Annotated in this window: 54 protein-coding genes (1 of these 54 only partly in view); 42 read left to right on the top strand and 12 right to left on the bottom strand. The window is 66.3% G+C overall.

The window, feature by feature from the left end; genetic code table 11:
- The 5 genes from NOF53_RS11415 to NOF53_RS11395 form a co-directional block, all read right to left on the bottom strand.
- A protein-coding gene (locus NOF53_RS11415) for an ABC transporter ATP-binding protein (protein WP_255968271.1) crosses the window boundary here: on the bottom strand, positions 1-256 show its 5' end (the start). It extends 1643 nt beyond the left edge of the window; only the first 256 of its 1899 coding nucleotides appear in the window; it begins with the start codon at positions 254-256; the stop codon falls past the left edge of the window.
- A gap of 97 nt (positions 257-353) precedes the next feature.
- A complete protein-coding gene (locus NOF53_RS11410; RefSeq protein ID WP_255968269.1) occupies positions 354-953 on the bottom strand; it encodes an AMIN-like domain-containing (lipo)protein in 600 nt (199 codons plus the stop codon).
- Between the two features lie 24 nt (positions 954-977).
- A complete protein-coding gene (locus NOF53_RS11405; RefSeq protein ID WP_255968267.1) occupies positions 978-1379 on the bottom strand; it encodes a YchJ family protein in 402 nt (133 codons plus the stop codon).
- Between the two features lie 19 nt (positions 1380-1398).
- Positions 1399-2961, bottom strand: a complete 1563-nt coding sequence (locus NOF53_RS11400) for a long-chain-fatty-acid--CoA ligase (RefSeq protein ID WP_255968265.1) — start codon at positions 2959-2961, stop codon at positions 1399-1401.
- 71 nt (positions 2962-3032) lie between these two features.
- Positions 3033-3857, bottom strand: coding sequence for a DUF3159 domain-containing protein (locus tag NOF53_RS11395; protein WP_255968263.1), 825 nt, complete (start codon positions 3855-3857; stop codon positions 3033-3035).
- A gap of 222 nt (positions 3858-4079) precedes the next feature.
- Between NOF53_RS11395 and NOF53_RS11390 the strand changes: the two genes are divergently transcribed.
- The 4 genes from NOF53_RS11390 to NOF53_RS11375 all read left to right on the top strand — a co-directional run bounded on the left by NOF53_RS11390 (position 4080) and on the right by NOF53_RS11375 (position 9551).
- Positions 4080-4871 (top strand): ABC transporter ATP-binding protein, encoded by a 792-nt coding sequence (locus tag NOF53_RS11390; protein ID WP_255968261.1) that lies wholly within the window; start codon positions 4080-4082, stop codon positions 4869-4871.
- A 4-nt stretch (positions 4872-4875) separates the two neighbouring features.
- Entirely contained in the window at positions 4876-7407 is a 2532-nt protein-coding gene (locus tag NOF53_RS11385; RefSeq protein WP_255968259.1) for an ABC transporter permease, read from the top strand.
- A 135-nt stretch (positions 7408-7542) separates the two neighbouring features.
- Positions 7543-8724: an NAD(P)/FAD-dependent oxidoreductase gene (locus NOF53_RS11380; RefSeq protein ID WP_255968257.1), complete on the top strand. Its 1182-nt coding sequence runs from the start codon at positions 7543-7545 to the stop codon at positions 8722-8724.
- A 32-nt stretch (positions 8725-8756) separates the two neighbouring features.
- Positions 8757-9551, top strand: a complete 795-nt coding sequence (locus NOF53_RS11375) for a glutamate racemase (protein WP_255968255.1) — start codon at positions 8757-8759, stop codon at positions 9549-9551.
- On the opposite strand, the gene NOF53_RS11370 is transcribed toward NOF53_RS11375, so the two are convergent.
- The gene (locus tag NOF53_RS11370) at positions 9539-10192 is read right to left on the bottom strand and encodes a TetR/AcrR family transcriptional regulator (RefSeq protein WP_255968253.1); all 654 of its coding nucleotides are present in this window, start codon (positions 10190-10192) and stop codon (positions 9539-9541) included. The genes NOF53_RS11375 and NOF53_RS11370 overlap by 13 nt on opposite strands.
- Before the next feature lie 81 nt (positions 10193-10273).
- On the bottom strand, positions 10274-10639 hold the full coding sequence (locus NOF53_RS11365; protein WP_255968251.1) for an SPW repeat domain-containing protein: 366 nt from the start codon (positions 10637-10639) through the stop codon (positions 10274-10276).
- Between the two features lie 161 nt (positions 10640-10800).
- Between NOF53_RS11365 and NOF53_RS11360 the strand changes: the two genes are divergently transcribed.
- The gene (locus NOF53_RS11360) at positions 10801-11529 is read left to right on the top strand and encodes a DNA alkylation repair protein (RefSeq protein ID WP_374212601.1); all 729 of its coding nucleotides are present in this window, start codon (positions 10801-10803) and stop codon (positions 11527-11529) included.
- Positions 11530-11562: 33 nt separating this feature from the next.
- On the top strand, positions 11563-12156 hold the full coding sequence (locus NOF53_RS11355) for a CHAP domain-containing protein (protein ID WP_255968249.1): 594 nt from the start codon (positions 11563-11565) through the stop codon (positions 12154-12156).
- A gap of 20 nt (positions 12157-12176) precedes the next feature.
- On the opposite strand, the gene NOF53_RS11350 is transcribed toward NOF53_RS11355, so the two are convergent.
- Positions 12177-13232 carry a ferredoxin--NADP reductase gene (locus NOF53_RS11350; RefSeq protein WP_255968247.1) on the bottom strand — a complete coding sequence of 352 codons (1056 nt, stop codon included), beginning with the start codon at positions 13230-13232 and terminating at the stop codon, positions 12177-12179.
- A 322-nt stretch (positions 13233-13554) separates the two neighbouring features.
- On the opposite strand from NOF53_RS11350, the gene mdo reads away from it, so the two are divergent.
- The 8 genes from mdo to NOF53_RS11310 all read left to right on the top strand — a co-directional run bounded on the left by mdo (position 13555) and on the right by NOF53_RS11310 (position 23606).
- On the top strand, positions 13555-14826 hold the full coding sequence (mdo, locus tag NOF53_RS11345) for an NDMA-dependent methanol dehydrogenase (protein ID WP_255968245.1): 1272 nt from the start codon (positions 13555-13557) through the stop codon (positions 14824-14826).
- Between the two features lie 102 nt (positions 14827-14928).
- The gene (locus NOF53_RS11340; protein ID WP_255968243.1) at positions 14929-16038 is read left to right on the top strand and encodes a MadB family AAA-type ATPase; all 1110 of its coding nucleotides are present in this window, start codon (positions 14929-14931) and stop codon (positions 16036-16038) included.
- 2 nt (positions 16039-16040) lie between these two features.
- Positions 16041-17573, top strand: coding sequence for a MadC family VWA domain-containing protein (gene madC, locus NOF53_RS11335; protein WP_255968241.1), 1533 nt, complete (start codon positions 16041-16043; stop codon positions 17571-17573).
- A gap of 155 nt (positions 17574-17728) precedes the next feature.
- On the top strand, positions 17729-18916 hold the full coding sequence (locus NOF53_RS11330; protein WP_255968240.1) for an iron-containing alcohol dehydrogenase: 1188 nt from the start codon (positions 17729-17731) through the stop codon (positions 18914-18916).
- A 4-nt stretch (positions 18917-18920) separates the two neighbouring features.
- Entirely contained in the window at positions 18921-20282 is a 1362-nt protein-coding gene (locus NOF53_RS11325) for a MadS family sensor histidine kinase (protein WP_305086791.1), read from the top strand.
- Complete coding sequence (locus tag NOF53_RS11320) at positions 20279-20965, top strand: MadR family response regulator transcription factor (protein ID WP_255968239.1); 687 nt, start codon at positions 20279-20281, stop codon at positions 20963-20965. Before NOF53_RS11325 ends, NOF53_RS11320 begins: the two co-directional genes overlap by 4 nt.
- 41 nt (positions 20966-21006) lie before the next feature.
- Positions 21007-21945 carry an ABC transporter ATP-binding protein gene (locus NOF53_RS11315; RefSeq protein WP_255968237.1) on the top strand — a complete coding sequence of 313 codons (939 nt, stop codon included), beginning with the start codon at positions 21007-21009 and terminating at the stop codon, positions 21943-21945.
- The gene (locus tag NOF53_RS11310; RefSeq protein WP_255968235.1) at positions 21942-23606 is read left to right on the top strand and encodes an ABC transporter permease; all 1665 of its coding nucleotides are present in this window, start codon (positions 21942-21944) and stop codon (positions 23604-23606) included. Before NOF53_RS11315 ends, NOF53_RS11310 begins: the two co-directional genes overlap by 4 nt.
- On the opposite strand, the gene NOF53_RS11305 is transcribed toward NOF53_RS11310, so the two are convergent.
- Positions 23593-24165, bottom strand: coding sequence for a putative immunity protein (locus tag NOF53_RS11305; RefSeq protein ID WP_255968233.1), 573 nt, complete (start codon positions 24163-24165; stop codon positions 23593-23595). The genes NOF53_RS11310 and NOF53_RS11305 overlap by 14 nt on opposite strands.
- Before the next feature lie 73 nt (positions 24166-24238).
- Between NOF53_RS11305 and NOF53_RS11300 the strand changes: the two genes are divergently transcribed.
- Together NOF53_RS11300 and NOF53_RS11295 are read left to right on the top strand one after the other, a co-directional pair.
- Positions 24239-24523 (top strand): mycothiol transferase, encoded by a 285-nt coding sequence (locus tag NOF53_RS11300; protein WP_255968231.1) that lies wholly within the window; start codon positions 24239-24241, stop codon positions 24521-24523.
- Between the two features lie 18 nt (positions 24524-24541).
- Positions 24542-25831: an HNH endonuclease gene (locus NOF53_RS11295; protein ID WP_255968229.1), complete on the top strand. Its 1290-nt coding sequence runs from the start codon at positions 24542-24544 to the stop codon at positions 25829-25831.
- Between the two features lie 5 nt (positions 25832-25836).
- On the opposite strand, the gene mftM is transcribed toward NOF53_RS11295, so the two are convergent.
- Together mftM and mftR are read right to left on the bottom strand one after the other, a co-directional pair.
- A complete protein-coding gene (mftM, locus tag NOF53_RS11290) occupies positions 25837-26661 on the bottom strand; it encodes a mycofactocin oligosaccharide methyltransferase MftM (RefSeq protein WP_255968227.1) in 825 nt (274 codons plus the stop codon).
- Positions 26662-26697: 36 nt separating this feature from the next.
- Positions 26698-27321 (bottom strand): mycofactocin system transcriptional regulator MftR, encoded by a 624-nt coding sequence (gene mftR, locus NOF53_RS11285; protein ID WP_255968225.1) that lies wholly within the window; start codon positions 27319-27321, stop codon positions 26698-26700.
- 133 nt (positions 27322-27454) lie between these two features.
- Between mftR and mftA the strand changes: the two genes are divergently transcribed.
- The 20 genes from mftA to NOF53_RS11185 all read left to right on the top strand — a co-directional run bounded on the left by mftA (position 27455) and on the right by NOF53_RS11185 (position 50310).
- Positions 27455-27550: a mycofactocin precursor MftA gene (gene mftA, locus NOF53_RS11280; RefSeq protein WP_005573048.1), complete on the top strand. Its 96-nt coding sequence runs from the start codon at positions 27455-27457 to the stop codon at positions 27548-27550.
- A 2-nt stretch (positions 27551-27552) separates the two neighbouring features.
- A complete protein-coding gene (mftB, locus tag NOF53_RS11275; RefSeq protein WP_255968222.1) occupies positions 27553-27855 on the top strand; it encodes a mycofactocin biosynthesis chaperone MftB in 303 nt (100 codons plus the stop codon).
- 35 nt (positions 27856-27890) lie between these two features.
- Entirely contained in the window at positions 27891-29129 is a 1239-nt protein-coding gene (mftC, locus tag NOF53_RS11270; RefSeq protein WP_255968220.1) for a mycofactocin radical SAM maturase, read from the top strand.
- Positions 29130-29160: 31 nt separating this feature from the next.
- Complete coding sequence (mftD, locus tag NOF53_RS11265; RefSeq protein ID WP_255968218.1) at positions 29161-30342, top strand: pre-mycofactocin synthase MftD; 1182 nt, start codon at positions 29161-29163, stop codon at positions 30340-30342.
- 14 nt (positions 30343-30356) lie between these two features.
- Positions 30357-32318: a mycofactocin system FadH/OYE family oxidoreductase 1 gene (locus tag NOF53_RS11260; RefSeq protein WP_255968216.1), complete on the top strand. Its 1962-nt coding sequence runs from the start codon at positions 30357-30359 to the stop codon at positions 32316-32318.
- A complete protein-coding gene (locus tag NOF53_RS11255) occupies positions 32294-33106 on the top strand; it encodes a mycofactocin-coupled SDR family oxidoreductase (RefSeq protein WP_255968214.1) in 813 nt (270 codons plus the stop codon). The genes NOF53_RS11260 and NOF53_RS11255 overlap by 25 nt, the downstream gene beginning before the upstream one ends.
- Positions 33103-35061, top strand: coding sequence for a mycofactocin system FadH/OYE family oxidoreductase 2 (locus NOF53_RS11250; RefSeq protein WP_255968212.1), 1959 nt, complete (start codon positions 33103-33105; stop codon positions 35059-35061). The genes NOF53_RS11255 and NOF53_RS11250 overlap by 4 nt, the downstream gene beginning before the upstream one ends.
- 37 nt (positions 35062-35098) lie before the next feature.
- Positions 35099-35821: a mycofactocin biosynthesis peptidyl-dipeptidase MftE gene (mftE, locus tag NOF53_RS11245; RefSeq protein WP_255968210.1), complete on the top strand. Its 723-nt coding sequence runs from the start codon at positions 35099-35101 to the stop codon at positions 35819-35821.
- A gap of 106 nt (positions 35822-35927) precedes the next feature.
- Positions 35928-37325 (top strand): mycofactocin biosynthesis glycosyltransferase MftF, encoded by a 1398-nt coding sequence (gene mftF, locus NOF53_RS11240; RefSeq protein WP_255968208.1) that lies wholly within the window; start codon positions 35928-35930, stop codon positions 37323-37325.
- Positions 37325-38800 carry a mycofactocin dehydrogenase MftG gene (gene mftG, locus NOF53_RS11235; RefSeq protein WP_255968206.1) on the top strand — a complete coding sequence of 492 codons (1476 nt, stop codon included), beginning with the start codon at positions 37325-37327 and terminating at the stop codon, positions 38798-38800. Before mftF ends, mftG begins: the two co-directional genes overlap by 1 nt.
- 65 nt (positions 38801-38865) lie before the next feature.
- A complete protein-coding gene (locus tag NOF53_RS11230; RefSeq protein ID WP_255968204.1) occupies positions 38866-40176 on the top strand; it encodes a sigma-54-dependent transcriptional regulator family protein in 1311 nt (436 codons plus the stop codon).
- A gap of 76 nt (positions 40177-40252) precedes the next feature.
- Positions 40253-41776, top strand: coding sequence for an acetaldehyde dehydrogenase ExaC (exaC, locus tag NOF53_RS11225; RefSeq protein ID WP_255968202.1), 1524 nt, complete (start codon positions 40253-40255; stop codon positions 41774-41776).
- The gene (locus tag NOF53_RS11220) at positions 41776-42318 is read left to right on the top strand and encodes a DUF779 domain-containing protein (protein WP_255968200.1); all 543 of its coding nucleotides are present in this window, start codon (positions 41776-41778) and stop codon (positions 42316-42318) included. Before exaC ends, NOF53_RS11220 begins: the two co-directional genes overlap by 1 nt.
- A 120-nt stretch (positions 42319-42438) precedes the next feature.
- Entirely contained in the window at positions 42439-43893 is a 1455-nt protein-coding gene (eat, locus tag NOF53_RS11215) for an ethanolamine permease (protein ID WP_255968198.1), read from the top strand.
- A complete protein-coding gene (locus NOF53_RS11210; protein ID WP_255968197.1) occupies positions 43890-45302 on the top strand; it encodes an ethanolamine ammonia-lyase subunit EutB in 1413 nt (470 codons plus the stop codon). The genes eat and NOF53_RS11210 overlap by 4 nt, the downstream gene beginning before the upstream one ends.
- Complete coding sequence (gene eutC / locus NOF53_RS11205) at positions 45299-46078, top strand: ethanolamine ammonia-lyase subunit EutC (RefSeq protein WP_255968195.1); 780 nt, start codon at positions 45299-45301, stop codon at positions 46076-46078. Before NOF53_RS11210 ends, eutC begins: the two co-directional genes overlap by 4 nt.
- A gap of 81 nt (positions 46079-46159) precedes the next feature.
- On the top strand, positions 46160-46705 hold the full coding sequence (locus tag NOF53_RS11200) for a hypothetical protein (RefSeq protein ID WP_255968193.1): 546 nt from the start codon (positions 46160-46162) through the stop codon (positions 46703-46705).
- Between the two features lie 125 nt (positions 46706-46830).
- On the top strand, positions 46831-48171 hold the full coding sequence (locus tag NOF53_RS11195) for an MFS transporter (RefSeq protein ID WP_374212600.1): 1341 nt from the start codon (positions 46831-46833) through the stop codon (positions 48169-48171).
- A 99-nt stretch (positions 48172-48270) separates the two neighbouring features.
- Positions 48271-49908, top strand: coding sequence for an AMP-binding protein (locus NOF53_RS11190; RefSeq protein WP_255968191.1), 1638 nt, complete (start codon positions 48271-48273; stop codon positions 49906-49908).
- Positions 49909-50040: 132 nt separating this feature from the next.
- Positions 50041-50310, top strand: coding sequence for a GlsB/YeaQ/YmgE family stress response membrane protein (locus tag NOF53_RS11185; protein ID WP_255968189.1), 270 nt, complete (start codon positions 50041-50043; stop codon positions 50308-50310).
- A 78-nt stretch (positions 50311-50388) separates the two neighbouring features.
- On the opposite strand, the gene NOF53_RS11180 is transcribed toward NOF53_RS11185, so the two are convergent.
- Positions 50389-50943 (bottom strand): SACE_7040 family transcriptional regulator, encoded by a 555-nt coding sequence (locus NOF53_RS11180; RefSeq protein WP_255968610.1) that lies wholly within the window; start codon positions 50941-50943, stop codon positions 50389-50391.
- A gap of 226 nt (positions 50944-51169) precedes the next feature.
- Here NOF53_RS11180 and NOF53_RS11175 point away from each other — a divergent pair, with 226 nt between their 5' ends.
- The 6 genes from NOF53_RS11175 to NOF53_RS11150 form a co-directional block, all read left to right on the top strand.
- Positions 51170-52759 carry a carboxyl transferase domain-containing protein gene (locus NOF53_RS11175; RefSeq protein WP_255968187.1) on the top strand — a complete coding sequence of 530 codons (1590 nt, stop codon included), beginning with the start codon at positions 51170-51172 and terminating at the stop codon, positions 52757-52759.
- Between the two features lie 15 nt (positions 52760-52774).
- Positions 52775-54784, top strand: coding sequence for an acetyl/propionyl/methylcrotonyl-CoA carboxylase subunit alpha (locus tag NOF53_RS11170; RefSeq protein WP_255968608.1), 2010 nt, complete (start codon positions 52775-52777; stop codon positions 54782-54784).
- Positions 54781-55944, top strand: a complete 1164-nt coding sequence (locus NOF53_RS11165) for an acyl-CoA dehydrogenase family protein (RefSeq protein WP_255968185.1) — start codon at positions 54781-54783, stop codon at positions 55942-55944. Before NOF53_RS11170 ends, NOF53_RS11165 begins: the two co-directional genes overlap by 4 nt.
- Positions 55941-56426 carry a MaoC family dehydratase gene (locus NOF53_RS11160; protein ID WP_255968183.1) on the top strand — a complete coding sequence of 162 codons (486 nt, stop codon included), beginning with the start codon at positions 55941-55943 and terminating at the stop codon, positions 56424-56426. The genes NOF53_RS11165 and NOF53_RS11160 overlap by 4 nt, the downstream gene beginning before the upstream one ends.
- On the top strand, positions 56423-57238 hold the full coding sequence (locus NOF53_RS11155; RefSeq protein ID WP_255968181.1) for an HpcH/HpaI aldolase/citrate lyase family protein: 816 nt from the start codon (positions 56423-56425) through the stop codon (positions 57236-57238). The genes NOF53_RS11160 and NOF53_RS11155 overlap by 4 nt, the downstream gene beginning before the upstream one ends.
- A 111-nt stretch (positions 57239-57349) precedes the next feature.
- Positions 57350-57438, top strand: an 89-nt coding sequence (locus NOF53_RS11150; protein WP_255968606.1) for a hypothetical protein, incomplete at its 3' end; no start/stop codon positions are given.

The following is a 57438-nucleotide window of genomic DNA, read 5'->3' as shown; positions in this document are numbered from 1 at the left end:
GTCCTGCCAGGCGGACCACCGCGGACACCGGGTCGCCGTCGATGATCGCCTCCACCACGCGGCCGGCGAGCACCGGTGTGGCCACCGCCAGCGCCGCGGTGATCACGCTGAGCAGTAGGTACCATGCCAGGCTCCGCCGGTGCGGGGCAGCGAATCGGGCTATCCGTCGCAGTGTGGTGCGAGAGAACGGTCGACGATCTTCCTGGGCGTGCATCGCGTTGTACATCGCGTTCCACGCCGTGACTTCCATGCTCATGTCGGCGGCCTCCTGTCGCTACCCACACGGTAGAGCGTGGGTGTGACACGACGGTAGAACCTGAACCGAACTCGAGGTCAAGCGCTGCGCCGATCGCCTACCTCGCGATGTCGACGACCATCCTCGTCGGTCCCGACAGGCTCGAGACCGTGAACGGACGGTCGGGCTGCGTCACGCCGATGAACGATTGGGTGACGCCTTCGAAGACGAGGGCGCCGTTGACCTCGGTCACCGTCCCGCCGGGCTGCCCGGGGAGTGGGTTCGGCCCGGCATAACCTTCCACGTCACTGTCGAAGGGGTACGCGGAGCCGTCGATCAGTACTTGAAGGATCCCGTTGCCCGACATCGGGATCGACTTGCCGCTCCCGTCCTGAACGGCCTCGTCGACGTACTGGACCCGCCAGCCGGGCGTGCCCGTTCCACCGAGTTCGTAGACCACTCGATCGAAACCTTCGTGCTGCCCGATCCGGATGTCGGTGACCGTCAACTTCGCCGAGCCCGACGATTCGGACGATTTCGGCGACGCGTCGGTCGGGATCGGCGCCGCCTCGGATCCGAGTGCGGTGCTCGTGGTCGCCGCGGCAGGTGACGTCGCCGCCACACTGCTGGCGGAGTTCGACTCCGAGCATCCGGTGAGTGTCAGGGCCAGCGCGCAGGCGGCGAACACAGCGGCGGGGCCGATCCGGTGGTTGGTCATGATGCGATTTTAAGCCGAGGGTGATCAGAGACGTGGGAGCCGCCGCCCCGACGCCATCGCGTCGAGATACAGCCAGAGACCGTCGGCACGGACGAATCGGCTGTTCTCGTGGAGTGAGCCGCGCTCGCCGTCGAGCACGAAGTGGGCCCGGAACTCGACCGTGCCGGTGGTGTCGAGGAGTCCGCCGCCGCTCGACCCGAGGATGTCGAGCCGGGTCCACCGCTGCGAGGGGTCGAGGTCCAGATCCGCAGGCCGGGTACGCGGATCCCAGGTGGCCAGGAGATAGTCGGCGTCGAGGACGGCGAAGGCGCTGAAGCGGGACCGCATGAGCCGCTCGGCGGTCGGGGCCGTGGCCTCGCCGCGGTGGAACCGTCCGCAGCAGTCGTCGTAGGGCTCACCGAGCAGGCAGGGGCATCGACCGGTCACGCCTCCAGTATGGAGGCGTTCACACGAGCTTGTGGCTGCGGTCCTTCCAGTACGGTGCGCGCAGTTCACGCTTGAGGATCTTTCCGGTCGGATTTCGTGGCAGCACTTCGGCGACGTCGATGCTGGTCGGGCATTTGAACTTCGCGAGACGCTGATGCGTGTAGTGGATCAGCTCGTCCGGGTCGACCGCGGCGCCCTCGACGGGAACGACTATCGCCTTCACGGTTTCCCCCCAATGCTCGTCGGGCACACCGATCACCGCGACCTCGGCCACTGCTGGGTGTTCGACGAGCACGCGCTCGATCTCGGGCGAGTAGACGTTCTCGCCGCCCGTGATGATCATGTCCTTCAGGCGATCCTCGATGTAGACGAATCCGTCCGCGTCCGCGCGTCCCATGTCTCCGCTGCGAAGCCACCCGTCCGCGGTGATCGCTTCGGCTGTCGCCTCGGGTTTGCCGAGATATCCGGGCGTCCGCTGCTCCGATCGCCACCACAGTTCCCCGGTTTCGCCGGGAGCGACGTCCTTGGTGGTGACCGGGTCCACGATGCGCATCTCCACCCCCGGAATGGGTTGCCCCGCAGAGGCCATTCTCTCGACCTGCGTGTCGTCCCGGTGCACCTCGGGGAGGAGAGCCGTGACGACACCGGCGCATTCGGTCATGCCGTACACCTGGACGAATTCCGTCGCGGGCCACGCAGCCAGCGCGCTACGGAGCAGCGGCAGTGGCATCGGCGCCGCCCCGTACGTGATGCGGCGGAGTGCGCCGAAGGCGGCAACGGCCTGTTCGCCTGCAGCCAGGACGCCGGCGATCACCGGGGGAACGAGAAATGCGATGTTGGCCCCCGCGGCGAGACCGGCGAACAGTGACGGAGCATCGGCCTCCCGCGCGACATGGCATCGAGCGCCGGCGTGGATTCCCATGATCGCGTAGCAACTACCACCGACGTGGAAGAGCGGCATGGCCACCAGGAAACAGTCGTCCTCCCGGGCGGGAAGCACTGCGAGCGCGTCGACGCTGTGGGCGCTCAGATTGCGGTGCGTCAGCTGCACACCCTTCGGCCGACCGGTGGTTCCAGAACTGTAGAGAATCAACGTCGTCGATTCGGCATCCACGGCGGGGGGTCGCCACAGCGGGTGCGCCTCCGCCAGCCACGGCTCGAACTCGTCGTGCTCACCGCCCACGGTGACGATTTGCTCGATACCGGTCAACCGATCGCGCAGCGCCATGACCTGTTGCAGAAACTCGTTCCCGACGAACAGTATTCGGGCACCGCAGTCGTTGATCACGTAGTCGAGTTCCTCGCCGGCGAGCCGCCAGTTGGGAACCGCCGCGGCCGCTCCGAGCAAACCCGCCGCGTAGGTCACCTCCAGACACGACAGGTGGTTCTTGTCGAGGAAGGCGACCGTGTCACCGTGCCGTATGCCACCTTCAGCCAAGGCTCCCGCGATCTGCAGAATGCGGTCGCGCCACCCGGACCACGTGTACTCGCGGCCCTGGAACTGGACGGCGATATTGTTCGGTCGGACCTGCGCCCAGTGCGCGAGCCGGTCGAAGATGATTTCGTTCGCGGCGTCCGACATGCGCCCACCTCTCCTGTGTGACATCAGTCACAAGGTTAGTGGCCGGGGGTCGGCTCAGGACGGTTTTGCCCTCACCCGGCGGAACCGGCCGGCCTGCGTGCGCCGGTGCGGCGAAACGCGGCGCCGGCGACTACGCCGACCACGATGAGGGCGGCGGCCAGCCAGTCCGGGTCGTTGTCGGTGACGAGCATGGCGACGCCCACGCCCACCGCGAACGGCGCCAGGAAATCGAACAGTTTCACGAGAGGCGGTGCCACCTCTTCCGGTTGTCCGGGTTCCCGTGGCGCCCGCGCGCTCGCCACGTCCGGATACCACTCGGTGAAGGACAGCGCGAACAGCAGCGCCCCGATCGGGATGATCCAGCCCGTCCAGAAGTTGTCCGGCTGGTCCAACGCCGCGTCGCCGTACAACCCAGCAACCGCCGACACCGTGAAGGACAGCGCCCACACCAGTGTGATGAGCTGGTTGACCGCGAGGAACAACGGTGAACTCCAATACTCTTCGGGTGTCGTCTCTTTCGCGTACGGCAGGGTGAATGGATTGCGCAGCAGCAGCGAGCCGAACGCGAAAACGACCAGTGCCAGGCTCGACATTTCACCGGACCACTTCTCCAGCCACGTGATCACGCTGTCGGAGGCGAACAGTCCGATAGTGGCGAGGCAGCCGAAGTAGAGGATGTCGAACACTTCGAGGGGTTTGAGGGTTCCGCCGCGGCGATGGCCGAGAAAGAGGAACAGGATCGACAACCCGAGAGCGGTGGCGACCGACTCCTCGAACCGCCCCGGACCCGACAGCAGCGACATCACCACCCACGGCGCCAGTCCGGCGAAGGGCGACTGGAGGAAGGCGTCGACGAATCGCGCGCCTGCTCGGGGCTTCGGGGACTCAGTGGTCATGAGCTTCTCCTTCGCGCGGTGTGTCCGAATTCTCTCAGCCCGTCCCTCACGCTGCTCAGGGTTTCCGCGATGCCGCTCCACGACCGTCGGGCGCGAAAGATCAGGGTGGTCCCCCATGGCGGCCCGCCCCACCTGTCGACAAGATGGTGGAGTGCGCCCCGCGCGCCGGCCCGACCCGTCACCACGGGGTGGGGCCGCCACAGAAGAAGACGAAAGGCGATCATGAGCACGCATGCCCCCGCTGTCGCTGCCCGTGCTGTCGAGCTGTCGAAGACCTACGGCACCGGCGACACCCAGGTCCACGCGCTCAGCGCGGTATCCGCGGAGTTCGCCCGTGGTGAGTTCACCGCGATCATGGGGCCCTCCGGGTCCGGCAAGTCGACGTTGATGCATTGCCTCGCCGGATTGGACTCGGCGAGTTCGGGTTCCGTGCTCATCGGCGACACCGAGCTGACGACGCTGTCGGACAAGGAGATGACGCAGTTGCGTCGGGACCGCATCGGATTCGTCTTCCAAGCGTTCAACCTGGTGCCGACCCTCACTGCCCTCGAAAACATCACGCTTCCGCTCGACATCGCGGGTCGCAGGCCCGACGCGGCTTGGCTCGAGAACGTACTGGACAAACTGGGTTTGCAGGACCGTCTCGAGCATCGCCCCGGCGAGTTGTCGGGCGGACAGCAGCAGCGGGTGGCGTGTGCCAGAGCGCTCGCCGGGCAGCCGGAAATCATTTTCGGCGACGAGCCCACCGGAAACCTCGACTCGAAGTCCTCGGGAGAGGTGCTGTCCATCCTGCGTGCAGCGGTCGACGAGTTCCACCAGACGGTTGTCATCGTCACTCACGATCCGCGTGCGGCGGCGTACGCAGACCGGGTGGTGTTCCTCGCCGACGGAAAGATCGTCGACGAACTGCGTGATCCCACCGCCGATTCGGTACTCGACACGATGAAGCGGCTCGACGAGCCGGCATCGGTGTCCGGTGGCGCCCACGCACTCGCCACGGACGCGGTGGTGTGACGGCATGGCGTCCACGTCTCGTGCTCCCATGCGCAAGGTTTCTCTGCGCAATCTCGCCGCCCACAAGGTGCGGCTCGCTCTGACCGTGCTCTCCGTCGTCCTCGGCACTGCCTTCGTCGCCGGGTCCTTCGTCTTCACCGACACACTCCAGAAGACCTTCGATTCGATCTTCGAGAACACGGCGCAGGGCGTCGACGTCCGGGTGTCGAGCGCCGAGGCGAATTCGCGCGGCATTCCTCTCGGTGACGTGGACACGCTCGTGGCGGTCGACGGAGTCCGCAAGGTAGCGCCTGCGGTCAGTGGGCAGATCGTCCTCATCGACTCCGACGGGGCCGCCGTGCAGACCGGGGGAGCGCCCAGCGTCGGGGAGTCCTACCTACCGCCGGACCAGGCCCTCGGTGAGGCCGACGAGTATCTCGAAGGCACCCCGCCCGCCCAGGTCGGCCAGATCGCGGTCAACGCGAGTGCCGCCGAACGGGCCCGTCTCGCGGTCGGCGACACCACCAAGGTCTTGGTACCTGCCCGCGGCATGGTGGACGTGACGGTGTCCGGTATCTATTCCACGGGCAACGACACCGGTGGCTTCCTCAGCGCCGCATTCGTAGACTCGCAGGCGCGTGAGCTGTTCACCGACGGTGAGCACGTCGAGTACGTCGATGTCGCGGGAACCGGTCTGTCGCAGTCGGATCTGCGGGACAGGATCGCCGCGGCCCTCCCCGACGCCAAGGTGCAGACGGGCGACGAGGTGCGCGAGGAGACCAAGGCCGAGATCTCGGAGGCGCTGAGCTTCGTCAACTACTTCCTGCTGGCCTTCGGTGCGATCGCACTTCTGGTGGGCACATTCATCATCTACAACACTTTCTCGATGATCGTCGCTCAGCGACTGCGTGAGTTGGCTCTGCTTCGTGCGATCGGTGCCAGCCGTCAGCAGGTCGGCCGGTCGGTGGTCTTCGAGGCGCTCGTCGTGGGGGTGATCGGCAGTGCCATCGGAATCGCCGCCGGTATCGGCCTGGCCTACGGTCTGCGTGCACTGCTCAACGCGTTCGACCTCGGTCTCCCCGAGGGACCGCTCCAGGTAGGACCACGGACGATCCTCGTCGCCCTGGTGATCGGTGTCGTCGTCACGACGGTCAGTGCGTACGCACCGGCCCGTCGAGCGGCCAAGGTCCCGCCTGTGGCCGCGATGCGGGAAGAATTCGCCTCCACCGGGGACTCCCTGCGGATCCGGACGATCGTGGGCGCGGTGCTGGGCGCACTCGGTGTGGTGGGACTCGTCGTCGGTTCGCGCGGAACAGGCGGCGGCGCGGCCGCAGTGGTCGGTGTCGGTGCCCTCGGGCTGATCCTGGCCGTGCTGTTCGCCGCGCCGGCACTGTCGCGGCCGGTGGTCGGCGCACTCGGAGCCGTCCTCGCGAAACCCTTCGGGCCGGTGGGCCGGCTCGCGCGTACCAACGCCGTCCGCAATCCCCGGCGCACGGCCGCCACCGCGTTTGCCTTGACGCTGGGACTGATGCTCGTCTCGGTGATCGGCGTGTTCGGTTCTTCCGCCAAGACGGGCGTCAACCAGCTGGTGGACGTGGGGGTGACCGCCGACTACATCCTTACCGGACCCAACCAGATCGGTGTCCCGTCCGGTGCCGCACGTGCCGTACGGAATCTCGACAGCGTCCAGAGTGCCACCGCCCTGCACCCGGTGTCCGTCACGGTCGACGACGAAGCCGAGCAGGGTGCCTCGCTCGAAGGCCCGATCGACGGGGTGCTCGACTATGACCTCGTCGAGGGTGCCGCCGACCTGACGGCCAATCACCTGCTGGTCTCCCGCACGGCGTCCGCGGACAAGGGCTGGACCCTCGGTACGACGGTTCCGATGAAGAGCGCTGACGGCAAGGTCGTCGACGCTGAGGTTGCCGGCGTGTTCGAGGACAACCAGCTGATCGGTGAGTGGGTAGTCTCCGACGAGGTGTACCGGCAGGTGATGCCTGCCGCGACCCTGCCGGCATTCACGGTGCTGATCGACGCGAAGCCGGGAACCGACCTGACGCAACTACGGTCCGACCTCGAATCCGCGACCAAGCAGTTCGTCGTCGTTCAGGTACAGGACCGCGAGCAGTTCAAGGGAACTCAGGGGGCGCAGATCGACACCCTCCTCGCAATCCTCTACGGGTTGCTCGCGCTCGCCGTCGTGATCGCGATCTTGGGAATCATCAACACGCTCGCACTGTCCGTGGTGGAACGACGCCGCGAGATCGGCATGCTCCGCGCCGTCGGGATGCAGCGTGCGCAGATGCGTCGCACTATTTATCTCGAATCGATGCTCATCGCGGTGTTCGGCGCGGCCGTCGGGGTGTTGCTGGGTATCGCCTTCGGGTGGGGCTTCGTCAGCACGCTGAAGGATCAGGGGCTCGAGCAGGTGACGGTGCCGTGGGGGCAGGTGACGGCCATGCTTCTCGGATCCGGCGTGGTCGGTGTTCTCGCGGCGTTGTGGCCTGCGAGCCGGGCGGCACGCACCCGTCCGCTCGAGGCGATCGCCGACCTCTGACCCACGGGGGACGAGCGCCGCGGCGACGGGTTTGGTATGACTTGTGGCACAGATGTGATGGCGCTCATGGTGCCCGTGCCGCAGTGGTCAACCACTCGCCGTCCGGTCCCTGGGCAGATGGGGCAGGTACCGGCAGTGCAAAAGATCGTGATCGTGGGGGCGGGCTTGGCAGGCCTGCGCACAGCGGAGGAACTCCGGCGGGCCGGGTACGAGGGCGACCTGGTTCTGCTCGGGGGGGAGCCACACCTGCCCTACGACCGGCCGCCGCTGTCGAAGGAAGTGGTGCGCGGTGAGAAGAGTGACACCACGCTCAGGCCGCGTGAGTTCTTCGACGAGCAGAACATCGAACTGCGCCTCGGGGTCGAGGCGGCCTCCCTGGACCCCGAATCCCGCATCCTGAGACTCGTGGACGGCTCCGAGGTGAGCTACGACGAACTGGTGATCGCCACCGGCCTCGTGCCGCGCCGCATCCCCGGTCTGCCGGAATTGGCCGGCGTCCACGTTCTTCGGTCCATCGACGAGTGCCTCGCGCTGCGGTCGGACCTGGCCGATGCCCAGCGTGCGCTGATCGTGGGTGCCGGTTTCATCGGCTGCGAACTCGCGGCGAGCATGCGGGCCGGTGGGCTGGAGGTGGTGCTCGTCGAACCGCAACCCACTCCACTCGGGTCGATCCTGGGCGAGAAGATCGGTGGTCTGATCGCGCGCCTGCACGTCGACGAGGGCGTCGATCTCCGTGCGGGGGTGGGTTTGCAGTCGTTGACCGGGACCGATCAGGTCACCGGGGCAGTGCTCGGCGACGGCAGCGAGGTGACCGCCGACGTCGTCGCGATCGGTGTCGGTTCGACCCCGGTCACCGGATGGCTCGAGGGTTCGGGGGTCGAACTGGACAACGGCGTGGTGTGCGACGGTGTCGGCCGGACGGGCGTTCGGCACGTGTGGGCCGTCGGCGACGTGGCCGCGTGGCAGCTGCAGGTGGGTGGCCGCAAGCGCGTCGAGCACTGGAGTAACGCAGGTGAGCAGGCCAAGCTTGTTGCCGGCGCGCTCACCGGAACGGCGGGTGGACGTCCCGCCGCGCACGTTCCGTACTTCTGGAGCGACCAGTACGGCCTCAAGATCCAGGCACTGGGCGCACTGGCCGGTACAGACGAGGTACACGTGGTCAAGGACGACGGACGCAAGTTCCTCGCGTACTACGAGCGTGACGGCATCCTCTCGGGAGTCGTCGGCGCCGGGATGGCAGGTGCCGTGATGAAGATGCGGGCCAAGATTGCAGCCGGTACACCCATCGGTGAGGTCCTCGAGGCCGCGTCGGCGTAAGGCAGCGTGGGAGGACGCGATAGATTCGACCGGTGATTGTTGCGCTCATCGACTCGGGCCTGGGGATGCTGCCCACCGCGTTGTGGTTACGCACGATGCGCCCAGAGTTGGATCTGATCCTCGCGCTCGACCCGGACGGCGCCCCATGGGGCCCCAAACCGGAACGGTGGGTGATCGATCGTGTCCTCGACACCGCGCAGCGCTGCGTCGACCGCGGCGCGGAGGTGATCGTGCTGCCGTGCAACACGGCGAGTGTCACCGCCCTGGAGCACGTGCGGGAACTCGTCGGACCGGGCATCCCCGTGATCGGTACGGTGCCGGCGATCAAGCCCGCGGCCGCCGCCTGTGACTCGGTGGCGATCTGGGCGACAGCGGCAACCACCGCGAGCAAGTACCAGGCCGATCTGATCGAGCGTTTCGGCAACGATGGTTCCGTCGTGAGCATTGCGTGTCACGGGCTCGCCGAGGCCATCGATCGGGGTGAGCGCGAGGCGGCCTCCGCAGCCATCGCCTCGGCCGCAGCACGCACACCCGACGGTGTGGGGGCGGTGGTGCTGGGGTGCACTCATTACCCGCTGGTGGCGGACGAGATCGCGGCCAGTCTGCCCGCGGGAGTGCAGTTGTTCGACAGTGCGGAAGCGGTGGCGGCGCAGACGATTCGCCGCATCGACGCACTCGGTGTACCGGGTGACGGTGAGGAGGCACGAGACGGTCGTTCCGGCACCGTTACGGTCTACCTGAGTGGCAGTCACGGCAGCCTTCCTGAGGCCGCGAGTACGTTCCCGGTCGGTCGGCTGTTCGCAGCGGGCGCGTCTCAGCCCAGCTGAACCATCCCGGCGGCCACCACGCGCGCCACGTTGTCGAGTTCGTCGCCGTATCTGCGTGGCAGGTCGTCGAGGTCGTGAAGACGATCGTTGCCCGCCATGGAAAACATGGCAGCCACCCAGGCCGTCGCGCACGCACGCAGCGTGCCCGGTTGCACCGGGTACGGCGAGCTGGCTTGCAGCAGTCTCTCGGTGATGTCGCTGAGGTAGTCGCGGAACCGCCGCAAGTGGGCGCGGACGTCCGGATGGGTCTCGGCCTCACGCCAGATGATCACTCGCATCACCGACGAGTGGTGGTCGCGCAGATTCAACGCGGCGTCGAGATTTACCAGACTCGCCGCCGGATCGCCAGGACTCACGAGGGGACCGAGATCGCGAAAGGGTTCGGTGGGCAGCCGTTCGGACAGCAAGGCCAGGAGAATGTCGGTCTTGGCCGGGAAATAGTAGAACACCAAGCCCTTCGGGACGCGTGCGGCGGACGCAATCGAGGCGGTGGACGTAGCGTCGAATCCGTGTGTAGCAATGAGGGATTCGGCGGCATCGAGAATCAGTTCCCGGGCATCGCCGTCCACCTTCGCGCTACGCCGGCGCCGTCCTTTGCGGGGTGGGGTAACGCCGGGTATTCCGAGATGAGGTGTGTGCATGGGCCATTTCCGGACGTGAACGGCGGGGCGAAGGCCGTCCTTCGCCCCGCTCGAATCGGTGTTCTCGGTATGCGGCACGGATCAGTGATGTGTGGCAAGTCCTCCGTGTCCGTGCATCCGGGAACTCATCACCGGCATCGCCGTGACGGCCACGACCACCGCGAGCACGCCGACCACCCACGCAGTCCACGACGCTCCCCGGAGTCCATCGAAGTTCATCACCCAGGGGGAGAGGAACAACAGAACACCGAAGATGCCCATCGCGTACTCGGCCATCGTGAAATCCGGACGGAACATGTGGACCAGACCGGACAGCGCCACGAGTGCGCCCAGCACGATCAGGGACCACCGGGCGGCATTGTTCGTGTCGAGCCACAGCGGCGAGAGCGCCGCGAAGACTCCGATCACGATGGCCGCTATATCTTGCATGCGACTCCACGACTTCATGTCCAGCCTCCTCGAAACGGATTGTGTCCACTTCGAGTACACGCCTGATTGACCGGCCGGTCAATATCCGGCTCCGTTGCATTCCAGTAACACCAACCGCTGGTCAGGGCTATTTCGTGACCATTGCCGGGGATGTCGGTGCAGTGTGGGACAGTGCCCTGGTGACCTCCACTTCAGGCGATGTGATCCGGGCTCTCGCGGAGTTGGCAGACGAGAAGGTGGCGGCGGGTTCCGCGCGCTTCTTCAAGACCGGACCAGGGCAGTACGGGGAGGGGGACGTCTTCATCGGGGTGCGGGTGCCGGCTACGCGCGGTGTGGTTCGTCGGCATGGCGATCTCGAACTGTCCGAGGTCGAGATCCTGCTAGACAGCCCGGTACACGAGCATCGCCTGGCCGGCCTGCTGGTCCTGGTGTCACGGTGCACGGCAGCGGCCCGTGCGGGCGACGACGCCATGGTCGAGAAGGTGGCGCGCTTCTACCTCGACCGCGTGCTGCGCGGCCGGGTCAACAATTGGGACCTCGTCGATGCGTCCGCCGACCACATCCTCGGCACGTGGCTCGTGAATACCCCGCGTGACCTCATCTTTCGACTCGCGGCGGACGACGACCTGTGGCGACGGCGCGTGGCGCTGCTCAGCACGTTCGCGTTCATCCGGCGCGCAGACGCGTCGACCACGCTCGAGGTGGCGCAGCAGGTGCTCGGTGATCGGCGGGATCTGACCCAGAAGGCGATGGGCTGGATGCTGCGGGAGGTGGGGAAGCGGGTCGACCGCGCTCTGCTCACCGGGTTCCTCGACCGCAACGCCGCGCACATGGGCCGAACCGCGCTCAGCTACGCCTGCGAGCACCTGACGGCCGAAGAGCGAGCCGCCTACCGCGCGCAGCGCTGACCGTGCTGCACAAATGCCGCTACATTCGGTGGCATGACCCTCGCCGATACCCCTCGTCGCCGCCGTACGGGGTCGGTCCTCGCAGGCATTCTGGCCCTCGCTGTCATCGTGGCAGTCGGTGTGTGGTGGTGGGCGCCGACGCGCTACCTGCCCTGGGACACCGCTGACTTCCCGGCGGTGGACACGTCCGCGTTGTCGTCGCAGCAGGCGAGGATCATCGACGTGCTCGAAACCGAATACCGGGAGCAGCGGCCGGGCACCTTCTACTCCGAGGGAGTCGAAGAACCCTGGTGTGCAGACTTCGTCAGCTGGATCATGCGGGAGGCCGGACGGCCACTGTCGAACCCCAATTCCGGTCATTGGCGAATTCCCGGGGTGTATACGCTGCAGGAATACTACGAATCGCAGTCCCGGTTCGAGGAGATCGGTAACGGGTACCGGCCGTCGGTCGGCGACGTGGTGCTCTATGACAACACCAGCTGGATCGGCCAGCACACCAACTTCGTCGTGGCGGTGGACGGCGACACCGCGACGACGGTGGGTGGCAACGAGTTCGGTCGTGTGCGCGTGCACACCGTCGACTGGTCTGCCGACTCCGCGGTGGTCGGGTTCGGACGGCTGGACTGAGGGTCGCGGCCCACGGATTGTCAGAATTCGATCTTCAGGCGGTCCGTGACGGGCCGGGCCTGGCAGCCGAGGATGTATCCGCTCTCGATGTCTTCCGGGTCGAGAATCTCGCTGTTCTCCATCTCGACCTCACCCTCGAGCACCGTGCAGGCGCACGATCCGCACTCGCCCTCCTGGCAGGAGTACGGCACGTCGATGCCTTTGGCGAGCATGATCTCCACCAGCGTCTGCTTGCGGGGCCAGCTGAGGTTGTGGACCTCCCCGTCGAGTTCCACCTCCACCGTCGCGGCGTCGGCCGCTTCGTCGTCGGTGACCTCGACCACGTCGGCGTCCCGGAAGGGATCACCGGCGAGTGAGTTGAACACCTCGGCGTGCACCTGGCTGCGCGGCATCCCGGCGTCGGCGAGTGCTTTGTGGATGGTGTCCATGAACGGAGTAGGTCCGCACATGAACGCCTCGTGCCCGACGTAGGGTGCAATCGCGGAGGCGAGCTGATCGACGCAGGGTAGACCTTGGACGGTCTCGAGCCAGTGGATCGAGACCAGGCGGCTCGGGTACCGGCCGGCGAGGTCTCGCAGTTCCTCGGCGAAGATGACCGACTTCTCGTCCCGGTTGGCGTAGAAGAGCACGACCTTGCCAGAACCCTCGGTGAGGGCGGCTTTGAGGATCGAGATCACCGGCGTAATGCCGCTGCCTGCGGCGAGCAACAGGAAATCGTGGTCGAGGGACTTCGGGGTGAACACACCCGACGGCGGCAGTACTTCGAGGGTGTCGCCCACGGCGACGTGGTCGCAGAGCCAATTGGATCCGTACCCGTCGGAGGTGCGCTTGACTGTCACCTTGGGGGCGTCGTCGCTGAACGGGGAGCTGGCCAGCGAATAGCACCGGGCCACCGAGCCGGTCCGGTCACTGGGTATGCGCAGCGTGAGGAACTGCCCGGGTTTGTAGGCGAACTTGGCCGCGAGATCGGCAGGGATTTCGAAGACCAGCGACCGGGAGTCGGAGGTTTCCTCGACCACTTCGGACACCGTGAGCACCGCTGATCGTGAGCTGTGCGGCACCTCGACAGTCGTCATCGCGTGTGTAGTCCTCTCCATGATTCGCAGCGTCGGAACGCCCCACATCTGCCTCAAATATAGAACAGGTTCTAGTTTTTGCCTAGCGGGTGGACTCCGCGTGAAGTGGACAGCTTATCGAGCGCGGCCCCTCCGGCTCGGCCCGGCCGCACCTGTCCGTTCGGGCAGTTTGTGTGCCGCGGTCGGACGGTTCCGCCCTTCAGGCCTGTAACCGGAGCCTGAACTAGGTCACAGTGGGTTCCAGGTGAGACGTCGATCACATCAAATTCGTCCCCCTTCACAACGCTTCAGATCCGACACCGACTACCTCGAGGAGACGGCCATGGCCATCGAGCTCAACCAGATTTGGGACTTCCCCATCAAGGAGTTCCACCCCTTCCCGCGGGCACTGATGGGAGTGGGCGCGCACGACATCATCGGAGTGGAGGCGAAGAACCTCGGATTCAAACGGACGCTCCTCATGACCACTGGTCTGCGCGGTTCGGGGATCATCGAGGAACTGGTCGGCAAGATCGAGTACCAGGGCGTCGAGGTCGTGCTGTACGACAAGGTGGAGTCGAATCCCAAGGACTACAACGTGATGGAGGCCGCGGCCCTCTACCAGAAGGAGAAGTGCGACTCGATCATCTCGGTCGGCGGTGGCTCCAGCCACGACGCAGCCAAGGGTGCTCGCGTGGTAGTCGCGCACGACGGCCGCAACATCAACGAGTTCGAGGGATTCGCGAAGTCCACCAACAAGGAGAACCCGCCCCACATCGCCGTCTCCACCACGGCCGGTACGGGTTCGGAGACGTCGTGGGCGTACGTCATCACCGACACGTCGGACATGAACAACCCGCACAAGTGGGTGGGATTCGACGAGGCGACCATCGTGACTCTCGCGATCGACGACCCGCTGCTGTACTACACCTGCCCCCAGCACTTCACGGCGTACTGCGGATTCGACGTCCTCGCGCACGGCAGTGAGCCGTACGTGTCGCGTCTCGACTTCGCGCCGTCGCTCGGCAATGCGCTGTACTCGGTGGAACTCGTCGCGAAGAACCTGCGCGAGGCCGTGTTCGAGCCGCGCAACCTGAAGGCCCGCGAGGGAATGATGAACGCGCAGTACATCGCCGGGCAGGCGTTCAACTCCGGCGGTCTGGGCATCGTGCACTCCATCTCGCACGCGGTCAGTGCATTCTTCGACAGCCACCACGGCCTGAACAACGCGATCGCCCTTCCCCGCGTATGGGAGTACAACCTGCCCTCGCGCTACGAGCGCTACGCGCAGCTGGCGGGTGCGCTGGGTGTCGACACCCGCAACCTCACCACGGTGCAGGCCGCCGACGCCGCGGTCGAGGCTGCAATCCGCCTGGCCAAGGACGTCGGTATCCCCGACAACTTCGGCCAGGTCCGCACCGATTCGTACGAGAAGAATCAGATGAACACCAAGAAGTACGAGGGCCGCGGCGACACCATCCGGGGCGACGAGAAGACCATCCGCGCCATTTCCGAGCACATTCAGGACGACTGGTGCACGCCCGGAAACCCCCGTGAGGTGACGGTCGACTCGATGCTGCCCGTGGTCGACCACGCGATCAACAGCTCGTACTAGTTCCACCGAACTCGCGTCCGGGGCGGGCGTGTCCCCAGCCTGGCCCTGCCCCGGACGCGTTCCCACGACCGATATCTGCTGACGACGGACGGAAGCCGCACCATGACCGCACCGCACCCCGCTCCAGCCCCGGCGGACATTCGCTTCGCCGACGGAACCGAACTGAAGGAAGCCCTGCGCGAGGTCGACTACATCGCCGACGACGAGTTCGCGGTCGTCGTACACCTGGCGACCGCGCTCGACCGACCGCTCCTTCTCGAGGGCCCCGCCGGCGTCGGGAAGACGGAGCTGGCGAAGTCGCTGGCGGAGGCCGCGGGCCGCAGGCTCGTCCGGTTGCAGTGCTACGAAGGACTCGACGACAACCGCGCATTGTACGAATGGGATTACGCCAAACAACTACTGCACGTACAGATGTTGCGTGATCGGCTCAGTGAGCAGATGGCAGCATTCGACGACGTCGCCGACGCGTCGAGGTTCCTGGCCGCACAGGATTTCGGTTTGTACTCCGAGGCGTTCCTGTCGGTACGGCCGCTGCTCGAGGCGATCCTGTCGCCGGAACCGGTGGTATTGCTCGTCGACGAGGTGGACCGCACCGAGGAGTCGATGGAAGCGCTACTGCTCGAGGTTCTCGCCGAGGGCCAGGTCACCATCCCCGAGGTCGGCACGTTCACCGCACGCTCCGCACCGTGGGTCATATTGACCTCCAACGACACTCGCGAACTCTCCCCCGCGCTGAAGCGGCGATGCCTGCACTACCATCTCGACTATCCCACCCCCGAACGTGAACGCGACATCGTGACCGCCCGTGCGCCCGAGGTGGAGTCGGCTGTCGCTGCTGATGTCGTCGAACTCGCGCGGACGCTGCGCGAGCTGCCGCTGCGGAAGAGTCCGTCCATCGCGGAAGTCATCGACGCCGCGCGCGCCGCGGTGGTGCTGAAGGCGACGGGTGTCACTGTCACGTCGCAGGCGGCGATTCGCGACATCCTTCTCACTGCCCTGCTCAAGTACACCAGCGATGTCGATCTGGCCCGCGGCCGCCTCGACGACGGCAAAAGTCCTGCCCCGGTCGAGAGGGCGGCGTCCGACAACAACGGTGAGCGGGTGACCGTCGCGTCCCGTCCCGCCAACACCACCACGGCGGTGTTCCGCGGACACGGCGGCCGCGACCGCGGTGGCATCGGCGTCGGCAACGGCCGCCCCGCGAGGCGATGACGATGTCCGCCGTCCACTCGGCACCGGCGCCCGAGTCCCAACTTCTCGATGTGCTGGCGGCGTCGTTCGGCACCCTGCTGCGCCAGTGCGGAGTGGCAGCGTCTCCGGCGGAAGTGATCGAAGTCCGTCGCGTCCTCGGTCTCGTCGGCGCACGGGAGCCGCATACCACGCGAGCAGCGTTGCGAGCGGTGTGTGCCAAGTACACCTACGAGCAATCGGGGTTCGACCGCGCCTTCGACGTGTTCTTCGGTGCTGTTGCCGCAGCCGCCACCGACCCCCGGGCACCGTCCCGGGCCGAGTTCGCGGCCGGCCTTCCGACGGCCCTCGAGGTAGCCGACAACGCCGACACAGCCCGTTATGCCGAATACAACGAGCGCGCCGCCGAAGTCGGTGACCACTTCGACACTCCAGAGGCGGAGAAGGGTTTCAATCCCCACAAGGATGACGACGACGTCAGCATGACGTCGAGCGACGCCGAACTGTCCGTCGACTCCGAGGCCGATTCGGGGCACCGCGGCGTCACGTACACGGTGGAGGTCGAGCGGGCGGCGAGCACCGCCGTCGGCGACCTGGCGTCGTCGACGAGCGGTGCTGTCGTCGGGTCGTTGTCCTGGGACGACCCGGAATCGATTCTCGCGTGGCTCGACGCCTACGACCCGAGCAAGATCTACGCGGACTCCGGGGCCGACGAGCCGCTGACCGCTGCCCAGTTGAATCGTCTGGCAGAGGCAGTCGAGGCATTCGTCGGAGCGCTGGCCGCAGCCCGGGACACAGCCGCCGGGCACGCCGCTCCGGATGTCCCGGCAGCGGACAGCCAGGGTTCCGCGCTCTCGCGCGCCGAGGTGAATCAGGCCTGCCACGAGGTGCTTCGGCGGATGCGCGGGCCGACGCGTCCCCGTCCGCGCGAACTGGCGCGGGGCCGGCTCGACATGCGCCGGACCGTGCGCGCGAGCCTGCGGACCGAGGGCATCCCCTTCCACCTCATGGTGAAGGCGCCCCGCCCGGACCGGGTGCGGGTGCTGATCCTCGCGGACGTCTCGCTGTCGGTACGACCCGTCACCGCCTTCACTCTCCGGCTGGCGCAGGCCATGCATCGCCGGGCAAGCCGCTGCCAGGTCCTGGCGTTCGTGGACCGCCCCGTCGACGTCACTGACACCCTCCTCGCCGAGACCGACGACGACGCGCTCGCCTTGGTGCTCGCCGACCCGCGCATCGATTTGGAGGCGAGCAGCGACTACGGTCGGGTGTTTACCGACGTGCTGACCGAGTTCGGCACCGACGTGAACTCCCGCACCTCGGTGGTCGTCGTCGGCGACGGGCGGTGCAACGGCCTCCCGCCGGGTGTCGACGAGTTCGCCGAACTGCGTCGCAAGGTGCACCGGCTGGCATGGATCACCCCGGAACCCGAGCGCTACTGGAATCAGGCGTCGTGCGCGATGCCGCAGTACGCCGAGATCTGCGATCGAGTGGTGGTCGCGCGGGACGCGGTCCAGCTGATGGCACGCGCCGCCGAACTGGGGCACGCATTGCGATGAAACGGCTCTCGTCGAGGACAACACAGATCCTGCCCGATCGGGTAGGTCGCGTACCTACCCTTCGGGCAGTGCGCGCGTCCGTTCCCGCCCGTAGAGTCGGGGTCCAGGGCTTGTAACCTGGATCACATCGCGTGGAGCGTGGGAGGAGTGTCGTCTTGTCTGTGTCGTATCCAGTCACCCGCACCACCGCTACGGACCGGCTGGTCAAGTTTCATGCACCGGAGATCGTGTTCGGTGTCGGTTCGATGGTCGAGGCCGCGCACGCCGTCCTCCGTCTCGGAGGCTCGCGGCCGATGCTGGTCACCGACCCCGGCTTGATCGAAGCCGGTTGGGCGACCGAACTGCAGGACCAGCTCCGAGAACAGGGACTGACGCCCGTCGTCTGGAGCGCGTTGACACCCAATCCCAAGGATCACGAGGTCGCCGCCGGTCACGAGGCCTACCAGGAAGGCGGATGCGATGTCCTGATCGCACTCGGTGGCGGTTCGGTGATCGATGCCACCAAAGGCATCGCGGTGCTGGCCGCGAACGGTGGCAACATTCTCGACTACGAGGGGGTGGATCAGGCGACCAGTCCGATTCCCCCGCTCGTCATGGTCCCGTCCACGTCCGGCACCGGCGCCGACGTGTCGCAGTTCTGCATCGTGACGGACACAGCCCGGGGTACCAAGATCACGATCATCGGCCGTGCGCTGGTTCCCGACGTCACCGTGATCGATCCCCGCCTGCTCACAACCATGCCGGAGTGGCTCAATGCGGCTACCGGGCTCGACGCGCTCACACACGGTATCGAGGCCTTCGTCTCGCTGGCGCACAACCCGCTCACCGATCATCACGCGCTTCGCGCGATAGGGCTGGTCACCGACACCCTGGTCCACACCATCGAGGATCCGCTGGAGATGGAGCCGCGGGCCGTCATGGCACAGGCGAGCCTCGAAGCGGGGCTGGCCTTCACCAACGCCATTCTCGGTGCGGCACATGCCATGAGTCATCAGGTCGGTGGTCTGCTCGATCTGCCGCACGGCGTGATCAACGGTATTCTGCTCCCGCACGTGATTCGGTTCAATGCGAGCAGCGACGCCACCCCGTTCGTGGCAATCGCGGCGACTCTCGGACTGGAGGAACATCGCGGAACCCCCGAGGAAGCGGCTCTTGCGGTCGCGGACCGAGTGGAGCGATTGGCTCGGGAAGTGGGTGTGCCGCGCAGACTGGCGGAGTTGGGCGTGCGGGAAACAGACCTTCCACGGCTCGCGGAATTCGCCCTGCGCGACGCCTGCATGTCCACCAATCCGCGGACTGCCACCCACCAGCAGATGGTGGCACTCTTCCGGTCTGCGCTGTGAGCCGATGAACGCCCCCGACCTCTCGACACTCACCGGGCTGCGGTCGGGCAAGCCGACGTTCTACCCGCAGTACCGCGGCGCCGCGGAACGCCTCGAGCGCGTCGTCCATGCGCTCGAGCTCATCTCCCGGGCGCTCGTACGAACGGTCGAAGGACCCGAGACGTTGATCTGCGCGGTGGCCGAGGCGGCACGCGCTCACCTGGACGCTCGCTGGGTGGCATTTGCGTTGGCAGACGGCATGCTGCCGGACGCCGGTCCCCGCCGGTTGGTTCTCGGGCCGGACGCCACCCCGTTTCTCGTCGACAACGTCGAGGGGCCCCCGCTTCCGGACGAGGTGGTCACGTGTCTCGACGACATCAGGTCCGCGCGCACCGGCAGGGCGCCCAGCATCGACCCGCACCATGCCTTCGTGCCGATCGTGCTCGAAGGTGGCGTTGTGGGGGCCTTCGCGGCGTGGACGGCGCCGCAACGCACGCTCGACACCACCGATGGCGCGGTACTGAGTATCCTGGCGAGCCAGACTGCGGTGGCCCTGCAGAACTCGGCTCTTTACCAGCGCGGGCAGCTACTTCTCGAACGCGCCGAGCATGCGTACTCGGAGGCGCGGCGCACCGCGTCGGATCTTGCGGTCCGCAACGCCGAACTCGAGTCCACCCAACGCCAGCTGGGGGCCGCGCACCGGCATCAGATACTCGACGAGGAACGACACCGCATCGCTCGTGAACTTCATGACAGTGTCACGCAGGCGGTGCTCTCGGCCGGTATGCAGATCGAGGTGTGCCGGAGTGGCGTGCCCGACGCCGAGCGTCGCGAAAGACTCGACCTGGCCAAGGATCTCACTCGTCGAGCAGTCGAGCAGTTGCGCTCGGCCATCTACGCGCTCAACCACTCCGGGAGTTCGGACCGCACCTCGCTGCCCGAGATGCTCGAGCAGCTCGGTGTGGTGCACATGCCCGACGAACTCGAGGTCAGTGTCCGGGTCGGCGGCACGCCTGCGGAGCTGTCGAGTGACCGTGAGCACGCGCTGCTCCGCATTGCGGGCGAGGCCTTGTTCAATGCTGCGGTACACGCCAATGCGACGCGTGCCGTTCTGCGCTTGACCTATTCGGCGGATTCGGTGCTGCTGTCCGTCGCCGACGACGGGGACGGGGATCCGAAGCGGATGCGGCTCATGCTGCGGATGGCAGCCGGCAACGACCGGGACGGGCATCATCGCGGTTTGGCGAACATGCAGGCCAGGGCAGCGGAATTCGGGGGAACCCTCGAAGTGGCCAGGGCGAGGATCGGCGGAGTACGAGTGGCAGCTCGAATCCCGCTCTCCGACGATAGTTTCGGGGGAGACAACGACAACCAGGTGGAGCGATGACGATGCGAACTCCGATGCGGAATCAGCCGGGTAGCACACAAGCCACGTCGGTGGTGCGGCTCGTCCTCGTCGACGATCATGCGATTCTGCGGCAGGGGCTGCGCAGCGTGCTCGAACGTGAACCGGATCTCGAGGTGGTCGGGGAGGCGTCGACCAGCCGGGAGGCACTGGACGTCGTCGAACAGGTAACTCCCGATGTCGTGTTGATGGATCTCAAGTTGTCGGCGGCGTCCGATTACGAGGGACTCGTATTGTGTGCGCAGTTGTCGTCCGCGAACAGAGGATTGGGGCTGCTGGTGCTGACGACGTTCCTCGACGAGCAGCTGGTGGTGCGGGCAGTGCAGGCCGGCGCCCGGGGTTACGTGGTCAAGGACGTGGACACGACCGAATTGGTGCGTGCCATCCGCGCCGTGTCCCGTGGTGAGAGCGCGTTCGACTCACGCAGCGCCTCGGCGGTGATCCGATCACTCAACGGTCAGACGACGCCGCGGGACGGGCTCACCGAGCGTGAACTCGAAGTCCTGCAGCTGCTGGCCACGGGATTGTCGAACGCGAAAATAGGAGAGCGGCTGTTCATCTCGGCCACGACAGTGAAGTTCCACGTCAGCAACATCATGCGCAAGCTCGACGTCAGCCGACGCGCGGAGGCCGTGTACGAGGCGGGCAAGCTGGGACTGATTTGAATCAGCCGTGACCAGCAGTGGATCGGCGTACCGTCCCTACCATGGCTGCTGCGATTTCGGTCGAGAAACTGGTGAAGACGTTCGGCGCCACCCGCGCGCTGGACGGCCTCGACCTCGAAGTGCGCACCGGTGAGGTTCACGGCTTCCTGGGGCCCAACGGTTCCGGCAAGTCGACGACCATCAGGGTCCTGCTCGGTCTGCTCCGCGCCGACTCGGGTACGACGCGTCTGCTCGACGGGGACCCCTGGCGCGACTCGGTGTCGCTGCACCGCAGGCTCGCCTACGTCCCCGGCGACGTGAATTTGTGGCCCAACCTCACCGGCGGCGAGGCGATCGATCTCCTCGCAGGGTTGCGCGGCGGTCTGGACGAGGCCCTGCGTGTGGAACTTCTCGAGCGGTTCGAACTCGACCCGACGAAGAAGGCGCGCACGTACTCGAAGGGCAACCGGCAGAAGGTCGCGCTGGTGGCCGCGTTCGCGTCGGATGTCGAACTGTATGTGCTCGACGAACCTACGTCGGGGCTGGATCCGTTGATGGAGTCGGTGTTCCAGGACTGTGTCGAGGAGATGTCCGACGCGGGAAAGACGGTCCTGCTGTCGAGTCACATCCTCGCGGAGGTCGAGGCGCTGTGCGATCGGGTAAGCATCATCCGCGAGGGCCGGACCGTCGAGACCGGCACCCTCGCGGAATTGCGTCACCTCACGCGCACGTCGATCACCGCCGATACGCAGCGGCCGGTGACCGGACTCGACGCCGTCGAGGGGGTGTACGACCTGCGGGTCGACGGCCTGCACACCCGGTGCGAGGTAGACACCAGCGCGCTCGACAGGGTGCTGCGCCACCTGCTGTCGTTCGGCGTCACGTCGCTGACGTCGACGCCCCCGACACTGGAAGAGTTGTTTCTCCGGCACTACGGGGACGAACTGGCCCGGGAGGGCGAGAACCACAGGCGGGCCGAGTCCGGGACGCGGGCGCCATGAGCACCGTGACGGCGCCGGAGACGACGGGCCGCGGCCAGTACGCCGGAACGGCCCGGCTCGTGCGGCTCGCCCTGCGCCGCGACCGCATCCAGTTGCCGGTGTGGTTACTCGCTCTCGTAGCGCTGCAGGCATTCTCGGCGTCGAGCGTGCTCGGCCTGTATCCCACCGAGCCCGACCTGCACAGTTTCGCGATGGCCACTGCGGCGTCGCCGGTCGCGCTGGCCACCAACGGTCTCGTGTCGGGGTACAGCGCCGGCGCCGTGCTCGCCTGTCAGATCGTCATGCCGATGTCACTGGCCGCGGGCCTGATGACCACCCTGCTGGTCGTGCGGCACACCCGCCAGAACGAGGAGACCGGCCGCGCAGAACTTGTCGAGGCCGCCGTGGTCGGCCGGAAGGCACTGCTCACCGCGGCTCTGGTGGTCGCGGTCGGCGCCAATCTGGCTCTCGGTCTGCTCAACGTCGTCGTGTTGGTGGCGGCGGGGCTGCCACTGGACGGGTCGGTGGCGCTCGGCGCGGCGGTCGCGGGTGCCGGTATCGCTTTCGCGGCGATCGCCGCGGTGACGGCGCAGGTGACGGACAGTGCTCGCACCGCCAACGGGCTGGCCGGGGCCGCCCTCGGTGTGGCATTCCTGTTGCGTGCGGTGGGGGACATGACGGGCACGGTGACGAACAACGGCACGCGGGTGGTGAGCGGCTGGCCGACGTGGGTGTCGCCGATCGGCTGGGCCGAGCAGGTCCGTCCGTACGACGACAACGCCTGGTGGGTTCTGTTGCTGCCCGCCGCGTTCGCACTCGCCGTCGGCTCCGCCGGCTTCGTCCTCACTGAGCACCGGGATGTCGGTTCAGGGCTCGTGCCGACCCGGCCGGGCCCCGCCCGCGCGTCCCGTTCACTGCCGACGGCGGTCGGATCAGCGTGGCGGATGCAACGGACGATCCTGTTCTGGTGGGCATTCGGAATCGCCGTCCTCGCCGTGGTGTACGGCGCGATCGCAGACCAGATCGACGACTTTCTCGGCGAGGGCGAGCAGGTGGCCGACATGATGGAACAGCTCGGTGGCGGTACGACCGACATGATCGACGCCTACTTCGCCGCCATCTTCGGCATGATGGCGATCGCGGTCGCGGGCTACGCCGTGCAAGCATTGCTCCGGATGCGCGGTGAAGAGTCGTCCGGGCGGCTCGAACCCGTTCTCGCGACAGCGGTCTCGCGTCCGCGGTGGATGCTGGCGCACGTCGGCCTCGTCACGGTCGGCATCGTCGTCCTGCAGGCCCTGACCGGGGCGGCGACCGGTCTCGCGTACGGGTTGGTGACCGAGGACGTGCCGGGGAAGGTCGTAAATCTGACGGGGGCCGCCCTCGTCTTCGTGCCGGCGATCGGGGTGGTCGCGGCACTGGTGGCGTTGTCGTTCGGCGGCGCCCCGGCCTGGTCGGCGGGGCTCTCCTGGGGTGTGCTTGCGCTCTGCCTGATCTTCGGATTCCTCGGACCGCTGCTCGGACTACCCCAGGTGGTCCGCGATGTGTCGCCTTTCACGCACGTCCCTGCGGTTCCCGCCGCCGAGGCGGCGGCCGCTCCGCTGGTCTGGCTCACGATGATTGCCGTCGTTGTGGGTGCCGTCGGAGTGGTGCTGTTCCGTCGGCGAGATCTCACGAACTCATAGCGGAACCGGGAGGCTGGGTCGACGGTCGGCGACGAAGGTCGGTGTCCAGCATGCGGATCAACTCACCGACCCGTCCACCGCCCCCCGGTGCCGCCGGAAAGCGTTCGAGCACGTCGACGACAGCCGGTGTCGCACGAAGCGCCGCTTGCTCGAGGCTCCCGGCACCCACGGTCCGATCGTCACCGGCGACGAGCTCGGTGGCTCTGGACGCGTGAGCGCCTGCTCCGAGAATATGTTTGACCTGGGTCGCCTTGGCCAACGGATGCAGATAGGCGGCGCCTGCCGCAGACATTGCTGCCCGCGCTGCCTCGCGCGCAGCCGCAGTGTTCGTGCCCTTGGCTGCCGCGAGCGCCGCCCACGCTGTGTCGCGCAGAGATTTCGCCCGTTCACCACCCCGCGCGAACTCCCATGCAGCAGTGATCGCGTCTCGGGGCCGCGAGTCGTCCGGCTGATCGGCCTCGAATATGTCGAGAACCCCCTCCGCACACCCCGCAGCAAAAGCGGTGACCTCCCGAAGATCCTGCTTGCTCAGAACGATCTCGTTCGCTGCCGCTGCCATCGTTCCATTTTCGACCATCGGGGCCGGGGCCGTGCCGCGCGTCTGCCGCGTGGGGGCGATTACCATGCCGGGCGTGGGGTGGACTGACGATCTCCGTGGCCGGTTGGACGAACTACTCGACGGGTACCGGGCTGCTCTGCGTGGCAGTCTGGAAGGCCTGGACGACGAGCAGGCGCGCCGGAGTCCGGTGCGCTCGAAGACGACAGTGCTCGGATTGGTCAAACACGTCACCTACGTCGAGGCCGTGTGGTTCGACCAGGCGGTGACCGGTCGCTCGTACCGGGAGAATGCGAACCTGTCGAAACACCTATTGCTGTGGTCGCATTCGGCTGCTAGGATCGAACAAAGTTTCGAATAACCTTGGGGGAGGTTGGCTGTGGGGGAATTGGTTGCAGCAGATCTGGACGAGTTGCGTGCGTTCACGGCGAGGCTGCGATGTGTCGAGGCGGGTGGGGATGCGGGGTTGGGGATCGATCTGCTCGATGCGATCGAGACGTTGAAGTCGGTGGGCTGCGCGGTGCAGGCGGTGCTCGCCGATGACGTCGCCACGAGTATCCGCGCCGATCGTAGGGTCCGGGGGTTGCCGCGGTCCGAATGGGACCGGGGGATCGGGTCGCAGATTGCGTTGGCGCGCAGAGAATCCCCGAACCGCGGCGGCCGGCATCTGGGGTTCGCGCGTGCGCTGGTGCACGAAATGCCGCACACCCTGGCGTTGTTGCGGTCGGGGCGGTTGAACGAATGGCGCGCCACCCTGCTCGTACGAGAAACAGCCTGTCTATCAGCGGCCGATCGAGGGATCGTCGACCGCCGATTGTGTTCGGACCCGGCCACTCTCGGCAGGGTCGGGGATCGGGGTCTGATCGCGCGGGCGAAGGCTTTGGCGGTCGAGCTCGATGCCGCGGCGGTCGTCCGAAGGCACCGGAAGGCGGTATCGGAGCGGCGGGTGACGACGAGGCCGGCCCCGGATTCGATGGCGTACGTCAGTGTGTTGATGCCGGTGGAGCAGGCCGTGTGCCTACAGGCGACCCTGGGCCGCGATGCTGACAGTCTCATCGCCACCGGTAACAGTGGTGGTCGCACCCGCAATCAGGTGATGGTGGATTTGTTGTTCGAACGTGGCACCGGGCAGACCGCTGCTGGTAGTGTTCCGGTGGCGGTGAATCTGGTGCTCTCGGACGAGACGCTGTTGGCCGGTGGGCACGAGGCCGCGCACATGCAGGGGTTCGGACCGGTGCCGGCGGGGATCGCGCGGCACCTGGTTGCTTGTGCGGTGGCCTCGGATACCGAGACATCGTTGCGGCGGGTGTATTCGTGTCCGCAGTCGGGGACACTCACGGCGATGGAATCGCAGTCGCGCACGTTCCCGAAGAGCCTGAGAAAGCTGATCGACCTCCGCGACCGTACGTGCCGTACTCCGTGGTGTGATGCGCCGATCCGCCATCACGATCACATCCGCTCCCGCCGAAAGTCGGGTGCCACAAGCGTGTACAACGGGTCCGGGCTGTGCGAGGCCTGCAACTACGCGAAGGAGGGCGACGGATGGACCGCCCGCCCAGTACACAATCCCGGCCGCACCCATCTCATCGACCTCGGCACCCCAACGGGGCACCACTACCGTTCAGCGGCGCCACCACTACCGGTCCCCGCACGCCTCCGCGCATCGTGAGGTGGTCAGCAGTCGATGACGAGCCATCCGCCATGGTGTTCGAATACCTCGAACGGGCGTCCCGTCGTTTCACCGAGCTTCGTGAGCGATGGGGTGTCGAAGGTGCGGATGTGTCCGTGGCAGGCCGTTGCCTCGTCCTCGTAGGGGACGGCAACGACAACCCGGTCGCGGGCAACGCGGATGGCCTCGGATATCACTGCGGCCCCGACGCTTTCGTCGACGTGTTCGAGGAGGTGGATGGCGGTGACGGTGTCGGCGCTGTTGTCGGGAACCGGGACGTGCGCGGCGTCGCACACGAGGGTGCGCAGGTCGAGGCCCAGCTCCGGTGCGACGGCGTCGAGCAGGGTCATCGTTCCGGAAAGGATATCGGTCGCGGTGACGTCCATCCCGGCCTGCGCGAGACGCAGGGGCAGGAAGCCGAAGCAAGATCCGAGGTCGAGGACGGAACCGCGGACCAGTTGTTCCGCCCTCTCGTGGATCGGTGCAAAGTCGGCGATGCCGTCCAGCAATTCGCCCAGAGAGTTGCGGTAGTAGACGGCCCAGGCCTCGAGTGCGCCGTCGACGGTCGAGCGGACCAGTCCGACCATGGTCGATTCGAACTCGTCCTGACCGAAGTCGGCGTCCTCGATCGACGCAGTGACCGAGGCCACGAGTCGTTCGCTCAGATCTTCGGGTGTCAGTGCATGCGTCACCCGCAACTTGCCGCCGTCGCGGGTGAGTGTGAGCGGCCCGGCCGCCACCCGCTCTACCGTGACGTGACCGTGTGACCACAGCCCGGATTCGCACGGTGCGAGAGAGTCGAAAGCGGGCGTGTCGAGAGTGGATGTCATTCGAGGCAACCTTGCCGGGAGGTGTTGGCGGACTGATCAAGTTCTTGTGTCGGGCTCGCCGAGGGATCTGAGCCCATCGTAGAGCGATTGCATTCCGCTGGCGAGTAGTTCGTTCAGTTCGAGCGACTCGTCGTCGAGCCACTGCTCGTAGGCGGACATCGCAACGCCGAGTAGAAGATAGCCGACTGTTCGCGGAACGTGGTCGGTCGGTGAGATTCCGAGCCTGCTCGCGACGTACTCTGCGATGACATTGCGCCACCCTTGGTACATCACCACCGAATACGCCTGCAGGGCGGGCACTCGCAGGATCAACCCCATGCGCTTGCGGTGGTTGATTTCCTCGCTCGCGGGAAAGGCGTTGAACTGGAGGAGTGCGGCGGTGAGGCCGTCGACTATCGGGATGTCGCCGGGCTGCGCTGCGAGTTGGGCGCGCATTTCGGCGAGGTGAGCGTCGAAGTCCCCCCACGGGATCGCATTCTTGGATGGGAAGTAGCGGAACAGGGTGCGCCGGGCGATACCGGACGCTTCGGCGACTTCGTCGACGCTGGTGGCGTCGAACCCCTGTTCCGTGAACAACTCGATCCCGACGGAACTGATCCGATCCTGCGTCGTGGATGGGCGTCGCCCTATCCGAGTGGATGGTTTTCGACGACTTCTCAATGTTCGTCCCCTCCCGATCTGTCATTCTGCACTCGATGTCATTACAGTGGTGAGGCGAGTCACAAAGGTGGTCTCCTATGACGGGGAACATCCCTCGGGCTCGCGCCGTATCACCGAACAGTAGGAGGAAATCATGTCCGATCGTGACAACAACGTGCTGGAAAACGACTTGGTCGAGGAATCCCTGGTGGAAGAGGTCTCGATCGACGGCATGTGCGGCGTGTACTGATCATGTCCGCTCCAGCTTCTGCTCCAGTGACCGGCAACGCCGGTATCGATCTCGATGTGGGCTGGAAGCTTCATCCGCAGGTGGCGCTGCGTCCCGAGCCGTTCGGGGCGCTGCTCTACCACTTCGGGACGCGGAAGCTGTCGTTCCTGAAGAACCGCACGATTGTCGCGGTGGTCGAAGCCCTTCCCTCGCACGCCGACGCCCGGTCCGCACTGCGGGCGCAGGGTATCGGGGACGACGCTGCCGCGCAGTACGCGCGAGCGCTCGGCACGTTGGCCGAGTCGCACATGATCGTCCCCGCCTGACCAGCTCTCTCCACCCGTACCAGAGGACACAGCCCATGACCTCCATGCTCGAAAGGCCTTCCGCGGTGACAACCCCCGTCGCTCCGGTCGGCCGACTCGTCGACCAGTTCGAACTCGGCCTCGACGCCCCGATCTGCCTCACGTGGGAGCTGACCTACGCGTGCAACCTGTCGTGTGTGCACTGCCTGTCTTCGTCGGGGCGGCGTGATCCGCGGGAGCTGAGCACCGAGCAGTGCAAGTCGATCATCGACGAACTGCAGCGTATGCAGGTGTTCTACGTGAACATCGGTGGCGGTGAGCCCACCGTGCGCTCGGACTTCTGGGAACTGGTCGACTACGCGACCGCCCACCAGGTGGGGGTGAAGTTCTCGACGAACGGGGTGAAGATCGACAAGAAAGTCGCCGCGCGGCTCGCAGCCAGTGACTACGTCGACGTGCAGATCTCCCTCGACGGTGCGACGGCCGAGGTGAACGACGCCGTCCGCGGCCCGGGTTCGTTCGCGATGGCTGTGCGGGCGCTCGAGAATTTGTCCGAGGCAGGTTTCAAGGACGCCAAGATCTCCGTGGTGGTTACCCGGCACAACGTGTCCCAGCTCGACGACTTCAAGGCCCTCGCCGACACGTACGGCGCCACCTTGCGTATTACCCGGCTGCGACCGTCGGGCCGCGGTGCGGACGTGTGGGACGAACTGCATCCCACCCAGGCCCAGCAGCGTGAGCTCTACAACTGGCTGGTGGCCAACGGTGAAGGCGTACTCACGGGCGACTCCTTCTTCCATCTTTCCGCCTACGGTGACGCGTTGCCGGGTCTGAACCTCTGTGGTGCCGGCCGGGTGGTCTGCCTGATCGACCCGATCGGTGACGTCTACGCCTGCCCGTTCGCCATCCATGAGCAGTTCCTCGCTGGAAATATTGTGTCCGACGGCGGTTTTCAGCATGTCTGGCAGCATTCTGATCTGTTTCAGGAACTGCGGTCCCCGCAGACCGGGGGAGCCTGCAGTAAGTGCGACCATTACGACTCCTGCCGCGGGGGCTGCATGGCCGCGAAGTTTTTCACCGGGTTGCCGATGGACGGACCCGACCCGGAGTGTGTTCAGGGATACGGCGAGGCAGCACTTGCAGGTGAGCGCGGCGACATTCCGAAATCCAGCGTCGACCATTCTCGCACCGGTCAGCGCCGGACCCCGCGGGCGCCGGTTCCGCTGACGTTGATGGTGCGTCCGCCCGCCAAGATTTGTGACGAGAACCCGCTTGCGGGAATGGAACAGACGTAAGCCGTCTGTCTGTATGAGAGGTATTTTCGACATGGGTAAGAATCCGTTCTTCGAGACTGTGGCCGAGGCCCAGCGTCGTGCGAAGAAGCGACTGCCGAAGTCCGTGTATGCGGCACTGATCGCCGGTTCCGAGCGCGGGCTGACGGTCGACGACAACGTCACTGCGTTCGGTGAGCTGGGGTTCGCCCCGCACGCCGTTGGTCTGTCGGACAAGCGTGAGCTGGCGACCACCGTTATGGGACAGAGCATTTCGCTGCCCGTCGTGATTTCCCCGACCGGTGTGCAGGCAGTACACCCCGACGGAGAAGTCGCGGTGGCGCGCGCCGCGGCGGCCCGGGGGACGGCGATCGGGCTGAGTTCGTTCGCGAGCAAGTCGGTCGAGGAGGTCACCGCGGCGAATCCCCAAACCTTCTTTCAGATGTATTGGGTGGGTACCCGGGATGTTCTGGTCCAGCGGATGGAGCGGGCGCGTGCGGCCGGCGCCGCCGGGCTGATCGTCACCACCGACTGGTCATTCTCGTACGGGCGCGACTGGGGCAGCCCGGCCATCCCGGAGAAGATGGACCTCAAGGCGATGATCCAGTTCGCCCCGGAAGGCATCACCCGTCCGAAGTGGCTCTACGAGTTCGCGAAGACCAGGAAGATCCCGGATCTCACCACACCGAACCTCGCGGCCCCCGGCCAGGAACCGCCCACCTTCTTCGGTGCGTACGGCGAGTGGATGCAGACACCGCTGCCGACCTGGGATGATATCGCGTGGCTCCGTGAGCAGTGGGGCGGGCCGTTCATGCTCAAGGGCGTCATGCGCATCGATGACGCCAAGCGTGCCGTCGACGCCGGTGTCACGGCCATCTCGGTGTCCAACCACGGTGGCAACAACCTCGACGGCACACCCGCGCCGATTCGGGCGCTGCCCGCTATCGCCGACGCGGTCGGCGATCAGGTCGAGGTTCTCTTGGACGGCGGAATCCGCCGCGGCAGCGACGTCGTCAAGGCCCTCGCTCTCGGCGCCAAGGCCGTCATGATCGGCCGTGCATACCTCTGGGGCCTTTCGGCGAACGGCCAGGCCGGTGTCGAGAACGTTCTCGACGTCCTGCGCGGGGGCATCGATTCAGCGCTCCTCGGACTGGGACACTCGTCCATTCACGACCTCAGCGCATCCGACGTCGTGATCCCGCCCGGATTCGAACGCGTCTTGGGCGCCGAATCCTGACTCGAAGCGCGTAGATGGCCGCGCAGTTGACCGACCGGATCACCCTGGCGGGGCGTCATGCCCCTTCCAGGGTGCTCTTCGGTCCGCACGCCACCAACCTTGCTGCGCGACGTAGTATTTCACCGCGTCATGTCGCGTACTACGAGCGGCGGGCGCGAGGTGGTGCGGGTATCGTCGTCACGGAGGTCGCGTCGGTGCACGTCTCCGACTGGCCTTACGAGCGCGCGCCACTCGCTGCCGATTGCCTGACCGGCTGGCGCGATGTCGTGTCGGCGTGCCGCCCGCACGGCACTCTGGTGCTCGCCGGGCTGGGTCACACCGGACTGCAGGGCTCGAGCGCCTATTCGCAGTCCGTGCTGTGGGGCCCGTCCCGGGTGCCCGATGTGGTGTCGCGGGAGATGCCGTTGCAGATGGAGCGCGCCGAGATCGACGAACTCGTCGAGGGTTTTCGCGCCGCGGCAGCCCGTGCGGTCGAGGCGGACGTGGACGGGGTCGAACTCGACGCCGGGCCGAGGGGGTTGCTGCGACAGTTCCATTCGGGGCTCACGAATTTGCGCGACGACGAGTACGGTGCCGACCGTCTCAGGCTCACCCGCGAGGTGATTGCCGCTGTCCGGCAGGAACTGGGTCCGGGGCGAGTGCTGTCTCTGCGTCTCTCGTGTGACGAGCGGACGCCGTGGGGCGGTATTTCGCCTTCCGTCGCTGCCGAGCAGGCGCAGGAGTTGGCAGCTGCACTTGATCTCTTGGTCGTGGTGCGTGGCGGCGTTCTTTCGGTCACTGCGTACCGCCCCGATTTTCATACCCCGGCAGCCTTCGACACGGCTGTGTGCCTGTCCGTTCGGCAGGCCGTGGCCGGTGCTGTTCCGGTGGTCCTGCAGGGCAGCGTGGTCCACCCCGACGATGCCCGGCGGGCGCTCGACGACGGTGTCGCGGACGCGGTCGAGATGACGAGAGCGCAGATTGCCGACCCGGATCTCGTCTCCAAGATCCGCAGCGGTTTTCCGCCGCGTCCCTGCATCCTGTGCAATCAAGCCTGTCGGGTGCGTGATCCCCGCAACCCTTTGGTCACCTGCGTCGGAAACCCGACGGCCGGGCACGAGTCAGTCGACCCCCCGGAACCGTGGGCGGGCACCTCCGCGGATGCCGGAACCGTGCTCGTGGTGGGCGGGGGGCCGGCCGGACTCGAGGCGGCGCGCGTCCTCGCTACTTTCGGCCACCGCGTCACCGTCGCCGAGGCGGGGGACCGGCTCGGCGGCCTGGTGAGGATCGTCGCGGCCGACGCACCGCACCTGCAGCCGCTGACAGACTGGCTCGAAACCGAGTGCCGATCCCTAGGTGTCGATTTCCGTTTCGGTGTGACTGTGTCCGACGCGGACCTCGATGCGGCACAGAGGAACGGGATGACTGTGGTAATGGCCACCGGTAGCCGGCCACGTCCTGCGCCGTTCCTCGTCGACGGGACTACCCAGAGTGTCGACGCCGTCGATGTGTTGAGCGGGGCCTGCCTGCGCGAGGGCCCGATTCTTCTGTTCGACCCGATCGGGGGGCCGGTCGCGGTCGCCCTCGCCGAATGGCTCGCAGCGCAGGGGCGTGAGGTCGGTGTGGCGACTCCCGACCTGGTGGCAGGATCGCGCCTGGGCCCGAGCGGTGACCTGTTCGACGCCAACGGACGTCTGCAACGGGCGGGAGTCGCCCGTCACCTCTCGAGCCGGATCGTGTCGGCGGGAGACGCGGGCGCGCGGATCCGGCACCGGTACACCGGTGCGGAGACCGTGGTGCCGTGTGCCGTCGTGATCGATTGCTCCCCACGCCTACCCGAGAACACCCTGCGCACCTCACGTCCCGGCGCGGTTCGGATCGGTGATTGCGTGGCTCCCCGAACACTTCTCGAAGCGATTCGCGAAGGCCGCCTCGAGGCGCATGCCTCGTCAACCATAGATAGGACATCGAAATGGGACAGTTCGACGGCAAAGTAGCGTTCATCACCGGAGCCGCCCGAGGGCAGGGGCGGACGCATGCTGTGCGGCTGGCTCGTGAAGGCGCAGCGATCATCGCCGTCGACATCTGCGGACCGGTGTCGGATTACAACACATACGAACCGGCTACGCCCGACGACCTGGCGGAAACGGTGCGACTCGTGGAGACCGAAGGCGGCAAGATCCTCGCCGAACAGGCCGACGTCCGGGACAGCGCCGCGCTGAAGGCTGTGGTGGATCGTGGCGTCGAACAGTTCGGGCGCCTCGACATCGTGATCGCGAATGCGGGAATCTGTAATTGGAGCCGATTCTGGGAGATGCCCGACGAGCAGTGGGAGACGCTGATCGACGTCAATCTCACGGGTGCATGGAAGACGCTGAAGGCGGCTGTGCCGGCGCTGATCGAGGGCGGACGAGGAGGGTCCATCATCGTCGTGAGCTCGGTCGCCGGTATCAAACCCTTGCCGGGTCAGGCGAATTACGCAGCCTCCAAGTTCGGTCTGGTCGGACTCACGCAGTCGGCAGCAAAAGAGCTCGGCGAGTACAAGATCCGGGTCAACTCCATTCACCCGTACGGTGTCAAGACCCCAATGGGCACCGACCCCGGCAGCCTGGTGATCCTAGAGAAGCACCCCCACTACCTGTCGAGCTTCGGAACGATTCTTACCGAGTATCCGCTGGCCGGAACCGACGACATCACCGATGCGGTGCTGTGGCTGGCAGGTGACGGTTCCCGCACGGTCACCGGAAGCCAGGTCGCTCTCGACATGGGCAACACCAAGGTGTGAACACCGCCTACCGCCACCTCTTCACCCCGTTGCGCCTCGGGCCTCTGACGTTGCGCAACCGGGTCGTCTTCTCGGCGCACCTGACGGGATACGCCGTCGACGGACTGCCCACCGAGCAACACGCCGCCTACTACGCGGCGCGCGCGAAGGGCGGAGCCGGTCTGATCATCTCGGAGGAACACGCCACCCATCCCGGTGACTGGCCTTACGAGAAGGTGATCGCCGGTTACCGCCCTGAGGCGGTGTCTGGATATCGGCGGATCACCGACGCCGTGCACGAGTACGGCGTACCGATCCTCGCTCAGCTCAACCACAACGGTGGTCAGGGGTCCAGCCTGTATTCACGCCGGCCGCTGTGGGCGCCGAGCGCCGTACCCGACCCGTTGTTCCGGGAAGTACCGAAAGAGGTGGACGGTGAGGAAATCCGGACGCTGATCGACGGGTACGCACTCGTCGCCGACCAGTGCATCCGCGGCGGCTTCGACGGGATCGAACTGCAGTGCTCCCACTCTTCGCTCGTCCGCAGCTTTCTCGCGCCCGCGACCAACCAGCGCACCGATCGTTACGGAGGTTCACTCGAGAACCGCGCGCGATTCCTCCTCGAGGTCGTGGCCGCGGTCCGCGAGGCAATCGGACCGGACCATGCGCTCGGGGTGCGGCTCGCCGGTGACGACCTGTTCGACGGAGGAGTCGAGCTGGACGAAGCCGTGGAGGTCGCGGCCTTGGTCGATGCGTGCGGGCAGGTGGACTATGTCAACACCTCGATCGGCATGGCAACCGAGACTCTGCACATGATCGAAGCGTCGATGGCGGTGCCCCGCGGCTATGCGCTGTTCATTCCGAATGCGATCCGGCAACGGGTGGCTCTCCCCGTGGTCGGAGTCGGACGGTTCACGGAGCCAGGACAGGCCGAGAGGGCTTTGGCAGAAGGCCATTGCGATCTGATCGGGGTGGTGCGCGGACAGATCGCCGATCCCGACTTCGCCGCCAAGGCGCTGGCAGGAAACCGAGCCGACATCCGGACGTGCCTGTCGTGTAATCAGGAATGCGTCGGCCGGATGGGCCTCGGCCGGTGGCTCGGCTGCGCCGTCAACCCGCGTGCGGGCAAGGAATCGGTGGCCCTGCCCGCACCGACGGTCCGCGGGCGTCGCGTCGTCGTCGTCGGGGGCGGTCCGGCAGGACTACAGACAGCCGCGACCGCCGCGCTACGCGGTCACACCGTGACGCTGTACGAGCGCGCGAGGAAACTCGGGGGACAGGTGCGCACAGCCGCAACAGTTCCCGGCCGCCGTGAATTGCTCAGCCTGGTCACGAATCTCGAGGTGGAGTGTCGCCGTCTCGGCGTGGATCTTCGCATCGCGACCGCGGCGACGGAAGATGTGGTCGCCGACTGCTCCCCGGACGTCGTGGTGTTGGCGACGGGAGCTCGCCCGGTGCGCCCTACCTGGGCGGGAGGATCCGATCGGATCGTGGATGTGCGCGATGTCCTGGAAGGTCGGGCGGAGCCGGAGGGGACGGTGCTGGTTGTCGACGAACTGGGGTTCCACCAGGGCACGTCGGTGGCCGAGTTTCTGGCAGACGGAGGGTGCGAGGTCACGATCTGTACGCCGGGAATGGTCGTCGGTCAGGATCTCGGTATCACTCTGGACCTCGAGGGGTGGAACGAGCGGGCGCACCGCAAGAGCATCACCCAGTTGACCGACGTGGTGCCGACCGGTGTTGACCTTGCCCAGCACACGCGAGTCACCGTTGCGCTGCTGCATCACCCGACTGGGCGGATACGCAGACTCACCGTCGATTGGGTGGTGGCCTCCGTCCATCAGGAGCCTGACGACGACCTCTGGACGCCGCTGACTGCCGCAGGCTTCGACGTACATCGTATCGGGGACGTCCTCGCCCCCCGGCGCGCGCACTCCGCCGTCATCGAGGGCGAACGGGTCGCGTTGTCGCTCTGACGGCAGCGGCTTCTTCCGCCTCGCCTAGCATCGGGGGATGACCGCTTCCGGGCCCCTCGAGGACGCAGTATGGACGGACGTGGATGGCGACTCGGCCACTGTCGTGGTTCCCGTCGGCTCCCTCGAGCAACACGGCCCGCACCTTCCGCTGGACACCGACACAGCCATCGCCGCGGCGGTGGCGGGGGCTCTGCCCGGGGTGCTCCTGGCGCCCGCGATTGCGTACGGAGCCAGCGGTGAGCACGAAGCGTTTCCGGGAACGGTGTCGCTCGGCGCGGACGCGCTCGAAACGGTGCTGGTCGAGTACGGGAGATCAGCGTGCCGGTGGGCGGGGCGCGTGCTGTTCGTCAACGGTCACGGCGGGAACGGTCCCGCTCTTGTCAAGGCTGTTGCCTTGCTCCGGTACGAAGGACGGGATGTCGCCTGGGTACCGTGCGCCGTGCCGCGCGCAGATGCCCACGCCGGCCGTACGGAAACATCCCTGTTGCTACACCTTTCACCCGATCGGGTACGTTTGTCCAGCGCCGAGCCCGGCAATACGGAACCTCTCGCAAGCTTGATGCCAAGACTGCGCGAAGGCGGTATGGTCGCCGTGTCGGCCAACGGCGTGCTCGGTGATCCGACGGGCGCTACGGCCGCGGAGGGGGCGCACGTGTTCGGCGCACTCGTCGAACGCGTGTCCAAGGCACTGGCCCGGTGGGAGCCGGGCCCCGATGGAAGGCTCCGGTGGAAGCCGGACCCCGATGGGAGGCTTACATGACCCACGCGGGAGTCCTCGGGTGGCTGAGGGCGCATCGTCGTACCTTCGGTGTTCCCGATATCCGGTATGGCCGGCCCGTGCTGTCCGACGCGCATACCATCGACTGATGCGCCAAGCTCGACTTCCCGATGGATTCGGGATCCGAATCGACCCCAAGGTGCGCGCATACTCGGGCGGCCGAGTCCTCATCGGCGGTTCACCGACACGGATGTTGAAGCTGGCGCCCACCGCTGCCGCCATGATCGGCGACGGCTTTCTGGAGGTCGTCGATCCGCAGTCGGCGGTGGTCGCTCGCCGACTCCTCGATTCCGGCGTCGCGAACCCGCGGCCGATGAGCACACCCTCACCCCGTGATGTCACTGTTGTCATCCCGGTGCGAAACAATCCGGGCGGGCTCCACCGCCTTCTCGCGTCGTTGCGTGGTCTCGAGGTGATCGTGGTGGACGACGGCTCGGACGTTCCGGTGGTCTCTCCCGCGTTGCAGAACGGATGTGGTCGCGTCACCATTCTGCGTCACGACACCGCGAAGGGCCCGGCGGCGGCCAGGAATACCGGTCTCCGTTCCGCTGCAACCCCGTTCGTCGCTTTCCTGGACTCCGACGTGCTGCCTCGAACGGGATGGATTGAAGTGATGCTCGGCCATTTCAGCGACCCCGCGGTCGCGCTCGTGGCACCGAGGATCGTCGCTCTCGACCCCGAGGCGAGCACGCTGGCGCGCTACGAGCACGGCCGCTCCTCTCTCGACCTGGGGCGGAAGGAATCGGCGGTCCAGTCCGGTGGGCCCGTGTCCTACGTGCCCAGCGCAGCGATGATCGCCCGCCGCGAGGTGGTCGACGAGTTCGGTGGGTTCGACGAGTCCATGCATGTCGCCGAGGACGTCGACCTGTGCTGGCGCCTCCAGGAATCCGGATGGCGGCTGCGGTACGAGCCTGTGGCTCATGTTGCTCATGATCACCGGGTCACCTTCGGTAAGTGGTTCGATCGCAAAATGTTCTACGGGACCGGTGCGGCGCCGCTCGCCTCGCGGCACTCGGGGATGGTTCCGCCGTTGTCCATGTCTCCGTGGACGTTCTTCGCCTGCATCGCCGCCGCCTCATGTACTCGGTTCGGTCTGCTCGGGGCCGTCGCCACCCTCGCGATGATGGTGGTGCGCCTTCGCCGCATGTTCACCGGGCTCGACCAGCCCACCCGGATCGCTGCCATCCTCGCGGCCCAGGGGTTCGCGGGCGGTGCATGGCAGCTCGCCTCCGCGATGTGCCGGCACTACTGGCCCATCACTCTTCTGGCGGTGGTGCTGTCGAGACGTATTCGCAGGATCGCTCTCGCTATCGCAATAGCGGAGGGAGTCGCCGACTGGGTCACTCACCGTGAACCAGGGGGACTGGGGCCCGTGCGGCACACGGCGTTCAAACGCATCGACGACATCGCCTACGGTGCAGGGCTGTGGAAAGGTGTGATCGCGGCCCGCGATCTCGACGCAGTGAAGCCTCGGCTGAAATCGTAGTGGCCGGGCCCGTCCGAGCTGCCGACGTGGTGGTCGTCGGCGGCGGCTCGAGTGGTTGCGTGGTGGCTGCGCGGCTGAGCGAAAATCCTGACCGATCCGTCGTCCTCCTCGAATCCGGTTCCGGGTATCGGTCGGCGGACGATTGTCCTCCCGTGCTCGACTACCGTACGCTGCCGGTCGGTCCGCGAAGTCCCTACGGCGCCGCGTACAGAATCGAGCTCGCACCCGGCATGCCTTCGGTAATGGTGCGCGGTCATGTTCTCGGAGGCTCGGGCGCCGTCAACGGAGCGTACTTCATCCGCGGGACGGCGACGGACTTCGACCAATGGCCGCCGTCGTGGTCGTACGGCCACGTGCTGCCCTACTTCCGGGCTCTCGAAACGGACGCGGATTTCGAGGGTCCGTCACACGGGGCCACGGGTCCCGTGCCCGTGCGTAGACAACCCGCCGATCGGCTGAGCGCTGTCAGCGCCGCCTTTCATCGCGTCGCCCTGGACGCCGGCTTTCCGGAGGAAGCGGACAAAAACGGGGGTGGCGGCGGGGGAATCGGACCCGTGCCGCTCAATGTCGGCGGCGGCCGGCGAGTCAGTACGGCGACGGCATATCTGCTGCCCGCGCTGAACCGTCCCAACCTGACGGTCGAGGCGAACGCGCACGTCGTTCGAATCCTCCTCTCCGGCAACAAGGTGGTCGGCGTCGAGGTAGAGAGCGCCGGCGCTCGACGGGTACTCAGAGCGGATCGAGTGGTTCTCGCGGCGGGTGCGGTCGAGACGCCCGTCCTGCTGATGCACTCGGGGATTGGTCCTGCGGATCATCTGCGAGACAACGGAATCCGTCCGGTGATCAACGCGCCCGGTGTCGGGAGCGACTTCAGTGATCATCCAGAAGTGGCTCTGCCCTATCATGCCCGGGATGAACTGCGCCGCGACGCTACCAGCCCGGTAGTCGAGACCGTGCTCAACGTCGGGAGGATCGAAATACGGCCGTACACTGCATCTTTCGATGTTCTCGTGCCAGGGTCGGGTCAGCCGGTACCCCGGCTCGGAATTGGTCTGATGGTCGCGGAGAGCCGGGGTCGGCTTCGGCTGACGTCGCCGCATCGCAGGGACAATCCACGGATCGAGTATCGCTACGCGCAGACGGGCTCCGATCGCCGGGCGCTACGGGACGGCGTCTGTCTCGGTGTCGAACTTCTCCGATCGCCGGCCCTCCGATTCCTCGTGGAACCCTCGTCGGACGAGGTGTCGGACGAGTCGGTGCTCGCCCACCTGGGGACGTCGCTGCACCTCTGTGGCAGTTGCCGTATGGGAAACTCGGAAGACCCCGGCGCGGTCGTCGACGAGCGCTGCAACGTCCGCGGGGTCGATGGGCTCACCATCGCTGACACTTCGGTGTTCCCGGCGGTACCGAGCCGAGGCCCGCACGCCACCGCCGTGATGGTGGCCGAACGGGTCAGTACCTTCCTCTCCGGGTGACTGCCATCGTCACCGGCGAGAGTGTGGCCCGCGTTACAGTAGTGAGAGACGCCGTGGAGGATCCGATGCAGAAGCAACCGCCCACCGGGGGCAACCCGTGGGTCGCCGTGCGACCCGGTGACGATGTCGCACTGCTCGCTCGACGGGTGTCGTCGGCTCATCAGTTGTTCGTCGACCGTTCCGTGCCCGCAGTCCCCGACACGGAGGGGCCTTCCGTCCGCTCGGTCATCCTCGATTCCTGGATGCGGAGCACCCGCAAGGGCGTGAACCCGGACGGCGCCGCCCGGGCGGATCATCTGGCAGCCTCCGAGCTGGCGGAGTACCGGTCCTCGCATCCGATGGCGTTGATCCGCCCGGTCGTGCGCAAACTGCTCGTCGAGGATGCGGCCGACACCGGTCTGCTCGTTGCCATCACTGACGAGAAGGGGCAGTTGCTGTGGGTCGAAGGTGATTCCTCGGCCAAGGACCGCGCGCTCGAGATGAACTTCGTCGAAGGCGCCGACTGGAGTGAAGACACCGTCGGCACCAACGCGCCAGGAACGGCTCTTGCGCTCGATCACTGCGTGCAGATCTTCGGTGCGGAGCATTTCAGTCGTTCCGTCCACGAGTGGAGTTGCTCGGCGGCCCCCGTCCACGATCCGGCCACCGGGTTGATCGTCGGTGCCATCGACATCACCGGTGGTCCGCGAGTGGCCGTCCCCGAGGTGTTCTCGCTGATCCGGGCCACCGTCGCGGCGGCAGAAGCCGAACTACGCCTGAACCTGCTGCGTTCGCCACACCCTGTCGTCGACACCGTCACCCGGTTGGAGGTCCTCGGCTCGGGTCGGCCCAGCCTCGTCCGCGACGGCCGACGTACTCCACTCCCGCGGCGCCACGCAGAAATTCTGCTGCTCCTCGCCGAGCATCCCGAGGGGCTCAGTTCGGACCGTCTTGCGGTGCTCCTCGACGAGAGTGATCTGGACTCCGTCACGATCAGGGCCGAGATGTCGCGTCTGCGGAAGGTTTTCGGAACAGCTCATATTGGGTCACGCCCGTATCGGTTGCTCACAGACCTGGTGTCCGATGTGCAGCAGGTGCGCAGTGCCCTCGACCGGGGCGAGCTCGCCGCTGCCCTGGACATGTATTCCGGTCCGGTGCTGCCGGGGTCCGACGCACCCGGGGTCGAAGAACTGCGGGACGAGTTGCGCGCGCGCGTGCAGGCCGCGTTGCTCCGTGAGGGTGACCAGCGGCTGCTGGCGCGGTGGACCACGTCGGTGCACGGTCGCGCAGACGTGGCGGCGTGGGAGGCCTATCTCGCCGGGCTCGACCCGCGTTCAGCTCTGTACTCCCAGGTCAAGTCGCGGGTCGATCTGTTCGATCAGCAGTACGCAACGTAGTTGCAACGGTACGTTCCCTAGTGTTGTGAGTCACATACGCACCGCAACTGAGTTTCACGACACCAGGGAGTTATCGATGACCGTGTATGCCCGCCCGGGTTCGCCCGATTCCGTCATGTCCTTCCAATCGCGTTACGAGAACTGGATCGGCGGCCAGTGGGTTGCGCCCGTCAAGGGTCAGTACTTCGAGAATCCGACACCGGTCACGGGGCAGCCGTTCTGTGAGGTGGCCCGGTCGACGTCCGAGGACATCGACCTTGCACTCGACGCCGCGCACGCCGCGGCTCCGGCGTGGGGCAAGACGTCGGTGGCTGAGCGTGCGATCATCCTGAACAAGATCGCCGACCGTATCGAGGAGAATCTCGAGTCCATCGCGCTCGCCGAGTCCTGGGACAACGGCAAGCCGATCCGCGAGACCCTGAACGCGGACATTCCGCTGGCCGTCGATCACTTCCGTTACTTCGCGGGAGCGATCCGTGCACAGGAGGGGGCGCTGTCGGAGATCGACAACGACACCGTCGCGTACCACTTCCATGAGCCGCTGGGTGTGGTCGGCCAGATCATTCCGTGGAACTTCCCCATTTTGATGGCGGTGTGGAAGCTGGCGCCGGCGCTGGCCGCCGGTAACGCGGTGGTACTCAAGCCCGCGGAGCAGACTCCGGCGTCGATCCTGCACCTGATTTCGATCATCGGTGATCTTCTGCCCGCCGGTGTCTTGAATATCGTCAACGGCTTCGGTGTCGAGGCGGGCAAGCCGCTGGCGTCGAGCCCGCGGATCAAGAAGATCGCGTTCACCGGTGAGACGACCACGGGCCGGCTGATCATGCAGTATGCGTCGCAGAATCTGATCCCGGTCACCCTCGAGTTGGGCGGCAAGAGCCCGAACATCTTCTTCTCGGATGTGTTGTCGTCCAACGATGATTACCAGGACAAGGCCCTCGAGGGGTTCACGATGTTCGCCCTGAATCAGGGTGAGGTGTGCACGTGCCCGTCGCGGTCGCTGATTCAGGAAGACATCTTCGACGAGTTCCTGGCGATGGCGGCCATTCGCACCAAGGCTGTGCGTCAGGGGAACCCGCTCGATACAGACACGATGATCGGTGCGCAGGCGTCCAACGATCAGCTCGAGAAGATCTTGTCCTACATCGAGATCGGCAAGGGTGAGGGCGCCAAGGTGATCACCGGTGGTGAGCGCGCCGAACTCGGTGGCGATCTGTCGGGCGGCTACTACGTGCAGCCCACCATCTTCACCGGTCAGAACAAGATGCGGATCTTCCAGGAGGAGATCTTCGGGCCCGTCGTCTCGGTCACCTCGTTCAAGGATTACGACCAGGCCATCGAGATCGCGAACGACACGTTGTACGGCCTGGGAGCCGGGGTGTGGTCGCGGGATGGTGGAGTGGCCTACCGGGCGGGGCGTGATATTCAGGCCGGCCGGGTGTGGACCAACACGTATCACCAGTACCCGGCGCACGCCGCGTTCGGCGGGTACAAGCAGTCCGGCATCGGCCGTGAGAACCACCTGATGATGCTCGAGCATTACCAGCAGACGAAGAACCTTCTGGTCAGCTACGCGCAGAAGGCCCAGGGCTTCTTCTGATGGACACGGTTCGGGCGCCCGCGCGCCTGAAGGTAACCGCCGGGGCGGTGGAGCTTCTCCGCCGCCTCGGCGGTATCCACGGGGCGCTGATGATGCATCAGTCCGGTGGATGTTGTGACGGTTCCGCGCCGATGTGCTACCCGGACGGCGAGTTCATCGTGGGGGATCGGGACGTGCTGCTCGGCGTCCTCGACCTGCGCCTGGGCGTCGGTGAGACGTTGCCGACGCGGCCCGAGGGGGTCGACGCGGTCCCGGTGTGGATTTCCGGGTCGCAGTTCGAGGCGTGGAAGCACACCCAGTTGGTACTCGACGTCGTGCCGGGGCGTGGGTCGGGGTTCAGCGTCGAGAGCCCGGAAGGGATGCGCTTCCTCAGCCGTGCCCGCGCCTTCACCCCGGAGGAGAATACGAGCCTCGCCGCCGAAGACCTCGTCGTCGGTCAGCGGTGGGAACAGGGCTGGCGGCCCGCCCCCTCGGCGGAGCCGCAGGTGGTCGCCGAGGCGGTCGACGCCTGCCCCGTGCCCGGCGCCCGCCCAGGTAGCTGACTTCAGCCCGGGTTTTTTACGTAGTGGTCACGCCGGGCTGACACGACGTGAACACAGCACGCTTACCGTTCGCCTCGGCACCTGCGCCGCGGCAGCATTCATATCGATGTAGGGGACGGAATGTCACTCGTAGAACCATCCAAGAATTCCGGAACCGGGAAACACCACGATGGTGTGGACTTCCATTCGGAGGACAACAGTTACCTCGAAAAGCGCACGCTCCGAAAGGGATCGGCAGGTTGGGTACTCCTCGCCGGCCTCGGTGTCAGTTATGTGATCTCCGGAGACTACGCGGGGTGGAACAACGGGCTCGCCGAGGGCGGATTCGGTGGTCTGCTGATCGCCGGGGTGGTCATCGCGGGCATGTACCTGGCGATGGTTCTCGGTATGGCGGAACTGTCGTCGGCACTCCCGGCGGCAGGGGGCGGTTACACCTTCGCCCGCCGTGCCCTGGGGCCGTGGGGTGGATTCGCTACCGGCACAGCCATTCTCATCGAGTATGCGATTGCCCCTGCCGCGATCGCCACGTTCATCGGCAGCTACGTCGAATCGCTCGAACTCTTCGGAATCACCGACGGCTGGTGGGTGTACCTCGCCGTGTACGCCATCTTCATCGGCATTCACCTCACGGGTGCGGGTGAGGCTCTCAAGGCCATGTTCGTCATCACTGCCATCGCCCTCGTCGGGCTGGTTATCTTCGCGATCTCGGCGATCGGGCTCTTCGACGCAGCCAACTTGACGGACATCCAGGCCACCGATGCGGTGGGAGCATCGAGCTTCCTGCCGTTCGGGCTGTTCGGTATCTGGGCTGCGGTGCCGTTCGCGATCTGGTTCTTCCTTGCGGTCGAAGGCGTTCCCCTGGCCGCGGAAGAAGCGCGCGAGCCGGAAAAGAACGTCCCGCGCGGAATCATCATCAGCATGCTCGTCCTGCTCGTCACGGCCGCCACCGTCCTCTTCCTCGCCACGGGCGCGATGGGCGCCGAGGGTCTGGCGACCTCGGGCAATCCCCTCGTCGAGGCGCTCGGTGACGGTACCGCCGCCAAGGTGGTCAACTACATCGGCCTCGCCGGGCTGGTCGCAAGCTTCTTCTCGATCATGTACGCGTACTCCCGGCAGACCTTCGCGCTGTCGCGTGCCGGGTACCTGCCGAAGAACCTGTCGATCACCAACTCGCGGAAGGCTCCTACCCTCGCGCTCATCGTCCCCGGCATCATCGGGTTCGTGCTCTCGCTCACCGGTGAAGGCGCCATGTTGCTCAATATGGCCGTCTTCGGTGCCGCCGTCAGCTACGTACTGATGATGGTCAGTCATATCGTGCTCCGCCGCCGCGAGCCCGACATGAAGCGTCCTTACCGCACTCCGGGCGGGATCGTCACCACCTCCTTCGCGCTCGTGATCGCAGCCGCTGCGGTGATTGCCACGTTCCTCGTCGACCCGGTCGCCGCACTGTGGACGCTTATCGCCTTCGCCGGGTTCATGGCCTACTTCGGCCTGTACAGCCGCCATCACCTCGTTGCCAATTCGCCCGACGAGGAGTTTGCTGCTCTCGCGGAGGCAGAGGAAGAGCTGGGATGACCATCTACGCACACTCGATAGCCGGTGTCGGCTACACGTTCGACGGGCTCGTCGACCTGTTGGCCAAGGCCACTCCGCTTCGGAGCGGAGACGAACTCGCGGGCTGCGCCGCATCGACGGATGCCGAACGCGCTGCGGCGCAATGGGCCCTCGCCGACGTTCCCCTCACCACGTTCCTGAACGAACTGGTCGTGCCCTACGAGGACGACGAGGTGAGCCGCCTCATCATCGACTCGCACGATCGGGTGGCCTTCGGTGAGATCTCCCACCTCACCGTCGGCGGTTTCCGGGACTGGCTGCTGGAGGTGGCGGCGGGTAAGAATGCGGCCGAAATCCTCCGGCGAGTCGGCCCGGGGCTCACACCCGAGATGGTGGCCGCGGTCAGCAAGATCATGCGCAACCAGGATCTCATCGCCGTCGCCCGAGCCGTGCACGTCACCGCCGCGTTCCGGACCACTCTCGGCCGGCCCGGTACGCTGGGCACCCGCCTGCAACCCAACCATCCCACCGACGACCCGCGCGGGATCGCCGCCGCGACACTCGACGGACTGCTCCTCGGATGTGGTGACGCGGTGATCGGCATCAACCCGGCGACGGATTCCCCGCACGCCACCTCGGAGTTGCTTCATCTGCTGGACGACATCCGTCAGCGATTCGACATCCCCGCGCAGTCGTGCGTCCTGTCCCACGTCACCACCACCATGGGTCTTATCGAGTCCGGGGTTCCGGTCGACCTGGTGTTCCAATCGATTGCCGGAACACAGGGCGCCAATTCGAGCTTCGGCGTAGACATCTCGCTGCTCCGTGAGGCCAACGCGGCCGGCCGGTCCCTGAAACGCGGCACCGTCGGCGACAACGTCATGTACCTCGAAACGGGTCAGGGTTCGGCGCTCAGTGCGGGCGCCCACCTCGGCGCGGGTGGCCGGCCCGTCGACCAGCAGACCCTCGAGACCCGGGCGTACGCGGTGGCCCGTGATCTCGAACCGCTGCTGATCAACACGGTGGTCGGCTTCATCGGACCGGAGTACCTGTACGACGGCAAGCAGATCATCAGGGCCGGGCTCGAGGATCACTTCTGCGGGAAACTGCTAGGACTGCCGATGGGTGTCGACGTCTGCTACACCAATCACGCCGAGGCCGATCAGGACGACATGGACACGCTTCTCACCTTGCTCGGGGTTGCCGGAGCGGCCTTCGTCATCGCGGTCCCCGGCGCCGACGACGTGATGCTCGGCTACCAGAGCCTGTCGTTCCATGACGCGCTCTACGCTCGACAGGTGCTCGGGCTCCGACCTGCCCCCGAGTTCGAGGACTGGTTGCGCCGACTCGGCATGGTCGACGACGACGGCAGGATCCTGCCCGTCGACGCCGCGGCCTCGCCCCTGCGTGCCCTGACGGCGGCATCGTGAACGAGAACGCCCACGATCCTGCCGTGCAGGACTTCTGGACAGAACTGCGCGCGACGACACAGGCCCGTATCGGGCTGGGCCGAACCGGCGATGCGCTGCCCACGCGGCGGGTGCTCGAGTTCCGCTCGGCGCACGCCGCGGCCCGTGATGCGGTGCACCAACCGCTCGACGCGGCGGCGCTGGCAGACCAGGTCGAGACCGTCGGCCTGGGACGGCCGGTCGTCGTCGCCAGTCAGGCCGCGGATCGTGGCGAGTACCTGAGACGGCCGGACCTCGGCCGGACCCCCGCCGACCTGTCCTCGGTGCCGAGAGGTACCGCCGAGGTCGGATTTGTGCTCGCCGACGGTCTGTCACCCCGCGCGCTCGCCGATCACGGGGTTCCCCTCCTGTCGGCGTTGGTCGAGCAATTCGGCGGAACATACGCGCTTGCAGCGCCTGTCATCGCCACTCAGGCTCGGGTGGCGCTCGGTGATCACATCGCCGAGGCGATGGGCGTGCAGACCCTCGTACTGTTGATCGGGGAACGGCCCGGGCTGTCGGTGGCAGACAGCGTGGGCGTCTACTTGACGCATCTTCCGCGTCCGGGACGCACCGACGCAGACCGGAACTGTGTGTCCAACATCCATCCCCCCGGCGGGCTCGGTTACGACCTGGCGGCTCGCGTCGTGGCGTCCCTCGTCGGCGGGGCGAGGAAGCTCGGCAGATCCGGCGTGGATCTCAAGGACACCTCCCGCGCGGATGCACTGGCCGCCCCCTCGGAGGTCCTCGAACTGTAGTCGTGTTTCCTAAAGGGTCGACAGGTCCGGCCGGGCCTGCCTGGGAACAACCCTGCACGGGGTATGACGAGGAGAAGACCTATGGCCTTCGCTGGCAATGTGGACGAGTTGGCTCTGCTGCAGGCGGTTCGTCTGAAAGAGCAGGTCAGTGCCGACGTGCTCGCCGAACACCTGGGAGTTGCCGCGGCGTCGGCGCAGGCCGCCTACGACGCCCTGCTGAGCCAGGGTAAGGCAGCAGAAGTGTCGAGTGGCCGGATCGCTCTGACCGAGGCGGGACTGGCGGAACTCGAAGACCAGCTCGACGCCGAGCGCGTGTCCATCGACGAGGATTCCATCGCGGAGGTGTACGAGAGCTTCGTACCGTTCCACGAGGAGTTCGTCGCACTGATCGACACCGCGGACGCCGATCGGCTGGCAGACCTCGATCGCCGCGCCTCCGTGGTGTTCGACGACCTGTCGGCGTTCGTCCCCCGGTTGTCCCGGTACCAGGACCTCTTCGCGGATGCACTCGCGAAAGTCGCGGCGGGAGATGCGAAGTGGATCGCCGAGCCCGTCATCGACTCCTACGCGACCGTGTGGACAGAACTGCGCAGGGAGTTGCTGGGAGCTGCCGGGACACCGGTCTGACCCCCGCCTCCATGCCGACGGAGGTCACCACCCCCCATTCGGGGGTAGTGGCGACGTGAGCCAGATCACTACCTTTCCTCTCGTCCCGGAAGTCGGGACATCCACACGGACCACGGAGGAATCGAGTGAGCACAGTCTCCACACCCGGTGCGGGAGTCCCCCACACTCCCGCACCGGTGCGCAAGGGCGGCACCAGCGTTCGCAAGGTAGCCGTTGCCAGTGGCATCGGGACGACGATCGAGTTCTACGACTTCTTCATTTACGGCACCGCGGCGGCGCTGGTCTTCCCCAAGGTGTTCTTTCCCGCTCTGGGTTCCACCGCGGGAACCGTCGCGTCCTTCGCGACCTTCGCGGTGGCCTTCGTCGCCAGACCGGTGGGAGCCATGCTCTTCGGTCACTACGGGGACAGGATCGGTCGTAAGAAGACTCTCGTCTCCACCTTGATCCTGATGGGCGTCTCCACGTTCCTGATCGGACTGCTTCCCGGCGCCGCCACAATCGGTGTCGCGGCACCGATCCTGTTGGTGCTCCTGCGATTCGGTCAGGGTTTCGCGGTCGGCGGTGAGTGGGCAGGCGCCACCCTGCTCACGGCCGAGTACGCCCCACCCGGCAAACGCGGACTCTATGCGATGTTCCCGCAGCTCGGCCCCGCCGTCGCGTTCATTCTCTCGAGTGCCACGTTCCTGGTCACGGGCGCTGTCTTCGGTGACACCAACTCCACCTTCCTGGACTACGGGTGGCGGATACCGTTCCTTTTCAGCGCCGTCCTGGTCGGCATCGGTCTCTATATGCGCCTGGCGATCGAGGAGACCCCGGTGTTCCGCGCTGTGCAGGACGCCGATCGAGCCGATGCTGCCCCGCGGACGCTCCCACTGATGGATGCGTGGCGCTACCAGACCAAGGAAATCCTCCTCTCCGCCGGTGCGCTCGCGACCCTCTTCGCGTTCTTCTACATGGGCACAGCGTTTCTCACGAGCTACGGCACCGCGACTCTCGGTTTCAGTCGTCCCTTCGTCCTGACCGTCGGTATCGTGTCGGCGGTGGTGTTCGGGTTCACCATCATCGTGTCCGCGCTGTACTCGGACCGGATCGGTCGTCGCCGGGTCATCATGATCTCGTGTGCGCTGGCCGTGGTGTGGGCGCTCGCACTGTTCCCGCTGCTCGACACCGGTTCGCCGGTAGCCTTCGCGGTCGGTGTGATGGTGACACTCGCGATTTTCGGAGTCGCGTACGGCCCCTGTGGTGCGCTGCTCCCCGAAATGTTCCAGACCCGCTACCGGTACACCGGGGCAGGGCTCGGCTACAACCTCGCGGGTGTGCTCGGCGGCGCAGTACCGCCCCTCATCGCCGCGCCTCTCGCTTCGGCATACGGAAGTGCATCGATCGGCGTCATGCTCGCCGTGCTCGCCGTGGTGAGCCTCGTGTGCACGAAGGCGCTCGTCGAGACGAAGGACGACGCTCTCTGACTGGGCGTCACGTCGACCGAGAGTAAATTCGACAACGGAACGGCCTCTCGTGCCTGCCCGTTCCGTAGGTGTCCGCCGGGACGCCTGGAGAGGAAAGCTATGACAACGCCACTTCCCAGCTACACGGCCGGGGTCGGAGACGCCCCGATGCTCGGGGACACCATCGGAGACAACTTCGATCGGACGGTGGCCGCGCACGGGAATCGCGACGCCCTGGTCGATCTGCCCTCGGGTCGCCGGTGGACGTACGCCGAACTGGCGCAGGATGTGGACACGCTCGCGGCGGCGCTGCTGACCCGCGGCATCGTCAAAGGCGACCGCGTCGGTATCTGGGCGCCGAACTGCCCGGAGTGGACACTCATCCAGTACGCCACAGCCAAGATCGGTGCGGTACTGGTCAACATCAACCCCGCCTACCGGGCGCACGAACTGAAGTATGTTCTCGGACAGGCCGGCATTCGGCTGCTGGTGTCGGCTCGCGAGTTCAAGACGTCCGATTACCGGGCCATGATCGAGGAAGTGCGCCCGGAGTGCCCCGATCTCGACATGGTGGTTCTCCTCGGTAGTCCCGAGTGGACCGCGCTGATGTCGGACGGAACGGCGGCAGTCGCGGCCGATCCGTCGCGGCTGGCCGTTGCGCAGGCAGGGTTGTCGTCGGACGACCCGATCAACATCCAGTACACCTCGGGGACAACCGGATTCCCCAAGGGTGCCACACTCAGCCATCACAACATTTTGAACAACGGCTTCTTCGTCGGCGAACTGTGTCACTACACCGAGAACGACCGGGTGTGCATTCCCGTGCCGTTCTACCACTGCTTCGGCATGGTAATGGGCAATCTGGCCTGCACCAGTCACGGCGCTGCCATGGTGATTCCTGGCCCCTCCTTCGATCCGAAGGCCACCCTGCGCGCGGTCGAGGCGGAGAAGTGCACGTCGTTGTACGGGGTGCCGACGATGTTCATCGCCGAACTCGCCGATCCGGGCTTCGACCGGTTCGACCTGTCCAGCCTGCGCACCGGCATCATGGCCGGATCACCGTGCCCGGTAGAGGTGATGAAGCAGGTGATCGAGCAGATGGGGATGGCCGAAGTGTCCATCTGCTACGGCATGACCGAGACCTCACCGGTGTCGCTGCAGACCCGCTCGGACGACACCATCGACCAGCGGGTGTCGACGGTGGGCCGGGTGGGACCCCATCTCGAGGTCAAGATCGTCGATCCTGCAACAGGACTGACGGTTCCCCGGGGAGAGCCGGGTGAACTCTGTACCCGTGGATACTCGGTGATGCTCGGGTATTGGAACAACCCGGAGAAGACAGCGGAGGCCATCGACGCGGCGCGGTGGATGCACACCGGTGACATCGGCGTGATGGATGCCGATGGGTACGTGGCGATCACGGGCCGCATCAAGGACATGGTGATCCGGGGAGGGGAGAACGTCTATCCGCGCGAGATCGAGGAGTTCCTGTACACCCACCCCGACATTCTCGACGCCCAGGTGATCGGGGTTCCCGACGCCAAGTACGGCGAGGAACTGATGGTGTGGATCCGCATGCGGGACGGCGCCGAGCCGCTCGACGAAGCCGCGGTCCGGGCATTCTGCACGGGCAAGCTGGCCCACTACAAGATCCCCCGATACGTGCACATCGTCGACGCATTCCCCATGACGGTGACCGGTAAGGTGCGCAAGGTGGAGATGCGTGAACAGTCGATGGCTCTGATCGGCGGGGCGTAGGCGTCCCCGTGGCCTGGAGGTGAACCATTCGGCAACGATTTGCGCAACCACGGTTGAACCGCTTCCACACTGGCTAATCTGCGAAGGAGCGGTGACCTTCCGCTCGCACTCGCGTGTGGAGAGGAGAGGGTAATGGTTGGAGAAATTATCGGCACCATCATCTTCGGTGCGGTCATCGGTGTGCTGGCGCGTCTGGTCATCCCAGGAAAGCAGGCGATGGGGTGGCTCATCACCATCGTCCTCGGTATCGCGGGCGCCCTCATTGGTTATTGGGTGTGGGGCGCGATCAGCGACAAAGGTGATACCGGCGGAATCGATTGGATCCGGTGGATCATCAGTATCGCTGCGGCAGCTGTGCTGACATTGGCGTACACGTCCATGACCAGCAAGCGGAGGGTGTAGGTTCCAGCGCTGTACAGCTTTACGAGGGCCCCGTCCGACTCGGGCGGGGCCCTTTCGTGCGTCTACGGCGTTGTGTGTCTACGGGCGCAAGCAGGTGAGAGCCATTTCGCGCAGAACCTTCCGGGTGCGCGCGGGCGTCGCGGGATCGGCGCTGTGGGGTGTCGAGTTGATCAACCCGAATGTCGCGTGGGCCTTGGTTCGGGCGTCCGTTTCGTCGAGCGACGCGTCTACCTGGAGTAGCACCTGCACCCACAGTTCGACGTAGCGCCGCTGCTTCTGCCGGACTTCGCGCCGTGCCTCCGGTGGAAGGCTTTCGAGGTCGCGGTCCTGAATGCGAATCAGCTCGGATTCCCCGAGAGCGAAGTCGAGATGGAAGTCGACGAGACCGTCGAGTGCCGCCTCGGGGGAGGGCGCCTTCGCTGCGACGAGCGAACCGCCTTCGAGGAGTCGGGTACTGATGCCGACGAGTAGTTCGACCAGGACAGCATCCTTGTTGGGGAAGTGGCGGTAGACGGCGGGGCCGCTGATTCCGGCGGCGGAACCGAGGTCTTCGAGCCGGACGCCCAGAAATCCCCGTTCGGCGATCAGGCGGGCAGCGGCGTCGAGGAGTTGCCGACGGCGGTCCGCCTTCATCTGCTCGCGGCGCGTGATCGGCGCGGCGGCGCCGTCGGTGGGCACGGCCGGCGCGGCGGCGCCGTCGGTGGGCACGGCCGGCGCGGCGGCGCCGTCGAGGTGTGTGGTCATCGCCTCGCTCTTTCCGGGATGTGGTCTGGACAACTCAGTTAATCACAGTTATCTTAAATTCAGTTATCGAGTATTAACTCACTAGTCACGCGCGTCAAGACGAGAAGGCGGCAGTATGGCACTGGGCGGAACCACTGCGAGAGAGGGCTACCGGGTAGAGCACACCAAGTTGGTGGACGAGCTGCGGTCGAAGCTGGCCGTCGCGGCTCTGGGAGGTAGCGAGAAGTCGCGGGAGCGGCACGTGAGCCGGGGCAAGTTGCTCCCACGCGATCGAGTCGACACCCTGCTCGACCCGGGGAGTGCTTTCCTCGAGATCGCCCCGCTCGCGGCCAACGGGTTGTACGACGACGAATGCCCCGGCGCGGGCGTCATCGCGGGCATCGGCCGGGTGTCCGGCCGGGAGTGCGTGATCGTGGCCAACGACGCCACGGTCAAGGGCGGGACGTACTACCCGATGACGGTGAAGAAGCATCTGCGGGCGCAGGAGATCGCACTTCAGAACCAGCTGCCGTGCATCTACCTCGTCGACTCGGGTGGCGCGTTCCTGCCCCGGCAGGACGAGGTGTTTCCCGACCGCGAGCACTTCGGCCGCATCTTCTACAACCAGGCGACGATGAGCGCGCAGGGGATTCCGCAGATCGCGGCGGTTCTCGGCTCCTGCACCGCGGGCGGTGCCTACGTGCCGGCGATGAGCGACGAGGCCGTCATCGTCCGGAACCAGGGCACGATCTTTCTGGGCGGGCCGCCGCTGGTGAAAGCGGCGACCGGTGAGGTCGTGACGGCGGAGGAGCTCGGTGGCGGCGACCTGCACTCGAAGGTGTCGGGGGTGACCGACCACCTCGCCGAGGACGATCAGGACGCGCTGCGGATCGTGCGCGACATCGTGGCCACGCTGGGTCCGCGCGCAGACCGTCCGTGGGACGTGGTGTCGGCCGCGCCCGCAACCGCGCCGCAGGCTGAGCTGTACGACGTGGTCCCGACGGATCCGCGCACCCCGTACGACGTTCACGAGGTCATTACCCGGGTCGTCGACGGCGGCGCTTTCCAGGAGTTCAAGGCCGAATACGGCAAGACGCTCGTCACCGGCTTCGCGCACATCGAGGGACATCCCGTCGGCATCGTCGCGAACAACGGAGTGCTGTTCGCCGAGTCGGCGATGAAGGGTGCCCACTTCATCGAACTGTGCGACAAACGGCGGGTTCCCCTGCTGTTCCTGCAGAACATCGCCGGCTTCATGGTCGGGCGCGACTACGAGGCGGGGGGCATCGCGAAGCACGGCGCGAAGATGGTGACAGCGGTGGCGTGTGCCCGGGTTCCCAAACTGACTGTCGTGATCGGCGGATCCTATGGAGCGGGCAACTACTCGATGTGCGGGCGGGCGTACTCCCCGCGGTTCCTGTGGATGTGGCCGAACGCGCGAATTTCCGTGATGGGTGGTGAGCAGGCGGCGTCCGTGCTGTCGACGGTGCGCAGTGATCAGCTCGACTCGGCCGGTAATCCGTGGTCTGCGGAGGACGAGGAGGCGTTCAAGGCGCCGATCCGTGAGCAGTACGAGGCCCAGGGCAACCCGTACTACTCGACTGCCCGTCTGTGGGACGACGGCATCATCGATCCCGCAGACACCAGAACTGTTCTCGGACTGGCCCTCTCGGTGTGCGCGAACGCGCCCCTCGAACCGGTCTCCTATGGCGTTTTCCGGATGTGAACGGACATGACTGACATGACACGGATAGATACCGTCCTCGTCGCCAACCGCGGCGAGATCGCCGTGCGGGTGATCCGCACGCTGAGGACCATGGGGATCCGCTCGGTCGCGGTATACAGCGATCCGGACCGGGACGCGCGGCATGTCCGCGAGGCCGATACCGCGGTTCATCTCGGACCGGCGTCGGCCCGCGAAAGCTACCTGGTGATCGAGAAGGTGATCGCCGCCGCGCAGGCCACGGGAGCCCAAGCGATCCACCCCGGTTACGGCTTCCTGTCGGAGAACGCGAAGTTCGCTGGTGCCTGTGCGGACGCCGGAATCGCCTTCCTCGGCCCGTCCGCAGCCGCTATCGAGGTGATGGGCGACAAGATCACCGCCAAGAATGCGGTCGCGAAGTTCGATGTGCCCGTCGTACCCGGCATCGCCCGTCCCGGCCTGTCCGACGACGACCTGATCGCGGCCGCCGTGGACATCGGATATCCGGTCCTCGTCAAGCCTTCGGCAGGCGGCGGCGGTAAGGGCATGCGCCTGGTGGAGGAGCCGGGCGCGCTCGCCGACGCCCTGCTCAGTGCGCGGCGTGAAGCGGCGTCGGCGTTCGGTGACGACACCCTCTTCCTCGAGCGGTTCGTGTTGCGTCCCCGCCACATCGAGGTGCAGATCCTCGCCGACCAGCACGGCAACGTGGTACATCTCGGTGAGCGCGAGTGCAGTCTGCAGCGTCGCCACCAGAAGGTCATCGAGGAGGCGCCCTCGCCCCTGCTCGACGAGCAGACGCGCGCCCGCATCGGTGAGGCGGCCTGCAACACGGCGCGCAGCGTCGACTACTCGGGGGCCGGAACGGTCGAATTCATCGTCTCCGCCGACAGGCCGGACGAGTTCTTCTTCATGGAGATGAACACGCGGCTTCAGGTGGAGCACCCGGTGACGGAGCTCGTGACGGGGTTCGACCTGGTGGAGTGGCAGGTTCGGGTCGCGGCGGGTGAACCGCTGGGATTTACCCAACGCGACATCATGCTCACCGGGCATGCCATCGAAGCGCGCGTGTACGCGGAGGATCCCAGCCGGGGTTTCCTGCCGACCGGTGGTCTCGTCGCCGATGTCGTCGAACCGCAGGGCCCGGGTATCCGCGTCGATTCGGGACTTCGCGCAGGCACAGTGGTGGGCAGCGACTACGACCCGATGCTGGCGAAGGTCATCGCCCACGCCGAGGACCGGGCCGGTGCGTTGCGGAAGCTGGATCGCGCGCTGGCGGAGACCGGTGTGCTGGGTGTGGTGACCAACATCGAGTTCGCCCGTTTCCTCCTGGCCGATCCCGACGTCGTGGCGGGCCGGCTCGACACCGGTCTGCTCGATCGCCGTCTCGAGGACTTCACCGCGGCCGAGGCCACCGATGCCGCCCTGATCGCCGCGGCCGCCCTCCGCTGGTTGCAGCGCTGGCCCGAGCGTGCACAGGCCGATCCGTGGGACGTGCCCAGCGGCTGGCGGGTCGGGGTTCCCGCGCCCACCAGTATTCGGCTGGCATCGCCGACGCGTACCGACCACGTGCGCATCACGGGTCACCCCGCCGACGCCACAGCGCGGGTGGAGGACGGCGATACCTTGTCCCTGACGGCGGCGCTCGATGGCAATGTGCTCTCCGTGGTCGTCGACGGGCGACGGGAAACATATCGGGTCGCGCAGACGGACGGGCACATCTGGCTTGCCGGCTCCGAGGGCACGACGATGCTCCGGGAAGTCGAAGAGCTCAGCGTCCGCACGGGTGACGTGCATGCCGGAGAGGCGGAGATCACCAGTCCCATGCCAGGTTCCGTCATCGCCGTCGGAGCCGAGAGTGGTTCCCAGGTCACCTCCGGGCAGGCGCTGGTCGTGGTCGAGGCGATGAAGATGGAGCACTCGCTGACCGCACCGGTCGACGGTGTCGTCGACATCCTCGTCGCACCCGGTGACCAGGTAATGGTCGACCAACTGCTCGCACGAGTCACCCCGCACACCGACACCACCGATATGAAAGAAGACGCGTCATGACCGAATTCCTGGCCACCGGCCAGCTTCCCGACGAGTACCAGCAGCTGGCGAAGACCGTCGCCGATTTCGCGAAGAACGTGGTGGCACCGGTCGCGGCAGAGCACGACGCCAACCACACCTTCCCGTACGAGGTGGTGTCGGGAATGGCCGACATGGGGCTGTTCGGTCTGCCGTTCCCCGAGGAGTACGGCGGAATGGGCGGCGACTACTTCGCGCTGTGCCTCGCCCTCGAGGAGCTGGGCAAGGTGGACCAGAGCGTTGCCATCACCCTCGAAGCCGGTGTGTCCCTCGGTGCGATGCCGATCTACCGCTTCGGCAACGAGGCACAAAAGCAGGAATGGCTGCCGCAGTTGACCAGCGGTAAGAGTCTCGCTGCGTTCGGTCTCACCGAGCCGGGCGCCGGAAGCGATGCGGGCGGCACCAAGACCACCGCCAAGTTCGACAGCGGCGAGTGGATCATCAACGGCAACAAGCAGTTCATCACCAACTCGGGCACGGACATCACCAAGCTCGTCACCGTCACTGCGGTGACCGGGGTGAAGGACGGCGGGAAGAAGGAAATCTCCACGATCCTCGTCCCCACCTCGACCCCGGGTTTCACCGCCGAACCGGCGTACAACAAGGTGGGCTGGAACGCCTCCGACACTCACCCCCTCACGTTCTCGGACGTCCGCGTCCCCGAAGAGAACCTGCTCGGCGAGCGGGGTCGCGGGTACGCGAACTTCCTTCGCATCCTCGACGAGGGCCGAATCGCTATCGCCGCACTCAGTGTCGGTGCGGCGCAGGGGTGTGTCGACGAGTCGATCAAGTACGCGAAGGAGCGCGAGGCGTTCGGGCGGCCCATCGGGCACAACCAGGCCATTGCGTTCAAGATCGCGCGGATGGAGGCCCGCGCTCATACAGCTCGTACCGCCTACTACGACGCCGCCGCACTGATGCTGTCCGGCAAGCCTTTCAAGAAGCAGGCCGCGATCGCCAAACTCGTCGCGTCCGAGGCCGCCATGGACAACGCTCGGGACGCCACTCAGATCCACGGTGGCTACGGCTTCATGAACGAGTACGTAGTGGCACGGCACTACCGCGACAGCAAGATCCTCGAGATCGGCGAGGGCACCACCGAGGTGCAGTTGATGCTCATCGCGCGCGAGGCCGGACTGTGACCGGAGCCGGAGAGCCGAACCGGATCGTCCAGCGTGGACTGTGGTTCGAGGAGTTCGAACTCGGAGCCGTCTACGAGCATCGCCCCGGCCGAACCGTCACCGAAGCCGACAACGTGCTCTTCACGACGCAGACGATGAACACCCAGGCCCTGCACCTCGACGCCGCCTACAGCGAAGGCACCCAGTTCGGTGAGCGCCTCGTCAACTCGATGTTCACCCTCTCGACGCTGGTCGGGCTGTCGGTCGCGCAACTCACGCAGGGCACCATCGTCGCGAACCTGGGCTTCTCGGAGATCAGTTTCCCGAAGCCGCTGTTCCACGGCGACACTCTCTACGCCGAAACGCGCATCGCCGACAAGCGGGAATCGAAGAGCCGGCCGGGGGAGGGCATCGTCACCCTCGAACACACCGGGCGTAACCAGCACGGTGACGTGGTGGCACTCGCCGTGCGCAAAACCCTCGTTCAGAAAAAGCCGTCGTGAGCTGGATACTGCCCGGACCGGCCTGGCTGTTCTGCCCGGCCGACCGCCCGGAGCGCTACGCGAAAGCGGCGGCAGTTGCCGATATCGTCATTCTCGACCTCGAGGACGGAGTCGCACAGGCCGACAAGGAAGCTGCGCGGATCGCACTGATCGACACCCCGCTCGTTCCGGAGCGAACAGTGGTGCGCGTCAACCCCGTCGGTACGGACGACCACGAACTCGACCTCCTCGCCCTCGACGGCACCCGTTACACACGGCTGATGCTGGCCAAGTGCGAGACGGCCGATCAAGTGTTGTCGCTGGCGCCGCGCGAGGTGATCGCCCTGGTGGAGTCGCCGCTCGGTGCGCTCGCGGTCAGCGAGATCGCCCTGGCGGCGAGCACGATCGGCGTCATGTGGGGTGCCGAAGACCTGGTGGCGGCAATGGGCGGCAACTCCAGCCGACGCGAGGACGGCACCTACCGTGACGTCGCCACCCAGGTGCGGTCGTCGACACTGCTGGCAGCCAAGGCATATCACCGGCTCGCCCTCGATTCCGTCTACCTCGACATCAAGGACTCGGATGGTCTTCGCGCCGAGGCGCACGACGCCGTGGCCGTCGGTTTCGATGTGAAGGTCGCCATCCATCCGAGCCAGGTCGCGGTGATCCGCGAGGCGTACGAGCCATCGGACGAAGACGTCGACTGGGCGACAAGGGTTCTTGCCGCCGTCGACGAGCAACGTGGCGTTTTCGCATTCGAGGGCAAGATGGTGGACGCGCCGGTTCTGCGTCACGCCGAGACGGTCCTGAGGAGATCGGGCAAGACCCCGTGATTGCTCCTCGACCCCGGGCGGATATCAAGTACTCACGGCCTTACGAACGAATGGAGAACTGCAGTGCCTGAAAAGACGACGTCTGTGATTGTTGCCGGAGCCCGTACGCCGATGGGTCGGTTGATGGGTTCGTTGAAGGATTTCTCGGGTTCGGATCTGGGTGGGATCGCGATCCGGGGTGCGTTGGAGAAGGCGGGGGT

This window comes from Rhodococcus tibetensis, assembly GCF_024438035.1.
GTDB classification, from domain to species: domain Bacteria; phylum Actinomycetota; class Actinomycetes; order Mycobacteriales; family Mycobacteriaceae; genus Rhodococcus_F; species Rhodococcus_F tibetensis.
Note: the sequence above shows the minus strand (reverse complement) of the source record. Positions and strands in the feature narration are given on the sequence as shown.

Excerpts from the sequence above, each read along its gene's own strand:
- NOF53_RS11410 (WP_255968269.1), bottom strand. The coding sequence starts at position 953 with ATGACCAACCACCGGATCGGCCCCGCCGCTGTGTTCGCCGCCTGCGCG.
- NOF53_RS11400 (WP_255968265.1), bottom strand. The coding sequence starts at position 2,961 with ATGTCGGACGCCGCGAACGAAATCATCTTCGACCGGCTCGCGCACTGG.
- NOF53_RS11395 (WP_255968263.1), bottom strand. The coding sequence starts at position 3,857 with ATGACCACTGAGTCCCCGAAGCCCCGAGCAGGCGCGCGATTCGTCGAC.
- NOF53_RS11390 (WP_255968261.1), top strand. The coding sequence starts at position 4,080 with ATGAGCACGCATGCCCCCGCTGTCGCTGCCCGTGCTGTCGAGCTGTCG.
- NOF53_RS11385 (WP_255968259.1), top strand. The coding sequence starts at position 4,876 with ATGGCGTCCACGTCTCGTGCTCCCATGCGCAAGGTTTCTCTGCGCAAT.
- NOF53_RS11370 (WP_255968253.1), bottom strand. The coding sequence starts at position 10,192 with ATGCACACACCTCATCTCGGAATACCCGGCGTTACCCCACCCCGCAAA.
- NOF53_RS11365 (WP_255968251.1), bottom strand. The coding sequence starts at position 10,639 with ATGAAGTCGTGGAGTCGCATGCAAGATATAGCGGCCATCGTGATCGGA.
- NOF53_RS11355 (WP_255968249.1), top strand. The coding sequence starts at position 11,563 with ATGACCCTCGCCGATACCCCTCGTCGCCGCCGTACGGGGTCGGTCCTC.
- NOF53_RS11350 (WP_255968247.1), bottom strand. The coding sequence starts at position 13,232 with ATGACGACTGTCGAGGTGCCGCACAGCTCACGATCAGCGGTGCTCACG.
- mdo (WP_255968245.1), top strand. The coding sequence starts at position 13,555 with ATGGCCATCGAGCTCAACCAGATTTGGGACTTCCCCATCAAGGAGTTC.
- NOF53_RS11340 (WP_255968243.1), top strand. The coding sequence starts at position 14,929 with ATGACCGCACCGCACCCCGCTCCAGCCCCGGCGGACATTCGCTTCGCC.
- madC (WP_255968241.1), top strand. The coding sequence starts at position 16,041 with ATGTCCGCCGTCCACTCGGCACCGGCGCCCGAGTCCCAACTTCTCGAT.
- NOF53_RS11325 (WP_305086791.1), top strand. The coding sequence starts at position 18,921 with ATGAACGCCCCCGACCTCTCGACACTCACCGGGCTGCGGTCGGGCAAG.
- NOF53_RS11320 (WP_255968239.1), top strand. The coding sequence starts at position 20,279 with ATGACGATGCGAACTCCGATGCGGAATCAGCCGGGTAGCACACAAGCC.
- NOF53_RS11315 (WP_255968237.1), top strand. The coding sequence starts at position 21,007 with ATGGCTGCTGCGATTTCGGTCGAGAAACTGGTGAAGACGTTCGGCGCC.
- NOF53_RS11310 (WP_255968235.1), top strand. The coding sequence starts at position 21,942 with ATGAGCACCGTGACGGCGCCGGAGACGACGGGCCGCGGCCAGTACGCC.
- NOF53_RS11305 (WP_255968233.1), bottom strand. The coding sequence starts at position 24,165 with ATGGCAGCGGCAGCGAACGAGATCGTTCTGAGCAAGCAGGATCTTCGG.
- mftM (WP_255968227.1), bottom strand. The coding sequence starts at position 26,661 with ATGACATCCACTCTCGACACGCCCGCTTTCGACTCTCTCGCACCGTGC.
- mftA (WP_005573048.1), top strand. The coding sequence starts at position 27,455 with ATGTCCGATCGTGACAACAACGTGCTGGAAAACGACTTGGTCGAGGAA.
- mftB (WP_255968222.1), top strand. The coding sequence starts at position 27,553 with ATGTCCGCTCCAGCTTCTGCTCCAGTGACCGGCAACGCCGGTATCGAT.
- mftC (WP_255968220.1), top strand. The coding sequence starts at position 27,891 with ATGACCTCCATGCTCGAAAGGCCTTCCGCGGTGACAACCCCCGTCGCT.
- mftD (WP_255968218.1), top strand. The coding sequence starts at position 29,161 with ATGGGTAAGAATCCGTTCTTCGAGACTGTGGCCGAGGCCCAGCGTCGT.
- NOF53_RS11260 (WP_255968216.1), top strand. The coding sequence starts at position 30,357 with ATGGCCGCGCAGTTGACCGACCGGATCACCCTGGCGGGGCGTCATGCC.
- NOF53_RS11255 (WP_255968214.1), top strand. The coding sequence starts at position 32,294 with ATGGGACAGTTCGACGGCAAAGTAGCGTTCATCACCGGAGCCGCCCGA.
- mftE (WP_255968210.1), top strand. The coding sequence starts at position 35,099 with ATGACCGCTTCCGGGCCCCTCGAGGACGCAGTATGGACGGACGTGGAT.
- mftF (WP_255968208.1), top strand. The coding sequence starts at position 35,928 with ATGCGCCAAGCTCGACTTCCCGATGGATTCGGGATCCGAATCGACCCC.
- NOF53_RS11230 (WP_255968204.1), top strand. The coding sequence starts at position 38,866 with ATGCAGAAGCAACCGCCCACCGGGGGCAACCCGTGGGTCGCCGTGCGA.
- exaC (WP_255968202.1), top strand. The coding sequence starts at position 40,253 with ATGACCGTGTATGCCCGCCCGGGTTCGCCCGATTCCGTCATGTCCTTC.
- NOF53_RS11220 (WP_255968200.1), top strand. The coding sequence starts at position 41,776 with ATGGACACGGTTCGGGCGCCCGCGCGCCTGAAGGTAACCGCCGGGGCG.
- eat (WP_255968198.1), top strand. The coding sequence starts at position 42,439 with ATGTCACTCGTAGAACCATCCAAGAATTCCGGAACCGGGAAACACCAC.
- NOF53_RS11210 (WP_255968197.1), top strand. The coding sequence starts at position 43,890 with ATGACCATCTACGCACACTCGATAGCCGGTGTCGGCTACACGTTCGAC.
- NOF53_RS11200 (WP_255968193.1), top strand. The coding sequence starts at position 46,160 with ATGGCCTTCGCTGGCAATGTGGACGAGTTGGCTCTGCTGCAGGCGGTT.
- NOF53_RS11190 (WP_255968191.1), top strand. The coding sequence starts at position 48,271 with ATGACAACGCCACTTCCCAGCTACACGGCCGGGGTCGGAGACGCCCCG.
- NOF53_RS11185 (WP_255968189.1), top strand. The coding sequence starts at position 50,041 with ATGGTTGGAGAAATTATCGGCACCATCATCTTCGGTGCGGTCATCGGT.
- NOF53_RS11180 (WP_255968610.1), bottom strand. The coding sequence starts at position 50,943 with ATGAAGGCGGACCGCCGTCGGCAACTCCTCGACGCCGCTGCCCGCCTG.
- NOF53_RS11175 (WP_255968187.1), top strand. The coding sequence starts at position 51,170 with ATGGCACTGGGCGGAACCACTGCGAGAGAGGGCTACCGGGTAGAGCAC.
- NOF53_RS11170 (WP_255968608.1), top strand. The coding sequence starts at position 52,775 with ATGACACGGATAGATACCGTCCTCGTCGCCAACCGCGGCGAGATCGCC.
- NOF53_RS11165 (WP_255968185.1), top strand. The coding sequence starts at position 54,781 with ATGACCGAATTCCTGGCCACCGGCCAGCTTCCCGACGAGTACCAGCAG.